We start from the raw sequence: 57,671 nt of genomic DNA, 5'->3' as shown, positions 1-57,671 counted from the left end.
ACGTGCAGTATTACTCTCGAACGGCTGCTGGGTAACGATGCCGGAGCCAACGCCGATTGTTGTGGTCTCGGGGCCATATTCCGCCGCTGCATATTTGAATGCGTCGCTCAGCAGACTAATGAACAAGGCTGAAGCAATCTTGTTACCCCAATGCGCGTTGTAATTCCCCGGATGACCGGAGCTGCCGAGCGTATCGATGCCGGGCCCCATGAGCGTGACATCCAAACCGGTAGGCGTAGTGACGCGGTCCCAAACGACTTGTAGACGATGAGAGGTCGGCTCACCGGCACTGTACTGCCCCAGCATCTTGGACCCCTTCGGAAGAAGCAGGTTGTGTCCATTGATGGAGTAGACGGGCTCGGTGACGATGCACGAGGTGTAACCGCCAAAATCGGAGATGATGCGCGTCTCCAGGATGCAGCGAATATAGGTACCGCGTACCAGTAGACCGTCCGGGTTGCTGATCGGCTTGGCCAGCGTGACCGGACCATCTTCCTGAGCAGGTGCAGGCTGCGCACCCAGTTGACCGGGAACGCCGCCGTTGTTTGCAGCAGACTCAGCAAGGATGCGACGCTCCAGCAGCGTTGGCCCACGCTGACGTTCCGGTGCGGAACTAACCTCATCGCTATTGTCGGTCGGCATCGGTGGCAGTGGCGGCAGACTGGGCTGCTGAGCTAACGGAACCGGTGCTTCTTCGACTGGCGCAGTCATGCTCTGCGGCAACGCAGGTGCAACTACCGTCTCGGTACGCGGCTTCGGGGGCGCAGAATCTTCCCCGCTTTGCGTCGCAAGCCAGAAGATGGCAAGAATCAAGAGGGCCGCAATAGCCGCAAGAAACACTAGCGCCTTACGATTAAGTCGCTTGATGTCGCTCGATCTTAAGACCGGCTCATTGGCATCCAAGTCCGGCTCGGCGCCAGCCTGCTGACGCGCGAAGTACGGATTGTTGCGCTCGTTATAGTCGCCGTTGCGCTGCTCATCCCCGCCATGGTTCTGGGAGCGCTCATCAGGGCTGTTTGGAATATTCGAATTCACTTTTGCTTGTTCCTTCGCAGACCGACGACGTTATCGCCATGACGAACCACCAGGAAAGGATAGGTTCCGTGCACGATCAGAGTATTTCCCTCTACCGTCGTATTAACGAGAAAATCTTCGGCATGTTCTTTCTCGCGAGCGAAAACCGCAGGAAAATTCCCTGTCGGAAAACGCGTCAAATCCATATTTATGTAAGTGAATTTACCATCGTCATAGACACGACTTGGAATCAACCAGGACTTCTTGGTGCGTGTTGCATAATCGTAATCGTAGTAGTAGCGGCGATCCTTCAGGATCTTGGCATTCAGCAACGGGCCGTTCTTCGAGGTATCCGCATCCTCGACGTTATTGAAGCTTGTGTCCTTCGGGTAGGTAAACACAACCTTGTATTGAACGCCCGCCTGCTTTGCCTGCTCCAGACGCTGCCAATCCGTTGCCACTACCTTGAGCTCAAGAATATAAGAATGCGTCGCTGTACGAATCATCATGTTCGTATCGACATCGACATTTTTAGGCTTGAGATAAAAAACATTCTCTCGCCGCGTGAGCTCCCACCCACCAGTGAAACCGGTGCTGTAATCCAGAATTTTTTCGTTCGGACTCAGCTCCACCTGAGTGGTAATACCAAGACCTGTGCGCACCTGATAGATACGGTCGGGTGCATATTCATATTCCTGAACAACTTGAGCGGCTGCTGACAAAGCGCACAGCGCAAGCGGTAGCGCTGACAACAACGCAACCCTATATCGGTTAAAAAGTTTCATCGACCACTTGCTCCATTGACATTCTTGGGCGTCCCTTGGGGTTGCATTGCAGGCTGCGCTTGCAGCTGACCGGCCGTCTGCATTTGATCAGGAAATGCTGGCTGCGCCTGTTGCTGCGGCACGCCACCTTGCTGCTGCATCGGAACGCCCGCTTGAGGTGCAATGCCCGCACCTGCTGCGTTTGGACCGGCCATCCCAGTCATCGGCTGCTGCATGGCCTGCTGCGGCACTGCTGCCTGAGGCTGGGCGTTGATGACCGCACCAGCCGCTGGAGCGACGGGCAGCGCCGAGTAGTCATTATCTACGCGGTAATCAGTGACGCGAAAACCTAGAGGATTTTCCACCCTCAAGCTATCGCTCATCTCAAGATTATCCTGATAAACAAAGCCCATCGTGGCGATCTTGTTATCCAGTAGCGTGGAAACCGTGGAATTCTTGTCATAAACGGTTCGCTGGAAGCGCACGGTTGCCCCGGTATATGCTTTCCCGTTACCGCCAATCAAGGTAATGCTCAAAATATTAACGCGAATCGCACGGAGTTTGCCGTACGTATTCAGCGGCCTCGACGGGTTATTGGCAGAATGCAGCGCACGATATTCGCCCACGACATTTGTCGACCCCATTGCCGAGACCGTGTTCCAATCGCGCTGACCAATGATGGAAAGGTCAAACGACTCACGCGCGATAATGAAACGCGCAATATTGCTGCGCGCCAGCGCTTCGCTGGTGCTGATTGTCCGGCCACCGAAATTGGGCTCAAGCTTGGCTATGGTGCTAGTACCGGAATACGCGTCCGCCATGACCAGATACGGCACCTTCTCCTTCAGCGGCAGCATGTAGTAGTAGCCGCCCGCCGTCAGGACGGTGACCAGCATCGATAGGGTCGCCACGATCCAGGCACGCTTTTCACTGCGGCGCGCGAGGTCGGCAATGCTTACCTCGTAATTCACCGCCTTTTGAATGGCCGCACCCACTTGGGCGGAACCGTCCTTTTCACTGACCTTCTTACGCAACATGTCTTGATCCGTCACCGTGGGGCCTTGTCAGGCCTGAAACTATCGCCGCAACGTGTCGCGGGGACTTGAGAAGGCAGAAAGGCCAAAGATCCATGCCTAAACGGCATGGATCAAAAGGCAGTCCTTTAAAGCTTTGCGCCAGACGATACCGGCACCGGCTGGACCAACAACTTGTTGGCAGAAACCGACACCGAAACTCCTTGAGCTGCGTACACGGCGCTCAACTCGGTGGCAGCCTGCTGGACGCTGGTCGTGCTGATTGCAGAAACCGGCCCGATCAAGGTGTAGTCCGACGGCAAGTTATAGGACAGCTGCATGTTGGAATCCGCGGCCCAGCGTTCCAGCATGGTCTTCAGCGTGCCGTCCATCGGGGTGGCCTGATACGTGTACGAGGTATAGAGCGGGATCTCGGTTGGTGCCTCGTCAAAATGGTTGACGTGCTTCCAACGACCACCAAAGTCAGGAGCAGGCTTGGTCGCGCAAGCGCCTACCAATACCGCAGCTATTAGCACCAACGACAGCTTGGGCACATACATCGGATTCACTCTGACTTCTCCAACTCATGAAATTCTGGGCTTACACCGGACAGCATTAGGCCTCCGCGCACCATCAGGCACCGGAGGAAAATTGTTTTTGTTGATGACTCACTCGCAGTCACGCAAGCCGCTGAGTCACCCCAGTGGGCAATGCCTGCTGCTGAAGAAAAAGAAGACGCTGACACACCATCCATAGCTCTACTCCAGTACGGCCCCGTCCAGCGCCGCTTCCCTGTACAAATCCATCTACCCTGATTCTTGATAACTTTGCCCTTAACAAGCAGATACGTCAAGAATTACGCCCCCAGTCCGCACACCAAATGTGACTCGAATCACAATTTGATCGTAAGCGTTTTCACTTCGGTCTTCTGCAACACGCGGGCAGTGAAGTAGCGGTCTTCGTAGTAGCGGATCTTGTCGCACTTCACAGGGTGCGGGATCCCCTCGTACAAGAACACTTCCTTCTCGTTGCCCATGGCCTTGAGCTCCTGCGGCAACATCAGCGCCCGACGCTCCTCTGACACGCTGTGCGTGGTCTCTCGCCCTCGGGTGATATTCTTCTTTTTGATAGTGGTATAGCCCAGCATCTCGGAGTAGTCGTTGGCATCCTGCTGCTCGCGTGGTGCATAGAGGATCTGCAGGGCGTGGTTGGTGATGATGGTGCGCGACAGGTCCTTGCCGTAGGTAGCGTCCAGCTGCGCCATGCTCTGAATAATGGGCAGCAGGCGGATGTTGTAGCCAGCCATATAGGCTACCGCGGTTGCGATGATGTCCACCTTGCCGATCGAGGTGAATTCGTCCATCAGCAACAGGCACTGGTATTTGAGCTCGGGGTTGGACTTGGGCAGTTCGCGGGTGTTGAGGTTGATGATCTGACTGAAGAGCAGATTGATGATCAGGCGACTTTCGGCCAGCTTGTTCGGCTGGATGCCGATGTAGATGGTCATCTTTTTCTTGCGAAGATCCGTGAGCAGGAAGTCGTCCGCACTGGTGGCGGCGTCCAGCACCGGATTGATCCATGCATTGAGCGGCTCTTTCAACGTGCCCATGATCGAGGCGAAGGTCTCATCCGCCTGGGACAGCAGGTTAGCAAAGGCCGACTTGGCATTGCTGCTAAGGAACCGTCGCTCGGACAGCGACTTCAGATATTTCTTGAGATCGGTACCGTCGCCCGAGGACAGGCGATAAATCCCGCCCAGCGTCGGCGCCCCGGCTCCACCAGGGAAGCCAAGCGACAGCTCCTCGTCCCAGTTTTCAAACAGATACAGAGCAAACGCCATGAACGCGTTGCGTGCCTGGCTCACCCAGAATTTCTGGTCGTCCGACCCATCCGGATACAGCATCGCCGCAATGCTCATCAGATCCGAAACGCGGAACGCGGGGTCGTTCGACACATAGGTCAGCGGATTCCAGCGGTGGGTGCGACGGTCTTCGGTAAACGGGTTAAACAGGAAGACCTCGTGGCCCTGGCTGGCACGCCACCCACTGGTCAGGTCGAAGTTCTCCTGCTTGATGTCCAGGACGACGACCGACTCTTGATACTCCAGCAGGTTAGGAATGACGACGCCAACACCCTTACCCGAACGGGTTGGCGCAGCAAGAATCACGAATTGCTGGCCACTCAGTCGCACCAGCTTGCCGTTGAACTTGCCGACGACAATGCCATTTCCGCTGGGCTTGAACAGCCCATGCTTGGAGAGGTCGGCGGCGCCGGCAAAGCGCGCGTCGCCGTGCAGGGCGCGCGCCTTCGGCTTCACAACGAGCACGACAGTAATCGCCCAGACCAATGCCGGCAGGCCGAATCCAAGCATGCCTGCAATCTTGATCTTGGTCGCGTAAGGCGCAACCTGGGACAACCCAAGCGCGCTGAAATAGCGGTAGTAGGTGTCCCACGCGTACAGGCCGGTGTCGAGCCGCAACAACAGCAGCGTCAGAAAACCGGACAGGAAGTATCCAACGAGCACCGCCACCAGCGTGGCGATTGCGATGATCTTGGGTTTGGACATGAGCCCTTCTCCTTAGGCTTGCATCACGATGGCGGTCTAGCGACGGACGACGGGCTTATGGTCGACAAAATCGGACGTGCGCCCGCCACTCTCGCTTTCCACTAGCGAATCGATCCAGACCTTGGCCTGATCCAGAGACAGGTCCGGTGTGATTCGCGTGCCCGCATCGGTCACAACCGCGTATGCCACGATTGCGTCGGGCGCATACACCTCATCGCGCGTAATGGCCACGACGCGATACCCTCCCCTGGTCAGCACGGTGTGCTGATATTCATCCATCGCCAGCTTCCTTTCCGTCAGCGCGATGGCGATGCTAAAGCAAGACGTGTGACGGTGAAAGCGGTTTTTCGGCGCACTGGGCTGAGGTGGGCCGCGCTGGCTCGTAGAACAGCCGCACTGAGAGCTTATTTTGCATCCCCCAGGCACTTTTGGCGCGCTTTCGAAGACACGCGTGGGCTGCGGGAAACGTGGACCTTTGTGTGGGGAGGCAGCGCCACTGCCTGGTAGCTGCATGGATCCGGTACGAAGTACCCCGTCGCACATACAGCACGGATCAGTCATGGTGCTTGAGTGGCATCCCATGGCCATCGATCAAACACCTTTGCAAGAGACGGAGACGGCAGTTCATCCATCCGATGCATGGGTATGGCCCCGCTAGCATGCCGTATCAGCCGCGACCGGCTTTTCTGAAAAATATGCCGGAGCACAATCAAGATCGTTCGGTCATCCCCGGTCACCCGAGTGGGGGCGCTCAAACCGCGGCAAGCCAAACTCCATGCTCAAGCGCCACTTCGCGCAGCACCACTAGTCAATACGCTGCCCGCAGCGCAATGAAGCATACGTAAGCGCAGCAAGCTGGGAATTGGAGTGGAGAAACGTGATCTAACGGATGCCAAAGCTGCAACAGCTTATGCGTGGGATCATTTTGGGGTCAGTGGTAAACGTCGCTGCCGATGTTGAAACCACTCAAGACCTTGCGCCATCTGGACTTGGAGTGGTGGGCGGTACAGGGTTCGAACCTGTGACCCCTACCATGTCAAGGTAGTGCTCTACCGCTGAGCTAACCGCCCGAATCCTGCGTCAGCATTGCGCTGTGCAGGGCGCGCATTCTAGCGCAGGGATTCATGGACCACAAGCCCTACGCGCACTCGGATACCCCTGCCCTAGCCCAGGCTTGCCGCTTTCAGCTTCTGGATCTGGTCGCGAATTTGAGCTGCGGCCTCGAACTCCAGATCCTTTGCATGCTGATACATCTTCTGCTCCAGGCTCTTGAGCTTGCCGGCGATTTCCGCGGGCTTCATGGCGCGGTAATCGGGTGTCTCTTCGGCAACCTGGCGCGACTTCGAACGTCCCTTGCCCGACTTCTTCTCGGCTGCATCTTCGCGCGCACCTTCCATGATGTCGGAGATCGGCCGCTCGACGGACTTCGGTGTGATGCCATGCTCCAGGTTGTACTCGACCTGCTTCTCGCGGCGACGATCGGTCTCGTCGATTGCCGCCTGCATCGAACGCGTCATCTTGTCGGCATACAGAATGGCCTTGCCGCGCAGATTACGCGCGGCACGGCCGATGGTCTGGATTAGCGAACCGGTCGACCGCAGGAAGCCTTCCTTGTCGGCATCCAGGATCGCCACCAGTGAAACTTCCGGCATGTCCAAGCCTTCGCGCAGCAGATTGATGCCGACCAGAACATCGAACTTGCCCAAGCGCAGATCGCGAATGATTTCCACGCGCTCAACGGTGTCGATATCCGAGTGCAGATAGCGCACCCGAATGCCGTGCTCGCCCAGGTACTCGGTGAGGTTCTCGGACATGCGCTTGGTCAGCGTGGTCACCAATACGCGGTCGCCGAGCTTGATGCGTTCGTGAATCTCGGACATGAGGTCGTCGACCTGCGTGCCGACCGGGCGGATCTCCACTACCGGGTCGATCAAGCCAGTCGGGCGTACCACCAACTCTGTGACCTCGCCTGCCGACTCGCGCAACTCGTAAGGACCGGGCGTCGCCGAGACATAGATGCTACGCGGCGAACGCGCTTCCCACTCCTCGAAGCGCAAAGGCCGGTTATCCAGTGCAGACGGTAAGCGGAAGCCGAACTCCACCAGCGTTTCCTTGCGCGAGCGGTCGCCCTTGTACATCGCGCCGATCTGCGGAATGGTCACATGCGATTCGTCGATGACCAGAAGCGCGTCCGGCGGCAGGTAGTCGAACAAGGTCGGCGGCGGCTCGCCGGGCGCCTTGCCTGTGAGATGCCGCGAGTAGTTTTCGATGCCGTTGCAGAAACCCACTTCGGCCATCATTTCCAGATCGAATTGCGTGCGCTGCGCCAGACGCTGCGCCTCGACCAACTTGTTCTGCGAGTAGAGCTGTTCCAGGCGCTCTTTCAACTCTTCTTTAATGGTATCCACTGCACTCAGGGTGCGCTCGCGCGTTGTGGCGTAATGCGTTTTCGGGTACACGGTGTAGCGCTGCAGCTTGCGCAAGGTCTCGCCGGTCAACGGATCGAACAGCGTCAATTGTTCGATATCGCCATCAAACAACTCGATGCGCAGGGCCTCGGTATCCGACTCGGCCGGAAACACATCCAGCACCTCGCCGCGCACGCGAAAGGCGCCACGCGTGAGTTCGAATTCGTTGCGGGTGTACTGCAGATCGGTGAGATGGCGGATCAGCTGGCGCTGATCGATGTGCTCACCAACCGACAGGATCAAGCGCAGCGAAAGATAGTCTTCCGGCGCGCCGAGCCCATAGATTGCCGACACCGTTGCCACCACCAGCGAATCGCGCCGCGACAGCAGGGTCTTCGTCGCCGACAAGCGCATCTGCTCGATGTGTTCGTTGATCGAACTGTCCTTCTCGATGAAGGTGTCCGACGACGGCACGTAAGCCTCCGGCTGGTAGTAGTCGTAGTAGCTGACGAAGTACTCCACCGCGTTGTGCGGAAAAAACGACTTGAACTCGCCATACAACTGCGCTGCTAGCGTCTTGTTCGGCGCCATCACCAGGGTCGGCTTCTGCACATGCTGGACCACATTGGCAATCGTGTAGGTCTTGCCCGAACCGGTCACACCCAGCAGCGTCTGTTTGGCCAGCCCAGCCTCGAAGTTGGCAACCAACTTGTCGATGGCGGCAGGCTGGTCGCCCGCTGGCGAGTATGGAGATACGAGCTGAAAACGGTCGGTCATGGAGCGGCACCTTCAAACGACCAATGAGTATAGCGACGAGGGATGACGGCGATGTTTGTAGTATTCCTACCCCTCGATCAGGGGTGGACTGATCCCATCGCAACGGCCGTCTACTGATCCTGGAACGATCCTGGATTAGGAGCTACACCATGCGCCGGAGATGCAGCCAAGCTGGGTTCAGCCTGATCGAAAGCATGCTTGCCGGAGCGGTTCTCGCCGTTGTGGCAGCGATCGCTTTGCCGTCTCTTACCGAACTCCACCAACGCCATCAGGCGCGTGCTGCCGTTGCCGAACTCACCGCGCATCTTGCCTTAACCAGGTCGACCTCGATCGCACGGGGCAGCGTCGTTGCTATGTGCCCAAGCTCAGACACAGAGAGTTGCATGGCCAGCCACGATTGGAGCCGCGGATGGTTGGTCTATGCAGACCCTGATGGAAATCGTCAACCAGATCACGCAAGCGACATCCTCGCATCGGTCGCCCCACAGGCAGGCTCGACGCTCAGCATCCGCACCACCCTTGGCCGCGCACAGATGCGATACGTTCCTCTGGGCACCACACAAGGGACCAACGCCACCTTCAACATCTGCCGCGGTCGCTACCTGGACACGCAGTTGATTGTTAGCATGGCTGGTCGGCCGCGTGTGCAGCGGCCACTTTCCGCGCATCCCTGCCCTTCGTGAGGAGTTGCCTTGAAGGGGGTTGCGCGTGAGGCGTCGCCTCCCTATAATTTGGCTCCACGCCCGAATAGCTCAGCCGGTTAGAGCACTTGACTGTTAATCAGGGGGTCGTTGGTTCGAGTCCAACTTCGGGCGCCAAATAAAAAAAAAGACCTCTTCAGAGGTCTTTTTTTTTGATCTTTAGCAGGGCAGCTACCAGCGAGCGTGAGTGAAGGCAATGTGTGCTTCGCACTGCAACCTCATAGCCTAAAGGCAGCCCTAAGTGGACTGCCATCAACGGCCACGACTCACACCGTCAAAAACATTGTGACGCGCCATCTGTTCCAGATGCAGTACGCACGCCTTTTTGATCGATTGACAGCGTTCCGCATTTCGGATCGTTCTGCTTCGAGGTTGGCGTCGCAGTCAGCGTAAAAGTCGTGACTGCGGGAGTCCCCGAAGAAAGCGTATAGAAGTTAGAAATATCACTACTGCATGACCCCATGCTTCCACCCACGTAAGTCATTTTGGTCGTGTAGTAGCGCTCCATCGTCTGCGCCCCCTCTTGAAGACAAGCGGCTGCAGCCGAACGACGGGATTTAATGACAGACGACTGATAATTGGTCAAAGCGATCGCACTGAGAATACCGACAATCGCAACTGCGATCATCAGCTCCATCAGGCTGAAACCAGACAAATACCGCGAACCTACCTGAGCTTTCGAGCGAGCAATTCTGTACATAATTAGTTCCTGATGATCTCGCGCCACGACACGCGTCCGGCGTTGCGGTTATCTGCAATGTTAAGGCCGCCCAGGCTTCCGCCGGACCCACCGACCACGATCTTGCCACGCAAGATATTGGCCAGCGTTGGCATGCCTACACCCAGGTTAACTGAGCCTACGGGTACGCCACCCACTGTTTCGTCCTTGAAATTGCCATCACCATTGAGATCAAAGAAGGGATCGGTACTACTCGTGCCTGTAAATGCATCCAGCGCATTGATATAGCCAGTTCCATCTGCCTGACATGCACTTGCAGTTGGAATGATGCTACTCACCACCAACGTTTTGTTGAGCAGTTGCGCTTCCGTGACGATACGCTCGCCCTCCAGTGTGGAGGAGCCACCAGTCGTTGCAGCCGGTTTCGCCAGATCGATGTACCACCCCTTCGAATTCGCGGGTAACACAGAGCTAGCCTCGAATCCTCGCACCGGGAATCCGTTCCGCGTGCCCGTCACCTTAATAGAGCGAGTCGTTAAGGCGCTGCGCGCCAAACTGGCGTTACTAGTGGATGTACTCCCATCGATAATTCCATACAGGCTTTGTCCACTCTTGTCAGTCATATCACCTGTGGTCATGAACCGACCGGTGCCGAAGAATAGCCAGATGTCGTATGTATTGGGATTCAGCGCAACCGTCATAGTTGCGGAGATCGGCTGCGCGGTGCTCGCCGTACCGGCTGGGTAGGAAGCGGTGAACAACGGCTTACCGGTATTGGCGACACCCCAACTGGTCACAGCAGCAGCTGACAGATCGAACTTCCAGACATTTCCAAGCATATCGCCCGCGTACACGTAATCCACAGTGCCGCTCGCATCGGTATCCCAGCCTGTCGCACCGGAGAGCCCATTTGGAGCACTTGACGATCCAGCACCGGTGCTGATTTGCTTGATAAGCGCCCCGGTATCCAAGTCGTAGATCAGCAGCACTGCTTGATCGTTGGCGCTATTGATGCCGTTCGCAACAACCAGCGCAGTCGTACCATTATTAAGTTTTGCGATAAATGGGCGCGCTTGCACGAGACCGATGTTACCCGCATCAAGATCGGAGGTCGCCCCATAGCGTTCCCACTTCACATTGCTCGCAGAAAAGCCGACTGGTGTAGTGACGTCCAACGCATAAATGCCTTTACCTCCCTTGCCTAGCGCACCAACTAATACCGTCTTGTTAGGTGTCTGCGCACGCGTGGATAGGACAACCGGGCCATCCACGAAATAACGGTGACTATAGGCTGGAGCGCTCAAGCTAGCCAGATCCGAGAAATTAATTCCAGATGGAACATATGCGAACTGCTCCGCACCGGTGGTCGCGTCGAAAGCATGCAGCATGCCGTCGTTCGCACCGACATAAACAGTATTGGTATCGCTTGAATATGCAGGCGAAGAGCTGACAATGTCACCAAGCAGCGAAGTGCGGTTGCGCAGCGTGCCGCCGTTTACAATCTCCTTGCTGCGATCACCGGCGAGATAGGCCGCGTTGTCGGCACCAGAGACAGCCGGGGTCGTCGTGCGCTCCAGGGAAACTGTCTGACTCGTTGTCGGAAATGCCGCGCCGGCCACACCGCTCCAGGTAAAAATCTTTCGGTTGTTCGTCCTTATTCCCTCTGACGCATTCCAGCTCGCCTTGGACGACACATTCTGATTAACAACCGGATAGGCCTTGATTTCACCGGTCCAGATACCCGACAGGTAACTGGCCATAAACACTATCGTACCGCCTTCAAGGCTGGTTGACGTCGCAGATACATTCGAGAACGACCCGGTCCGTTGGGTAATTGTCGACAGCGCTGCGGTGAGCCCCAGCTTGAATGCATTTGGGTCGGCGGCAGACAGAAAGGTACCGCGTCCGTTAACCGAGGCGTGCCACAAATCGTCCAAGCGGGCCAGGATATCGTCCCCACCCGTGTAACCAGTATTAGGATCGGGCCAGCGCTTGGTACCAGCGGTCAGGCCCGGCAGATCCGTGCTCGGATTTAGCACACCACGTGCACCAATTGCGATGGCGAACGTGACCATATGCTGCCAAAAAGCGGGGTCTGCGTTTGTCGTCGGTACAATGTTGTCGAGATCTGTACGCAAGTCAGTCTTCCAGTACTGCATGGCCACGTCGGCCAATGTATTGGAATAAGTATCCGAATAAGGCGCGCTCGTTGTGTAGCCATATGGCGCAGGCAAGCCATTCGGACCGCTGTAGGTCACACCATCTGCTCCGTCCTGATTACCGGGCTTTGCGCTGGTGGTACCGTTCCAATAACCGTCGGTCGTCATGATCGCGAAGTTTTGACGACATGCATATTGGTCATTGCCGGCTTCCGGGCCATAGGGACCGGTCGCAGTTGAACTTTGAAAATATCTCCCTGTACCGTCCAATGCATCGAGCAATGGAGTTCCATTGAATCCTGATGCATTGTAAAGACGGTTATACCAATTCGTCCGCGCACTTGTCGCCGCGGCTCCACCAGAGGCCGCGCGGTCCACGAATAAACCCTGATTACCGTCATTCACGGGAATATCAAGATTGTTGCGCGACCAGATGGTTCTGAAGCCGACACGAACATTGGCGCCCAGATCGCTAAATGCCTGCCCTGCACCGGCCTTTGCAGCTTTGATACGCGTACGATGATAGGAAAACCATGTCGCGTAGTTGACTGCCTCGGCAGCTGCAGTTCTCCCCGTCGGCGTCACCGCCGTGCAGTTAATCCAGGTACTTGTTGCAGCTGTGCTCGTATCGCAACGATTATCGCGATGGATAGATGCATTGAGAGAATAGTTTGCCGTACCGTTAACCGCACCGCGCGAAACCTGCACGGTATATGTAGCATTTGAAGACGGCGTCACATTACACGACCCAGATCGGGTCGCCGTCACAGTTTGAGAACAATCATTCATAACACTTGCAGCATTCTTGACCGTCAGGGTCACTGCAGCATTGGACTGGGCTGAAACAGTGAGCACTCCATTTGCAGGCACGCTAACAGTGTATGTATCAACCTGATTTCTCGAAACAGAATCAGAGACTGGAAACCCAGGCGGTGTGGAGTTATTGCCAACAACCCCATACTCGCTACGGGTGACCGTGTTAGCGCCCGTTATCTGATAACGATAGTAGTTGCTTGCATTCGACAGGTAGTTGGACGAAGTATTTCCGCTATTTTTCGGAGCATAAAATGTCTGCACTCCACCGCACACGGTAACGTTTGCGCCCGTGTTTTTGTCGTTTCCATTTTGATCAAACTTTGCGCAACTTGCGGAATTGGCGAGATCGATGAAAGTACCGCTAGCTTTATTGAAATCACCGTAGACCGCGTTGTATGACGTTCCTCCCGTCATCAACACTCCCGCCGCTGTCAACCATGGCTGATAGTTCGTTGCGGGGTTGTAAAAAACAGTGTTACCAACATACGTATTTTCCGTAATATCTAGCGCATCGTCGGTACTGCAGGCGCCCCCATCAGTAGCACGTCGACAGATCGTTGGAAAATCCGGATTGGCAAGATCCCCGAAGGACATCGAACCTGAATCATCCAGAATGAACATGATGTTTGGCGGCACGCGACTGGCTGTAGTCAACGGGTCGGTGGGCAGGGTGATTCCCGCATTCGCAGGCAGCGACAGCAACGTCGCCAGCATGGAAAACATTGGCACGCGAAGCGCCTTGCGCATCGCATCAAGACGCCGACGGAACGGACTTTTTGGAATGTTCATGGTCAGCCTTACTGCTTGATGTAGTTAGTCTGGAGCAGGACCTGCGAGCGCCCTGTCCCCTCACTCACAGCGGTGATGCGATACCTGGGAGCCAAGCACAATGCGGGTATCGGAGAGATGCGGTCGCATGCCGGCCACGTGGGTGCATCTCCCATATATTCGATGATGTATTGCGGGGCTGCCGTGGAATCTACGGTCAGAGACGCGGTACGCCAACCGGCGCGGCTAGATGCCAACCAGCGATCAGCATCGCTTGCGACCGGCGTTGCGCAAATGCCGTCATTACAACCGCTACCAGGTATGGTCAAGGTGGCAGCGGCTTTGATGCGATCCTCCGCCTCTCGGACAGCGCCCTCTGCGGCCTGGAAGCTTCTGCCGCGATCAACCAGGTTCGATGCCATCCGTTCCTCGAGAACGGTGCTGCGCAGCACTGCCAAGCCCAAAAGGGTCATTATCAGCAAAAGCAACAGCACAACAATGAGCGAGACGCCGTCCTGCCGCCGGTGGTCAAGAGTCTTCATGCATTGCGATTCCGAAGAGCGATCACATGGCTGAGGGTGCGCCTAATTGGTTCACCGGCAGGCCCGACACGGGTTGTATCCAGCATTTCAAGGCGCACGCTTACCGCAACGACAGAAGACCAATCTGAGACGGCGGTGGCGTCCACGTAAGACGCCGCATCCTTCACCAGATATTGCAATTGCATGTCGTTGACGCCCTCCAATACCTCGTCGTTACGCTGCGCCAATGCGCCACCGGAATACACCATCTGAGACTGATACAAGGATCTTGTGCCGCTTGCATTGTTTCCGATAAACCAACGCGCAGCATGTAAGTTAGCGACAACAGAGCCCGGCGCGACGAACGCGAATTGCGAGCCGCCACACACCGGCATTGCCAACCCCGTTGAACAGTTCCCGGGCGAGACACCTGAGACCGCATGCGTGATCGTAGAGCCTGAGACAGCACTAACCTGGAAAATAGCCGACTGCCGCGCATTGCACGCGACTGCGACATCGCCGACATTGATACCGGCAGCTGCTGCGGTCATGTTAAGAGTAAAGGTTGCTGCACTAGTGTTATCCGATGAAATCGTCGCCACTTCATAACCAGAGCCCAAAATCTGCAGCGCGTCGGTCCCCGCCACTCGCGCTCCCGTCGCGGTCCCATTGGCTGGCGATCCAGACGGGAAAGCACCTTCTACGCCGGTGATACCAGCGTTCCATGTGTCGATGTTGGTGTACCAATTACTTGCTTTGGTTTTGAGAACATTCGCAACTGGAACAGTATTTACACAGGGATTACCTGATGCTTCGCGTACATCGCGCGCCATCAGCTCAAATGCCGTGCGTACATTCTCCTGGACGCGCCCCAAGCCTTCGGTAGCGCTATAGGTACGCCGATTGGCCAGGAAGATACCGATCGCAGCACCGACCACCAGCAGTCCCAAAACCAATGCAATCATCAGTTCGATCAGCGTCACGCCGCGCATGCGTGATCGGGATGGACGTGCACGCTTCATCAGGTTCATAGACGGGTCTTGATAGAAAATTGCTGAGTTGCGCTACCGTCCTTGGCGCGGCTGTCATCCCAGCTCACCACGGCTTCGCAGGCGGTTGCACTACAGGTGATCTTGCCGCACGCAGTGGAGTTGATTGATGCCTTCAACCCTTGCAACCAATTGCTGACGTCGTTGGACACCAGATTGGAACCGGTCGGCGCAGTACAGGACGTCTGGTTGTAACCGCCTGACGTCGCCATTGCCAGATTTGCGCGCATCGAATCGAATATCGTGTATGCCTGAATTACAGCCTGGCTACGCTCCAGCGAGCTCTGGCTATTGCGTAAGGCTGTCGCCTGCATTGCAGCGATACCCAGCATGCCCACGCCCAAGATCACGACCGAAATCAATACCTCGATCAAACCGATACCAGACATGGACTTACGCTTGATAGTCTTCATTGCATCCCTATATCGTAGTCGGCGTATTTGCAGGGGCGGCGCATGTCACGTCGCTTGCACCAGTACGGACGGCTGCACGGCTACCGCTGACGATTACCACCACACGCACGTTCTCCGGCGGTTTGTTCGTGGTAAGGCAGGAACTGACCGAAGCGACAAGCAGCGCACCAGTCGAGTCACGTGCAAGACCATCGGCATGGAATTCGATGGCGTTGCCGTTGCTGACAATTGCTGGGCTGGCCTGGATGAGTAGCGGTACTTTCGCAGTACCCACTCGCAACACTTCGCTGGTGGACTTGATCATTACGATCCACTGGTTCCAGGAGCCGCTACCGCAGGTGGAAGCGTTGCTACTCGGGCAGATCAAGACTGTCTGGTTGCGCTGCACGGCTTCGGACCGGGCTAGCTGTATGGACGCTAGCACCTCGTTGGCCGACGCGGTGAGACGGCTACTATTGATCAATCCGGTGAAGCTCGGGATGGCGATTGCCGCCACGATTGCAAGGACGGCCACGGTGACCATCAATTCAACCAGGCTAAAGCCAAGGCAACAAGCCAGACGCACCCTGCCCCGCAGGTTGCATTGCAACGCCTGCATGGTTCTTCCTCTTAACATTCCCCAACACAAAGCTAGCGGCTGGCCGCTAGACGTGCAATCGATGACCGATAGGCGGCAAGCCTAAGGGTGCGAACGGAGCCCCATGGCGCTTCGGAATCCAGGCATCATGGCTGCATCGGTTCTCGGAAAAATCGCCTCAATGCCAAATCACTCGCATGTAGCGCAGCCACTGGACACCCTGCGCCAAGCGCCGGTGATTGTTTGGACGTTGCTTGCCGGAGAAGGAGTCGCTGCCGTCCTTGCGCTCGCACCGGCCCTAGATGGGAATCGATGGGTTTATTTCGGCCTTGCTTCGTTAACAATCCAGTGGGTCGCATTATTGACCTTGACGTGTCTGTATGGGCTGCGTAGACACGTAGCGAATCTCAAGCCTTTGCAGGTGGCGACGCTCTCTTTGGCACTGATGCTAGCCTGTACCTGGGCGGTCTGCGGCGCGACCTGGGCAGCACTTCACGAGACCTGGAATATGCGTCCCCGCGAATGGGGATTGACCTTTTTGCGTACCACCGGCATTGCCTTGACGGTGGGAATACTCGGCGTACTGGCATTCCATAACCACTGGCAAGCACGGCGGCTGGCGTTGGAAGCGAAACAGGCGCAACTAGACGCATTGCGCGCGCGCATCCGCCCCCATTTTCTTTTTAATACACTCAACACTGGTGCTGCTCTCATCCATGTTCATCCCGAACAGGCAGAGCGGCTCCTGCTGGATCTGTCGGATTTATTCAGAGCCGCCATGAGCAACTCCGACCATATCAGCCTTAGCGAAGAACTCGCATTGGCAAGGCGGTATCTGGAAATAGAGGAAATGCGCCTGGGACGACGACTTACCATCGATTGGCAAATTCCTGCAGCGCTTCCCGATGTTCAAATCCCCACCCTATCCATACAGCCCCTGGTTGAAAACGCCGTCTTTCATGGCATCGAGCCGAGCATCGACGGCGGGTGCGTATCACTCAAAGTCACCCTGGAAGGCGAGCGGGTCAAGATCGAGATCACCAACCCGCTGCCATCGTCGCAGGAGAACACTCGCCGCGGCCATCAACTAGGTCTCGCGGCGGTCGAGGCGAGGCTAGAAACGTTCGGCAGCGGCCACGCATTTCTGACAACTCAGCGCGCCGAGGGAACCTTTATTAGCACTCTAGATCTACCAGCAACCTGACCCAAATGGGAACAACAATCAAGTCACCACCCGATAACACGGCCGATAGTCTCCCGAGATCTTCATCCGCCGCTGTTCGACGAAGCCGCGCAGCAGCTCATCCAGAGCCTGCATGATCCCGGGGTCGCCGTGGATTTCGAAGGGGCCGAACTCCTCGATGCGGCGCATGCCGTCTTCCTTGACGTTGCCGGCGACGATGCCCGAGAAGGCGCGGCGCAGGTCGGCGGCCAGGGCTGGTGCCGGGCGGCCGTGATGCAGATCCAGCGCGGCCATTGCTTCGTGGCTGGGCTCGAACGGTTGCTGGTACTCGAGCGGGATGTGCACGGACCAGTTGAAGTAATACGAGTCCTTCTGGTCCTTGCGGTGCGCGCGCACCTCGCGGACCCCTTCGGCCATGCGGCGCGCGACTGCGACGGGATCGCCGACGATGATCTCGTAGCGCGATGCAGCTGCATCACCCAAGGTCAGGCGGATGAAACGGTCGATTTGCTCGAAGTATGGTGCGGCGATGGTCGGGCCGGTGAGAATTAGCGGGAACGGCAGGTCAGCATTTTCCTCGCGTAGCAAGATGCCGAGCAGGTAGAGAACTTCTTCCGCGGTACCGACGCCGCCCGGGAATACCAGAATGCCGTGCCCGATGCGGACGAAGGCCTCGAGACGCTTCTCGATGTCCGGCATGATCACCAGATGGTTGACGATCGGGTTCGGCGATTCGGCGGCGATGATGCCGGGTTCGGTGACCCCGATGTAGCGGGTATTGTGCTTGCGCTGCTTGGCATGCGCGATGGTGGCGCCCTTCATGGGGCCCTTCATGGCGCCCGGCCCGCAACCGGTGCAGATATCAAATCCACGCAGGCCGAGCTCATAGCCGACTTGCTTGGTGTACAGGTATTCGTCGCGCGAGATGGAATGCCCGCCCCAGCACACGACTAGGTTCGGGTCCAACGGCTGCAGGATGCGCGCATTGCGCAGCTGGCCGAACACGGCATTGGTGATGCCCTCGCTGGTGTCGAGATCGGCGCGTTGCGCTTCGAGTTCGATGGCCATGTAAGCGAGATCGCGTACAACAGCGAACAACAGCTCGGCCACGCCGCGGATGATTTCGCCATCGACGAAGGCCATCGCCGGCGCGTTAGTCAGATCGATGCGGATGCCACGATCCTGCTGGTTCACCTGGATGTCGAAATCCGTATACAGATCGCGCGCGGCGCGCGGGTCGTCAGATGCGCTACCGCTGGTCAGCACGGCCAGCGCGCAACGGCGCAACAAGTCATGCATGCCACCGCTGGATGCATCACGCAGCCGAGCAACTTCCGCCTTGGACAACACATCCAGGCCACCACGCGGATAAATCCGCGCATCCACCACCGGCAGCGCCCGTGCTGCCGTATTGCTGAGTTCCATAGCATGCTCCTGTCGTATGCACGGAACTTTAGCGTACTCACCCGCACAAAAGAAAACGGCCGGGAGACTCCGGCCGTTTTTGCAGACTTCGACACGCTAGCAAGCGTTAGAACTGGTAGCGGAAGCCCAGCTGCAGCGCCCAGCGGGAGATGCCCTTGTCGTCGTAGACGGTCGCGGCATCCGGCTCGTTGAAGCGGTAAACATACTTGCCAGTCGCCGCGTCGATACCGCCGTATTCAGCAACACCCTTGAAGCCCGGGAATGCGTACTCATCGACGCGGCCCCACTTCTTGTTGAGCAGGTTGCCCACGTTCATGACGTCGACCCAGATCTGCGCCTTGTTGCCATCGAAGAAGCCAGGAAGCTCCTGCTCGATGTGTAGATCGAACTGGTTGACCCAGGAATTACGTACCGCATTGCGGCTAGCAACCTGGCCCTTGTGCGTGGACAAGTACTGGTCATTGTTGACGTAGTTCCAGAACGCGTTTTCTTCGGCCGCGTTACGGAACAGCACATCGCCGCGCGCCGCCGGGATGTACAACAGGTCATTGGAGCGACCGTCGCCATTGGCATCGTTGTCGAACGTATAGCTGTAGGGACGACCGCTGCGGCCTTGATACACCAGACCGACCTTCGTTGCAAAATCGCCGAAAAAATTATGCTTCCACTGCAGCGTACCCAGGAAACTGTCCTTGATTTCGTATGCCGAGGTTGCATTGACCTCTTCATTCGCCTGGAAGGTTGCGGTGTTGAGCAGCTGCGACCCCGAAGTGGAACTGGTCAGACCGCTGACTTCCTTCGCGTTCGAGTAGGTGTAAGCCAAGCTCCACGACCAGTCGCTGTCGTTGAACGGCTTGTTCAAGCCGACAGTGAAACTCTGCGAGCCACCCTGATCGGTGGGGCGCGCAATGATGGCATCGTTGAAGCTCATGTTGCGACCAGCACGGATGTCGGTACCGCTGTTCAAACATGACGAACCAGCCGCCACACCCGTTTCGCGGAGACATGCATTACCCAGGGAATTCCAGTTAGCCGGATTGCGGCCATTGGCATTCCAGTAGATATCACGACCATCCTGGCCAACTGCCGTCGGATTACCGAGATTGAGCTGCTGGTAATAAATCGCTTCCTTGACCTTGGTCACCACACCTTCCATCGAGGCGACGATGCCGTACCAGGGCAACTCGGTATCGAAGGCGAGGTTTGCTTTCCAAACGGACGGCTGGCTCAGATCCTTGTCAACAAAGTCGACCGACTGCGTGGCGCCCGATGTTCCGCGCGGCTGGTTGTTGATATCCGGCGTGAAGCGGATACCACTGTTGGACGCGTTGTTGAAGTTGTAATCGGTATAAGCCAAACCAGTATTGGAATACGGATTGGACAACCAAACCGACGCGGCAGCACCCTGGAACAGGCCAACGCCGCCACGCAGCTGGGTCGGACGATCTGCATCGAAGGTGTAGTTGAAACCAAAGCGCGGCTGCCACAAGCCGTTGCCGTCAATGGTTTCATCATTGCGAAGACCGAATGCGTTAAACGCAGCCTGGTTGAACTGCGGCGAGTTCTTCACCATCGGCTCGTCATAACGCAGGCCGAAGTTCAGTGTCAGGTTGCTATTGACGGCCCAAGAATCCTGCAAGAACACGCCCACGTTCCGCATGCCCCACTTCGCAGCGATATTGTCGATACCGGTGGGCGAATACGAGTAACGATACGCGTTCGGCAAATTTGCCTGGTAATTGGCAACCGAGTTGAAGGTGTAGCTACCGAAAACACGCGGACCATACAAGTTGTAGATGTCGTTGTCTTCGTAGTCGAACCCGAACTTGACCGTGTGGTCATTCAAGAACAGCGTGCCGGCGAAGAACGCGTTCCAGGTTTCGGTGCGCAACTCATTTGCCTGAGTATTGGCTTCAGTACCCAGATTTAAGGTGTTGTTGCCGAAACGCACGGCGATGGCCGGCAACTGCGATGCCGCAGTACGAACTGCCGAGTAATCGCGATAAGACACCTTGGCTTCGGTCGAGAAAGTATCGGTCCAGTCGCTGAACAACTGACCGGTGTAGGTCTCGAGTTCGAAGTGGCGCACATAGTGGTACGAGTTCAACGCCAGCTGGTTGTTGCCGAACCCATTGAGATTGGCCGTGCTCTGCTCGGACTTGCCATAGCGGAACGAACCACGATGCTTGTCGCTGATGTTCCAATCCAGCTTGAAGCCCTTCTCTTCTGAATCAGAATCCAATGCCGGCAAGGCCAGGGTCCCAGGGTCGAAGCCATAGACATTGCGCGAGATATCGATCACCTGATCGACCTGCGCCTGGGTAATACCGACTTCATTGCTGGCACCAGAACCGGCTGGACCGTAGCCACTGTTACCGGTAAACACACCCTTACCCTTGTACTTCTCGTAGTTGGCGAAGAAGAACAATTTGTCCTTGACGATCGGTCCGCCCAAGGTCAGACCATATGTCGCTTCGTTGTCGAACAGCTGCGGGCGGATGTTGTTCTGGTTCTTGCCCGACCAGTCGTTCTCGCGATAAGTGCCATAGACCGAACCATGGAATTCGTTGGTGCCCGACTTGGTGACGGCATTGATCACGCCACCGGTGCCGCCACTGATCGTAACGTCGTAGTTGGCCACGTCCACCGAGATTTCATCGATGACGTCCATCGAGAACGGCTGGCGCGGGGTCGGCAGGCTGTTGGATTCCAGACCGAAGGCGTCGTTGGTGCTGATGCCGTCGACGCGGATCGCGTTGTAGCGCGGGTTCTGGCCGGCGATGGAGATTTCGTTGCGCGCCTTGTCAGTTTGCGCAACGCGCGGATCCAGACGCACATAGTCCTGCAGGTTACGGTTGATCGACGGCAGCGACTCGATTTCTTCGCGGGTCACGTTGGTGCCGGTACCCATCTTGTTGGCGCTGAAAATGGCCGAGCCGTAGTTGCCGGCGATGGCCTGCACGGTGCCCAGCGTCGCCAGATCGCCGCCCAGAGCGGCATCGACCTGATTGACCTTGTCCAGATTCAGATATACGCCTTCGCGGGTGGTGTTGCCAGCGCCCGAAGCGGTAATGGTGATGGTGTACGGCCCGCCCACACGCAAGCCGCGCGCGTTATAGCGTCCGCTGGCATCAGTGGTGGCGCGGCTGACCGTGCCGGATTCGACGTGGGTGATCGTCACTTCGGCATTGGGCACCGGCTGACCACCGCTGCTGGTTACCAGGCCAGCGACGCCGGCTGAAGTGCTCTGGGCAAAGACGGGGGCAGCAGCGAGCGCGGCGACAAGGCCAAGCGTCAGCTTGGACATGGGGAGATAACGGGGGTGGGTCATTTCGGTAGCCTCGATACAGGTTGGGCAGTGACAAAAAGGCGCAGTCAGCCCAACCGTTCCCGGGGTGGGCTGCCGATGATCTGGGGTCCCTTGCCGCGCGACTGGTTGCTGCCGCAACGGTTAACAACAGATTAACACGCTAAGGCCTCATTGTGACGGCGGCGTGACAAACTTCGCGCATTGCAACATGAACGCGCATGTGACGGCGTAGGCGCCAGATTGCGCAAGATCGCAGCGGGATCGAGACCTGCGTCGCAGGTCCAGACCGGTTGAACCATTTAGGAAAGGACCGTAGCGATCAAACAGCTGCATTCGCCTATCGAATGCGCGCGGCGCATGTCGATGTCACATGCCAATTGCACTTCGCAATATGACACCGAACTGCGGGGTTGCCGAAACGAGCAGATGCACTCAAAACGGTGACGAGCTGCGGCCAGCGGCTTCTTCTCCGCCATCAGCAACAGACGCCTCGTCCATCCTTTTTAGCGGTATGTCGCGCTAGTCAGCCGCCTGCGCTATGGGCAGCGAGCACACGAACCGAGCAAGGGGCGAAATGGGTGGAGTACCAACTCATCGTGCACGCTCCCGCACGCACGCGACGGACCGCAGGGCTCCCCTCCCTCAATGACGCGCTAAATGGACACCGGCAGCTTGAAGTACGTACCCAGGCCGTCCAGGAACATCTGTACCGAGATGGCGACCAGCAGCATGCCCATCAGGCGCTCGATGGCCGTCAGGGCGCGGTGTCCGAGTAGTTTGTACAGCAGCGGCGCGGAAGCAAGAATCGATGCGGCACCGATCCAGGCGATCATCAGCGCCAGGCTCCAGTCCCAGAGCCGCGTGGGCTCGTTGCTGCCCATGAGCATGACCGCAGCCATGCCGGACGGGCCGGCCACCAGCGGGATGGCCAGCGGCACGATGAAGGGCTCGCCGTCGGGGATTTCCCCCATCAGGCCTTCGGGCCGCGGGAAGATCATGCGGATGCCGATCAGGAACAGCACGATGCCGCCGGCAATGGCCACCGACTCCTGGCGCAGGTGCATCAGCTCCAGCGCGTACTTGCCACCCCACAGGAACGCCATCAACACGCACAGCGCAATCAGCAGTTCACGCGCAAGCACGAAGCGCTGGCGCTTGGGCGGCAGCGGCTTGAGCACGCTGAGAAACACTGGAATGTTGCCCAGCGGATCGAGAATCAGGAACAGCAGCAGCGCCGCTGAAAGAATGGTCATACCGACGGACTCCAGATCGCGCCGCGCTGGGTCGCCCCAGCGGCGGACAACACGCTGACGCACGCGGGTGCGTAACGTGCGGCATCGACCGCGTCGCTGTCTTCGTGATGGGTGAAAGCGCGTGCGCGTAATGCGGTGCGCATCGGGCCGGGCTGCAGGCCGCTGACGCGGACCGGGCCAGCGGCAGTTTCATGATGCATGCTGGCGATCAGACCGCGTTGCGCATATTGGGCGGCGCCATACGCCCCCCAATATGCCTGGCCGACACGCGCGGGGTCATCCACCACAAATACAACCGCCGCATCGTGCTGCTGACACAATAGCGGCAAGCATGCCTGGGTCAGCCACGCGCGCGCGGTCAGGTTGACGTGCAAGGTGCGCGCGAAGTCCGCAGGTGCAGCAAGTTCGGCCGGCGTCAGGCCGGCAAAGTCGGCAGCGCAGTGCAGCAAGCCGTGCAGGCCGCCGAGCTCCGTCTGCAACCGTTGCGCCAGCGTGGCGTAGTCGTCCGGCGTGGCGCCGGCCAGATCCAGCGGATACAGCAGCGGCTCGGCACCCAGTGCTGCAACGACGTCATACACGCGCTCCAACGGGCGCAGCTTGCGGCCAAGCAAGACCACGGTGGCGCCTGCGGCCGCGCATGCCTGCGCCGCCGCCGCGCCGAGGCCACCGGCAGCGCCGGTGATCAGCACGACGCGACCCGATAAGTCGGCGGTTTGAGGCTGGGCCTGCGCCGAACTCACGGGTGGTACGCCTCGCTGACAATGCGCTTGAGCTCGCCGGCCTCGAACAATTCCAGCGTGATGTCGCAACCGCCGATCAGTTCGCCATGAATGAACAATTGCGGGAAGGTCGGCCAGTTGGAGTAGCGCGGCAAATTGGCGCGTATCTCCGGCTCTTCAAGCACGTTGACCGTGCGCAGCTGATCGGCACCGGCGGCCACCAGGGCCTGCGCAGCACGACTGGAGAACTCGCACATCGGGAATTGCGGGGTGCCTTTCATGAACAGCACGATCGGGTGTTGTTCGACTTCGGCCTGGATCCGTTCCATCACCGGCATTGGACTCTCCTGACTGGGAGCGGCAGGCCCGACCGCCGGGTCGGATAGACTTCCGCAAAGGCGCGCATTGTAAGCCTTCAGCGCGACCTATCGCCGCACCCCCTTCGCTGCCACTGCCATCATGCCGATCGAACACGTTGCACTGCCCTACTCCCGCGCTGCCCTGGAACCGCATCTTTCGTCTGCGACGCTGGAGGCGCATCACGGCGTCTGTCACCGCAACGAGGTGGAACAGCTCAACGCGCGCATCGAAGGCAGCGAGTTTGCCGAGCTGATGCTGGAAGAGATCATCGCGCAGGCGCAAGGCACGCTGTTTCATCTCGCCGCGCAGGTGTGGAACCATAATTTCTACTGGCAGTGCCTGCGTCCGCGCGCTGGCGGCGAGCCGCTTGGACGGCTCGGCGACAGCATCGCCAAATCGTTCGGCGACTTCGTGCATTTCAAACAAGAATTCAATCGCGTGGCCTTGACCAGCTTCGGATCGGGCTGGGTGTGGCTGGTGAAGCGCCCGGACGGCGCGTTGGCAGTAGTCGCCACACCCAATGCCTCCACCCCGCTCACCGGGCCGGACATTCCGCTACTCGCTTGCGACATCTGGGAACACGCGTATTACCTGGATTACCAGCAGGATCGCGCGCGCTACCTGGGTGCTTTCTGGAAGCTGGTCAACTGGGATTTTGTCGCAAGCCGGCTGGGCTGACCGCTCAGCTTGCGTTAGCAGGTGGTCACTGGCTCATCTGCTAACGAAGTTGCCGAGCGTCTTCGATCACGGCACCAATGCGTCATCGCGGAAAACGACTTACACAGCGCCGGATCAGCGCTGATGCGCTACGCGCATCAGCCTTCGTTCAAGCGCGCAACTACCGGCCCAACTTGCGGATCGCGCAGCAACGCCGCGCCTGCATCGCTCACTGCCGATGCAAGCGCCTGCACCGTCTCCGCACGCAGCGTTGCGTGCCCTACCTTGCGGCCATCGCGTGCTTGCTTGCCGTAGTCGTGCCAATGCCCGCCAGGTACCACCAGAAACGCCGCGGCGTCCGGCATCGCGCCCAGCCAGTTGAGCATGCAGGCGTGGCCGCGCATCGCCGTGCTGCCCAGCGGCAAGCCAAGGACGGCACGCGCATGGTTTTCGAACTGCGAGGTCTCGGCGCCTTCGATGGTCCAATGCCCCGAGTTGTGCACGCGCGGCGCCATTTCGTTGGCCAGCAGCTCGCCGTCGCGCACGAACAGTTCCAGCGCAAAGACGCCGACATAATCGAGCTTTTCCGCCACTGCGCGCGCGTGCGATTCGGCCAAAATTTGTAGTGTTGTGTCTACGCTCGCCGGCGCCAGGCTGGCCGACAGCACACCGTCCACGTGCCAGTTCTCAGTCAACGGCCAGGCGCGAAATTCGCCATCGCGCCCGCGTACTGCCACCGCGCTCACCTCGCGCTGAAACGGCACGAACGCTTCCACGATCAAGCCAACGTGCGCGGCCTGCGCGCCGAGTGCGCCCCATGCGGCATCGGCATCGGCGAGCGTCTTGATGCGGAACTGGCCCTTGCCGTCATAGCCGAAGCGGCGCGTCTTCAGCACGCACGGCGTGCCGATGCGCGCAAGCGCTGCATCCAGACCGGCGCGGTCGTCGATCGCGGCAAACTCCGGTACCGGAATGCCGAGCTCGCGGAACAAGGTTTTTTCGCTGAGCCGGTCCTGCGCAACTGCAAGCGCAGCCGGGCTCGGGTACACAGGCACCTGCGCGGCAAGTTGCCGCGCGCTGGTGGCCGGCACGTTTTCGAAGTCGAAGGTGATCACATCCACCTGTTCGGCGAAGGCAGCAAGTGCCGCGGCGTCATCGAACGCACCCACCTGCAGCGGCGCCACCTGCCCTGCGCAAGCATCGGCTGCCGGATCGAATACCGCAAAGCGTATGCCCAGCGGCGCACCGGCCAGCACCAACATGCGCGCCAGCTGGCCGCCACCCAGAATGCCGACAGTGCTCATTGGCGCGGGTCGTCGCTGGCCATGACGTCGTCGGTCTGCTTGGCGCGGAACTGCGCTAATGCTTCACCGATATGCGCCTGCTCGGGCGCCAGCATGGCCGCCGCAAACAACGCTGCATTGGCCGCACCCGCATTGCCGATGGCAAAGGTGGCCACCGGAATGCCGGCCGGCATCTGCACGATCGACAGCAGCGAATCCATGCCGTTGAGCGCCTTGGACTGCACCGGCACGCCGAGTACCGGCACTGCGGTCTTGGCGGCCAGCATGCCCGGCAGATGCGCCGCGCCGCCGGCGCCGGCGATGATCGCGCGCAGGCCGCGTTCGCCAGCCTGTTCGGCATAGGTGAACAACACGTCCGGGGTGCGGTGCGCCGAAACCACCTTGACTTCGTACGGCACGCCCAGCGCGTCGAGCTTCTGAGCTGCGTGTTGCATGGTTTCCCAATCCGAACGGGAGCCCATCACGATGCCGACCAGCGGCGCGGAGTGGTTGGAGGTCATGGCCCTGCCCTGCGGTAAAGACGTATTCTAGCCAATCTCCAGGCAAGACAAGACTTCGATGGATCGCAAACTGCTCGACCTGCTGTGCTCCCCCGACACCCGCCAGCCGCTTTCGCTGCTCGACGGCAAGGGCCTGGAAGCACTCAACGCCGCCATTGCCGGCGGAACCCTGCAGCGCGCCGACGGCGCCGCCCAGACCCAGCCTCTGCGCGAGGCATTGATTACCCGCGACCGCAAGCAGATCTTCCGCGTCGATGACGGCATTCCGGTGCTGCTGGCTGAAGAAGCCATCGCCACCACGCAAATCGCCGACTTCCCCGAGAAGTGAGCCTGCCCCTGCACACCAACGTGCCGGTCGCGCCACCCGCCGAATCGATCCAAGCCGATGTGGCGCGCGCCCTGGGCGAAGACATGGGCAACGGCGATGTGACCGCAGCGCTGCTACCCGACCAGGCCGACAGCGCCTATTTGCTGTGTAAGCAGGATGCGGTGATCGCCGGCCGTCCCTGGTTCGATGCCACCCACCGCGCGCTCGACCCGCAAGTGCGCATCGACTGGCAGGTGCACGAAGGCCAGCACGTGGCTGCCGGCACGGTGCTCGCGCTGCTGCACGGGCGTAGCCGTAGCCTGGTCAGTGCCGAACGCACGTCGCTCAATTTCATGCAGACGCTGTCGGCCACGGCAACCACCACCGCGGCGTATGTGGCGGCGGTGGCCGGGACGCACGCGCGTATTCTGGACACACGCAAGACGCTCCCGGGCCTGCGCGCCGCGCAGAAATACGCCGTGCGCTGCGGCGGTGGCGACAATCACCGCATCGGCCTATTCGACACGGTGATGCTCAAGGAAAACCACATCCGTGCCGCCGGGTCGTTGAGCGCTGCCGTGCATGCCGCACGCGCGCAGCAACCGCAGCTGCCGCTGGTGGTCGAAGTGGAAACGCTGGAGCAACTGCATGAAGCCTTGCAGGTCGGTTGCACGCGCATCCTGATCGATGACTTCGACCAAGCCATGCGCCGCGAAGCAGTACGTATCGTTGCCGCATTGCCGCCCGAACGACGCATTCCGCTGGAAGTCTCCGGCAGCGTGGATCTGGCCGGCGTTCGCGCAATCGCCGAAGACGGCGTGGACTGCATTTCGATTGGCGGGCTCACCAAGCACGTGCAGGCGGTGGATCTGTCGCTCAAACTCGGCCCGCCGCCAACCCGCTGATTTCACGCGTGCGCGCAGCCGGCTCTGGCAGCCTGCTGCGATTGTTTCCGTGCGGGACCTGCAATGACCGTAAGACCTTGGCCGTGGCTCTGCTTGTTGCTGGCAGGTGCTGGAAGCAGCGCTGCGGCTGCGGAGGTGTGCGATATCCCGCCACGGTTCGGCACCAGCCCCGCTGCGATCGCCATCGTGCACAACGCCTGCAATGAGCATCGCTTGTGGCAGCGCCCGTTTATCGATGCTAAGGGTCGCGTGGCCAGCCTGGGCGTCACCGAAGCCGAATCGGGTTATCTCGCCGACCATGGCCTGGTCGCCTGGCAACGCGTTGCGGGCTACTGGCGCGACAGCGGTACACTTGCGTCGATGGGCGGCCGCCCCGGCGCTTCCAGCTGCGCGGCACTGGATGGCACGCGCTACACCGCCAGCGACTGCCGCGCGTTTCTGATCGATAACCCGTGGTCGGCCGCTTTCATTTCCTGGGTAATGACGCAGTCGGGGCTGAGCGGCTTTCATCGTTCCGTACGTCATCTGGATTACATCCGCAGCGCCTACAACGACGGCGCAGCTGGCCCGTACCAGTTCACTGATCCGGCGGTCGAAAAGCCCGCGCCTGGCGATCTGCTGTGTCTGCTGCGCGGGCGCAGCACCGCCTTGGGCTATGCCGGCCTTAAGGCTGCGCTCGGCGGCAGCGCGCCGATGCAGTGGCAATCGCATTGCGATGTCGTGATGGCCGCCAACGTCGGCGGCGATCGCACGCTGTATCTGATCGGCGGCAATGTGTTCAACACGGTAATGATGCGCAAGATGCCGTTGGATCGCGCCGGCCGCGTGATCTTGCCAACGCCGCAATCGGACAGCAGCCAGGACCAAAACGAAGACAGTCTGGGTATTGCCAGCGAGTGCACGCCGGCGCACGAAGAACTGTGCGACTTCAATCGCCGCGACTGGGCCGCACTTCTGAAATTGCGTCCTGATGCGGCAGTGGTGGCGCCGCCACCGACGGTGCCACTGCCCGCGCCCAACACTGCGCCCGCAGAACAAACGATGCCGCCGGGTTTCCCGCGCGTTGTCCCGCCACGTCCGGAAACGCAGCCTGCGCCGACGCAACAGCAGGGGTAAGTCGTTAGCAGTTAAACCACCTCTCCCGTCGAGAGATAGCCTGGGTGGTGAGCGTGACGCCATCGATTTACTTCTATTGGCGCATGGCGCCGCGTCCGGCCGCCGCGGCGGTGATATCTCCCTGCGTCGCACCCTCATCCGGCACTGCGTGCCACCTTCTCCCGATACGAGAAGGAATCAAGCAACGCTGCACCGATCGCACACAACAAAAAAGCGGGCCGAAGCCCGCTTTTTCGTTACGCATCACGCGTGATGCATTAGACAGCAGCGATTACTCGGCCGAAGCCGGCACGCCTTCGCCTTCTTCCACTGCCTTGATCGACAGACGGATGCGGCCCTGTTTGTCCACTTCCAGCACCTTGACGCGGACCAGATCGCCTTCCTTCAACTTGTCGCCAACCTTCTCCACGCGCTCGCTAGAAATCTGCGAGACGTGCACCAGCCCATCCTTGCCCGGCAGGATGGTGACGAACGCACCAAAGTCCATGATCTTGGCGACCTTGCCTTCGTAGATGCGGCCCGGCTCCACGTCCGAGGTGATCTGCTCGATGCGCGACTTTGCAGCCTGCGCAGCGATTGCATTCACCGAGGCGATGATGATCGTGCCGTCGTCCTGGATGTCGATCTGCGTACCGGTTTCCTTGGTGATGGCCTGGATGGTCGAGCCGCCCTTGCCGATCACTTCGCGGATCTTGTCCGGGTGGATCTTGATGGTCAGCAGGCGCGGCGCGTAGTCGCTCAGCTCCTGACGCGGGGTGGTCAGCGCATGCGCCATCTCGCCCAGGATGTGCAGACGGCCAGCCTTGGCCTGCTGCAGTGCCTGCTTCATGATTTCTTCGGTGATGCCTTCGATCTTGATGTCCATCTGCAGCGCGGACACGCCTTCGGCAGTACCGGCCACCTTGAAGTCCATGTCGCCGAGGTGATCTTCGTCACCCAGGATGTCGGAGAGCACGACGAAGTCGTTACCTTCCTTGACCAGACCCATCGCGATACCGGCAACCGGTGCCTTGATCGGCACACCGGCGTCCATCAGCGCCAGCGAGCTGCCGCAGACCGATGCCATCGAGGACGAACCGTTGGACTCGGTGATTTCCGAAACCACACGGATGGTGTAAGGGAATTCTTCCAGGCTCGGCATCACGGCGAGCACGCCGCGCTTGGCCAGACGGCCATGACCGATTTCGCGACGCTTCGGCGCACCGAAACGACCGCACTCGCCCACCGAGTACGGAGGGAAGTTGTAATGGAACAGGAAGTTTTCTTTGTACTCGCCCGAGACGGCGTCGATGACCTGACCGTCGCGCGCGGTGCCCAGCGTGGTGATCACGATCGCCTGGGTTTCGCCGCGGGTGAACAGCGCCGAACCGTGGGTACGCGGCAACACGCCAGCCTTGGCACTGATCGGACGCACGGTGTCCAGCGCGCGACCGTCGATACGCACCTTGGTGCTCAGCACCGAGCCGCGCATGGTCTGGTATTCCAGCTCGCCGAATTCCTTCGACAGATCACCGGCAGCCCAGCCTTCGATCGTGGCGCGCGGCGCCAGCACACCCAGCACGTCTTTCTTGATGGCCGAAATCGCATCGCGGCGCTGCAGCTTGTCGCGCACCTGGAACGCCGAAGCGAGCTGGTCGCCCACTGCTTCCTTCAGTGCGGCGATCATGCCGTCGTTCTTCGCCGGGGCCACCCAATCGGACGGCTTGGTGCCGGCTTCGACGGTCAGCTCGTTGATGATGTTGATGACTTTCTGCATCTCGCGATGGCCGAACGTCACCGCGCCCAGCATCACTTCTTCCGACAGCAGCTCGGCTTCGGACTCGACCATCAGCACCGCATTGGCGGTACCGGCCACGACCAGTTCCAGCTGCGAATCCTTCAGCTCGGTCACGGTCGGGTTGAGGATGTATTCGCCATTCTTGTAACCCACCTTCGCCGCAGCGATCGGGCCGTTGAACGGGGTGCCGGCCAGCGACAGCGCGGCCGATGCGCCGATCAGCGCGGCGATATCGCCGTCGATGTCCGGGTTCATCGACATCACGGTGGCGATGATCTGCACTTCGTTCTTGTAGTCCTCCGGGAACAGCGGACGGATCGGGCGATCGATCAGGCGCGAGATCAACGTTTCCTTCTCGGTCGCGCGTCCTTCGCGCTTGAAGAAGCCGCCCGGGATGCGGCCGCCAGCGTAGAACTTCTCCTGATAATCAACCGTCAGAGGAAAGAAGTCCTGCCCTTCGCGCGCGCTCTTGGCGGCGACGGCGGTGACCAGCAGTACGGTGTCGTCGAACTTAACGATGACGGCACCGCCTGCCTGGCGAGCGATTTCGCCCGTCTCAAGGGTGACGGTGTGCTTGCCGTACTGGAAGGTTTTGGTGATTTTTGCCACGGAGGTTTTTTCCCTTAGGTGTTGCTGTCTGCGTTGGACCGTCGTCGACCCATGCCGAGAACGGGCGGCCGGGAGGCTCCGGCCCAAGAGTGCGTGTTGCGAAAAACGGAGTGCGGTTGACCAAAACAAAACCGCGGCGCATCGCTGCGCCGCGGCGGTAGGACTCGATTAGCGGCGCAGGCCGAGCTTCTCGATCAAGGACTTGTAACGCTCGTTGTCCTTCTTCTTCAGGTAGTCGAGCAGGCTGCGGCGACGGTTGACCATCTGCAGCAGACCACGACGGCTGTGGTGATCCTTCTTGTGGGTCTTGAAGTGACCGGTCAGCAGCTCGATACGCGCGGTCAGCAGAGCGACCTGCACTTCCGGCGAACCGGTGTCCTGGGCGCTGCGCTTGTTGTCTTCAATAACTTTCTGGGTGTCGACAGACATGATGTTTTCTCGATAGATGCGTGGTCTACAGGAACGTGCGTGACGCACCGTCGGACTCGCCGTTTGCTTAGGATGAGCGCGCTTGGCGCTGAGGTGCCCCGATCGGGGCCGCAAAATTGTACCGTTGCGCGGCCCAGGGAACAAGTTGACAAAATCTTAACAGGCTGAAATCTCGTTCAGTCCATTGAACAATCGCTGCGGCGACAGGCGCCCGTCCGCATCCACCAAGCCTAGGCCTGACGGGCTTCCGTCCGGTCCGAACACGGCCACCTGGCCAGTCGGGAATGCAGAATCGCGTAAGCGCTGCCCCATGCGGAAACGCGCCGCGAGGGCCTCATCAAGCACGATCCGCGCGAAATCGGCCAGACCGGCCTCGATCGGCAGCAGCACTGTCTGCGCATCGGTGTCCGCTTCCAGCGCTGCCGCCAACGCCTCCAGCGTGATCATCTGCGGGGCGCGAAACGGCTCCACCCACAGCCGACGCAACGAAGCGATGTGCGCGCCGCAGCCCAGCACTTCGCCCAGATCGCGCGCTAGGCTGCGGATATAGGTGCCCGAGCCGCAGGTCACGCGCAGTTGCAGACGCGGCGCGCTGTAGCCCAGCACCTCGATCGCCTGCACCTCGACCTCACGTACCGGCGCCTCGATGACTTCGCCGCGCCGCGCCTTGGCATACAGCGGCTCACCGCCTTGCTTGAGTGCGGAATAGATCGGCGCCTGCTGCTCGATACGGCCGATGAAGCGCGCCAGCGCCGCTTGCAGATCGGCCTCGCTCACGTCTGGCACCGCACGTTTGCGCAGCGGCTCGCCGTCGGCATCGTCGGTATCGGTGGTGACGCCCAACACGATCTCGGCGTCGTACGCCTTAGCCGACCCCAGCAGCAGTCCGGCGATTTTGGTCGCTTCGCCAAAGCACAGCGGTAGCAGGCCGGTGGCCAGCGGATCCAGGCTGCCGGTATGGCCACCCTTCTCTGCACGCAATAACCGGCGCGCCACCTGCAATGCATTGTTGGAACTGAGCCCGGCCGGCTTGTCCAGCAACAGGATGCCGTGCAACGGGCGGTAGAAGATGCGGGGTTTCAAAAGATCGGCGCTCGAATCGGGCGCTATGCGCGCCCGCGGAAATCAGGGCCGCAGCAGAGGCGGCGGGCCGTGACAGCGCTCAGCGCTGTTCGGCGTCTTCGTCGCTGGACGTGGCCTCGGGGCCGACGTCGTCAAGGTCACGCAACAGATTGTCGATGCGCTCGCCGCGATCGACCGAATCGTCGTAATGGAAGTGCAGCTCGGGCACGTGGCGCAGCTTCATCGCGCGCGCCAACTGCGTGCGCAACTGGCCGGCGATTTCCTTGAGCCCCTTGACCGCTTCGGCCGAACGTTCCTGCTGCAGCGCAGTCACGAAGACCTTGGCGTGCGCCAGGTCGCGGCTGATTTCGACGTCGGACACGCTGACCGACGGCAAGCCGTGGTCACGCACGGCCGCGTGCACGATCGTGCCGAGGTCGCGACGCACCTGCGCAGACACGCGGTCGGTACGATGGAATGATTTGGTTGCCATGGTCGTGGACCTTGTTGATTCGGAGGGCCAGTCGGCACCGAAGCCAAAAACAAACGCGGGCGGCCATGCCGCCCTCGCCTTATAAAACCTGCGTTGGACAACTCCGCCGTGCGGAGTGCTGGGCCCCTCAGACGTTACAACGCGGGGACCCCGTCAGCCGTTACAGCGTACGGGCAACTTCGATACGCTCGAAGCACTCGATCTGGTCGCCGGCCTTGACGTCGTTGTACGCCTTCACGCCGATACCGCATTCGGTACCGTTGCGCACTTCGTCGACGTTTTCCTTGAAGCGACGCAGCGATTCCAACTCGCCTTCGAAGACCACGACGCTGTCGCGGAGCACGCGGATCGGCTTGCTGCGCTTCACCACGCCTTCGATGATCATGCAGCCTGCAACCGCACCGAACTTCGAGCTGCGGAACACGTCGCGAACCTGCGCGATACCGATGATCTCTTCGCGGATTTCCACGCCGAGCAGACCGGAGGCCACCTGCTTCACCTGGTCGATCACGTCATAGATGATCGAGAAGTAACGCAGATCGATCCCGTTGGACTCGACAATCTTGCGTGCCGATGCATCCGCGCGCACGTTGAAGCCGATTATCGTGGCCTTGGAAGCCGCTGCCGAATTCGCATCCGACTCGGTGATGCCGCCCACGCCGGAGTGGATCACGTTGATGCGGATGTCGTCGTTGGACAACGCCACCAGCGACTGCTTGAGCGCTTCCACCGAACCCTGCACGTCGGCCTTGATCACCAGGTTCAACACCTGCTGACCTTCGCCCTTGCCCATCTGGGCCAGGATGTCTTCCATGCGGTTGGTGGCCGAGGCAACCAGACGCGACTCGCGGCGCTTGGTTTCGCGTTGCTGCGCCACGTCCTTGGCCAGACGCTCGTCGTCGACAACCACGAAGTCATCGCCAGCTTCCGGCACGCCAGATAAGCCGAGCACCTGCACCGGAATCGACGGGCCCGCCGAGGCCGGCTGATGACCGGTTTCGTCGAACAGCGCACGCACGCGGCCGTACTGAATGCCGCACACCAGGTAATCGCCACGCTTCAGCGCGCCCTGCTGCACCAGCACCGTCGCAACCGGGCCACGGCCCTTGTCCAGCGAGGATTCGATAACCGTACCGCTGGCGCGGCCTTCGGCCACTGCCTTGAGTTCCAGCACTTCGGCCTGCAGCGAAATCGCGTCCAGCAGCGTGTCCACACCGGTACCGACCTTGGCCGACACTTCGATGAACTGGGTATCGCCACCGAAATCTTCGGCCACCACGTTTTCGGCCAGCAGCTCGTTCTTGACCCGCAGCGGATCCGCGCCGGCCTTGTCGATCTTGTTGACCGCCACGATCAACGGAACGCCTGCCGCCTTGGCATGCGCCACCGCCTCCTTGGTCTGCGGCATCACGCCATCGTCGGCTGCAACCACCAGCACCACGATGTCGGTGATCTTGGCACCACGGGCACGCATTGAGGTAAACGCGGCATGGCCGGGCGTATCCAAGAAGCTGATGACGCCACGATTGGTTTCGACGTGGTAGGCACCGATGTGCTGGGTAATGCCGCCGGCTTCGCCCGAGGCGATCTTGGTGCGACGGATGTAATCCAGCAGCGAGGTCTTGCCGTGATCGACGTGACCCATGATGGTGACCACCGGCGGACGCGTCGTGGTGTCGCCCTGCGCGTCTTCGGCATGCGCCAGCAGCGCGTCCTCGAAGTCAGCATTGTCGGCACGCACGACCTTGTGGCCGAGTTCTTCGGTCACCAGCGCAGCGGTGTCGTGATCGATGCTCTGAGTGATGGTCGCCATGACGCCCATCTTGAACAGCGCCTTGACCACGTCGCCGCCCTTGAGCGCGAGCTTCTGCGCCAGGTCTGCGACGGTGATGGTCTCACCGATCGCCACTTCACGCACCACCGGTGCGGTGGGTCGCTCGAACCCGTGCGGACCGCTGTTGGCCTGGTTGCTGCCACGCCCATTGTCGTTGCCACGGCGCGAGGACGACGAACCGGGACGGCCGGTCGGCTTGCCACGCACATTGGAACGACGCGCGCGGTCTGCGGCGGACAGATGCAACTGCCCGGCGAAGCGCTTGGTCGCGTCGTCGTCTTCGACGCCAGCCACCATGACGTGCGAACCGCGCGTCTTGTGCTTGGCAGCGTTGTTGCGGTCGTCTGGACGTGCCGGTGTTGCCGGACGTGAAGCCGGCGATGCGCCACCCGGACGCGAAGGACGCGGCGCGGAAGATGGCGACGACGGTGCGCGTGCAGCAGGCGCTGCGGCAGACGGCGTCGGCGCAGCAGCAACCGGGGCCGGCGCGCTGGCAGCCGCAGCGGCTTCCTCGGCAGCCTTGCGCTCGGCTTCTGCACGGTCCTTGGCGGCCTGCTCTTCATCGCGCTTGCGCTGAATTGCTTCGTCGCGCATGCGGTCGCTTTCAGCAAGGCGCTGCTGCTCGTCAAGATTGCGCTGACGCGAAGCGGCGAGCTTGGCCAGGATGTCTGCGCGCTCTTCGTCCGGCGTCATCGGCGCAGCGCGGCCTTCGTTTTCGGATTTGACGTAGGTGCGCTTCTGCCGCACTTCCACGTTGACCGTGGTTTTGGTGCGACCTGCACTGACCGTCACTTCCTGCAGCTTGCGCCGATTGAGTGTGATCTTCTTGGCTGCTTCGCTCGCCGCTTCGGCGGGCGTTTCGGCCTTGCCATGCGTGCGACGCAGGAAGCCAAGCAGTTTCATCTTCTCGGTGCTGGTCACGACCTGGTCGGGACCGCTGAATTTCATGCCGGCCTCGGCCAGTTGAACCAGCAGTTTATCGACCGGCGTATTGACCAGTTCGGCAAGCTTGCGGATGGTGGTTTGCTGCGACATTCGGATCCTATGATCTGGTTGGCGCCCCCTCGCCCAGAGCAAGGGAAACGCTGATTCTAAGCCCTGATGGGGTCAGGGCGCGGTTCATTGCCGGCTCATTCGCCGCGCTCCAAACGGGCGATCTCCTCGGCGCGGGCCGCCAGGATCAGCGCCGCGGCGCGCTCCTGGGTCAAACCCTCGATGCCGAAGTCGACGATCTCGTCCGCAGCCAGGTCGGACAAGTCCTCGCTGGTGCGCACGCCGTGCTCGGCCAGAGCAAAGGCCGTCTCCTCATCCATCCCCTCCAGCGCCAGCAGGTCCTCGGTGGGCTGAGTTCCTTCCAGGCCTTCTTCTTCTGCCAGCGCAGCGTTGAGCAGCGCATCGCGGGCACGGGCGCGCAATTCTTCGACGATGTCTTCGTCGAAGCCTTCCACCGCCAGCAACTCGCCGACCGGTACGTAAGCGATTTCTTCGACCGTGTTGAAGCCTTCGGACACCAGGATCGCGGAGATTTCTTCGTCCACTTCCAGGCGATCCATGAACAGCTGGCGTGCCGCTGCCTGCTCAGCCTCGGACTTGGCGGCCACCTGGTCGGCGGTCATCACGTTGAGCTGCCAGCCGGTCAGGCGGCTGGCCAGACGTACGTTCTGGCCGCCCTTGCCGATCGCCTGCGCAAGCCGGTCTTCTGCCACGGCCAGATCCATCGAATGCTTGTCTTCATCGACGATGATCGACTGCACTTCGGCCGGCGCCATCGCATTGATGACGAAATTGGCCGGGTTTTCGTTCCACAACACGATATCCACGCGCTCGCCATTGAGCTCGTTGGACACTGCCTGCACGCGCGAACCGCGCATACCGATGCACGCGCCGATGGGATCGGTGCGAGTGTCGTGCGCAATCACGGCGATCTTGGCGCGGTCGCCCGGATCGCGTGCGCAAGCCTTGATCTCGACCAGGCCCTGACCCACTTCCGGCACTTCAAGCTTGAACAGTTCGATCATGAATTCCGGTGCGGCGCGGCTGATGAACAGCTGCGGGCCACGCGGCTCGGAACGCACTTCGGCCAGATAACCGCGCACGCGGTCGCCGGGACGCAGCACGTCGCGCGGAATGCCCTTGTCCTTCGGAATGAAGGCTTCGGCATTACCGCCCAGATCGACAAAGATATTGCCGCGCTCGGCGCGCTTGACCACACCGGTGATCAACTCACCCACGCGATCCTTCCACGCATCGACAACCTGCTGACGCTCGGCTTCGCGCACACGCTGCACGATCACCTGCTTGGCGGCCTGCGCAGCGATACGACCGAAGTCGGGGTTTTCAATCTGTTCTTCGATGTAGTCGCCAACGTCCACGCCGTCGGCTTCGTCGATGGCATCCATCAGACGCACTTGGCGGTCCGGAGATTCCATCACCACGTCATCGGCAACCACTTCCCAACGACGGTAGGTTTCGTAGGTACCGTCCTTGTGATCGATGGTGACGCGGGCCAGCACGTCCTGGTCGGGATAGCGCTTCTTCGCTGCGGACGCCAACGCGGCCTCGATCGCATCGAAGATCACTTCGCGCGGCACGCCTTTTTCGTTGGCGACCGCATCCACTACCAGCAAAAGTTCCTTGCTCATTTCGTCACTCCGCGCGCGGCTTGCCAGCCGCCGACTCGTTGGATGGTTTCTTCTTCTCGTGCCCGGGTTTTTTCGGGCCGGGCTTATTCGGTTTCTGCGGTGCCAGGCCCAAAGCGACCCAATCCGGCAGGATGCGCGCCTTGTCGATGTTATCGAAGCCGATCTGCACTTCTTTGCCGTCGACAGCGAACACCACAGCACCAGCCTCGGCATCGATGCGCAGAATCTCGCCCTGGAAGCGGCGCCGACCATCCTGCGCCAGCTTCAAGACAATCTTTGCGGATTCGCCGGCATGGCGCGCGAACTGTTCCAGCGTGAAAAGCGGACGATCCACACCCGGCGACGAGACTTCCAGGGTGTAGTTGCCGCTGATCGGATCTTCGACGTCGAGCTGGGCCGAGACTTCACGGCTCACGCACTCGCAATCATCGACGTTGATGACACGCTCGGGCTGTTCGGCCAGCGGCACATCGATATACAGGCGCAATGTGGCGCCACCCGGAGCGGGAAGATATTCCACGCCCAGCAGTTCCAAGCCCAAGGATTCAACCGTTGGACTCAGCAGATTCGCGATTTCGGTCGCTTTTTCGCTCACAGACTGCCCTGATCAGATGATTACCAGTAGAACCCCGGCAACCGGCAGCAAACTTTCCGGTTCCGGAAAAAGCAAGGGGCCCAATGGGCCCCTTGCGTGAAAAAAGCCCGACCTCTCAGGGTCGGCGTAAAGACGGGAACATGCGTCCTTACGATCCAAGAAGTTGAATTACTGCGATCAAGCAACAATTCGAAACTTGGTAGCGGGGGCAGGATTTGAACCTGCGACCTTCGGGTTATGAGCCCGACGAGCTGCCAGACTGCTCCACCCCGCAGCAGAAGCGGAATTATGAAGAACTGGAGCAAAAATTGCAAGCCCTAGTTTTCCATCTGTTGAACAGCGTGGCGGCTGTTCAACGTCGCGGCGAATGATACCCGCAATGCAACAAAAACGAAACAGTCAGCGCGGTTTTGTTTCATTTCGATGCCCCACACGAGATGCGGCACCGCGAAATCTGGCGCTGACGCAACGGCCTTAGGCGATACCAGCGAATGCGCGCTGGCACCACACCATGATCGGGCTCCAGGCCAAACCAAGCGCAAGCAAGGCCAGCGCGTTGACACCCAGCATGGCGCCAAGCACACGGTCGTTATTGGCCGGCAACGGCTCGCCGACCGGCTCGTCGAAGTACATGACCTTGATGACACGCAGGTAGTAGTACGCACCGATCACCGCGCAGATCACACCGACCAGGGCCAACCACAGCATGTCGCCCTTCACTGCCGCGCCCAGTACTGCTAGCTTGGTCCAGAAGCCAAGGAACGGCGGAATACCTGCAAGCGAAGCCATGATGCACAGCACTAGGCCAGCCATCCAGGGGTTGCGCGCGTTGAGTCCCTTGAAGTCGTCGATGTTCTCCGCTTCGAACCCATTGCGCGACAGCGCGATGATGGCGCCGAACGAAGCGGTAGACATGATGGTGTAGCTGACCGCGTAGAACATTGCAGCTGCATAGCCTTCTTCGCCGCCACCGGCAACGCCCATCAGCAGGAAGCCGATGTGCGAAACGGTCGAATACGCGAGCATACGCTTGAGATTGCTCTGCGCGATGGCCATCAGGTTGCCGACGACCAGCGACACCGCCGACAGGCCGCCGATCAGCAGATGCCACTGCGGCGACAACGGACCCATGCCGACTTCAAGTAGGCGATACGCCATACCGAAGGCTGCAAGCTTGGGCGCCGAGCTGATGAACAATGCGATCGGCGCAGGTGCACCCTGGTACACGTCAGGCAGCCACATGTGGAACGGCGCAGCGCCCAGCTTGAAGGCGACGCCGGCGATCATGAAGATGGTGCCGGTGAGCAACAGCGTGCGCTCGTTGGACCCCTCGATCGCATCATGGATGCCGGCCAGGCTGAGAGTACCGGTGGCGCCATACACCAGCGACATCCCATACAACAGCAGGCCCGAGGCCAGCGACCCCAGAACGAAGTACTTCATCGCCGCTTCGGTAGCCAGGCCATTGTCGCGGTTGGAGGCGACCAGTGCGTAGGAGCACAGCGCCAACAACTCGAGCCCCAAATAGACCATCAACAGGCTACCGGCCGACGCCAGCAACATCATGCCGGCGGTGGCGAACAGCACCAACACCGGAATTTCGCCCTGGTAGAGATTGCGTTCGCGCAAGTAGGTCCAGCCATAGACCAGACTCAGCCCGCTGACCAGCACGATCACGGTCTTCATGACATCGGCCGCAGTGTCGCGAACGAACATGCCGTTGAAGATGTCGCCCTGCCCGCCCGTGCCGGTCGCCAACAACACGAACACCACGGCAAGAACGGCGACGGAGAACAGGTGGGTCCAGACCTTGTTCCGCTGGCTCACGAACAGGTCGAGCATCAGCAGTGCGAAGGCGCCGCCGATAAGCACCAGCTCCGGTACGAGCGGAGCCAGGTCAGCGGTGGTCAACGGCGCGAGCGTTGGCGTGGTCATCATTAAATCCTGGAAATCAAAACGTACGGCAAGCGGTCAGAGCTTGGTCGCGGCAATCTGGGTCGCCAGCTTGGCGATCGATGGTTCCATCAGATCGGTCAGCGGCTTCGGGTACAGGCCCAGGGCCAGCACGCCAGCGGCGAAGACCCCCAGCACGAATGCCTCGCGGCCATTGATGTCCTTCAGCTCGGCAACGTGAGCGTTGGCTACTTCGCCGAAGAACACACGCTTGTAGAGCCACAGCGTATACGCAGCGGTGATCACCAAGGTTGTGGCAGCAGCGAAGGCAACCAGCGGGTGCTTCTGGAAGCTGGCCAGTATCACCATGAATTCACCAACGAAACCACTGGTGCCCGGCAGGCCGGAATTCGCCATGAAGAACAACATGGAGAACGTGGCGAACCACGGCATCACATTGACCACGCCGCCGTAATCGGCGATGCGACGGGTGTGCATGCGGTCATAGAGCACGCCGATGCAGGAGAACATCGCACCGGATACGAAACCGTGCGAAATCATCTGCACCATCGCGCCCTGCAGGCCCAGGCGGGCAGCATCGGTGCTGCCGTAATCGCGCACCAGGGTGAAGGCGATGAAGGTGCCCAGCGTGACGAAGCCCATGTGCGCGATGGACGAATACGCCACCAGCTTTTTCATATCGTCCTGCACCAATGCCACCAGGCCGACATAGATCACCGCAATCAGCGACAGCGCGATGACCAACCAGGCGAACTCGTGGCTCGCGTCCGGCACGATCGGCAGATTGAAGCGCAGGAAGCCGTAGCCACCGATCTTCAACGCAATCGCCGCCAGGATCACCGAACCTGCAGTCGGCGCCTCGACGTGTGCATCCGGTAGCCAGGTGTGCACCGGGAACATCGGCACCTTGACCGCAAAAGCGATCAGGAACGCGAAGAAGATCCAGGTCTGTTCCTTGGCGGTCAGCTGCAGCGCATACAGGTCGGCCAGCTGGAAGCTGCCGCCCTTCAGATACAGGTACACCAAGCCCACCAGCATCAGCACCGAGCCGAGGAAGGTGTAGAGGAAGAACTTCATCGCCGCGTAGATGCGCCGCGGGCCGCCCCAGACACCGATGATCAGGAACATCGGGATCAGCATGGCTTCGAAGAACACGTAGAACAGCATCGCGTCGGTCGCGGCGAAGATACCGACCGTGACGCCTTCCAGGATCAGGAAGGCAGCGACGTACTGATTGACGCGCTTGTCGATCGAGCGCCAGGCGCCGATCAGGGCCAGCACTGTCACCAGCGTGGTCAGCACGATCAAGGCGACCGCGATGCCGTCCACGCCAAGGTTGTAACCAATGTTGTAGGCCGGAATCCAGGCATGCAGTTCGATGAACTGCATGGCGTCATTGGCGGTGTCGTAGCCCAGCAGCGGCAGACTCAGCGCAAAAGTCGCCACCGCAACCGCCAACGATGCCCACCGGGCAGTCTCGGCGTTGCGCAACGCAAGGATCAGGGCGCCACCGATAATCGGCAGCCAGATCAAGATAGACAGTAAAGGCCAGTTCGACACGTTTTCTTATTCCGTACAGGTCAACGCCAGAAATGCATCAGTACCGCCAACAAGGCGATCAAACCGATGATCATTGCGAAGGCGTAGTGATAGAGGAAACCGGATTGCGTGCGACGCAGCAGATTTGCAGCCAGGTCGATCAGTCGGGCAGAACCATTGACAACCACACCGTCGACCACATGGGTATCGACGGCACGTGACGCCTTGCCAAGGACGACGCCACCACCGGCGAAGCCATTGATCCAGAGCTTGTCGAAGCCGTACTTGTTTTCCAGCAACCACACGATCGGCGCGAATGTCTTGCGCGACTTGGTGGCCAGTTCCGGCTTCCACAGGTAGAACAGCGCCGCCAGCAACAAGCCTGCGACCGTCAGGAAGAACGGTGCCGCCATCATGCCGTGCAGTGCGAATGCGACAGGACCGTGGAACTCTTCGGCCAGCGCGCCGACGGTGTCACGTGCCGGGTCGTAGAAATCGACGATGCCGGTGAAGAACGAAACGGCCTGGCCCTTCATCGCGTGCGCGGCATGGTGCCCCTGCCAATCGGTGCCGAACAACATCGGGCCGATGGTGAAGAAACCGATCGCCACCGACGGGATCGCCAGCAGGATCAGGGGCAGCGTCACCACCCACTTGGACTCACGCGGCTCGTGCGCACCGTGATGGCCATGGCCATGATCGTCGTGACCATGCGTGTCATGGGCATGCGCATCGTGTGCGTGGATCTGCGCTTCGGCATCGGTATGCGCGCTGTCGTGATGCGAATGCGCGTCGTGCGCATGGACGTCTCGGAAGCGTTCTTTGCCGTGGAAGGTCAGGAACAACAGACGGAAGCTATAGAAGCTGGTCACCAGCACGCCGCCGAGCACTGCCCAGTAGCCGTAGGTCGCGACCCAACTATGCGACTCATGCGCGTGATGCGCGGCCGCTTCAATGATGGTGTCCTTCGAGTAGAACCCGGAGAAGAACGGCGTACCGACCAGGGCAAGGGTACCGATCACGCTGGTCCAGTAGGTCACCTTCATGTACTTGCGCAGGCCGCCCATCTTGCGCATGTCCTGCTCATGGTGCATGCCGATGATGACCGAGCCGGCTGCCAGGAACAGCAGCGCCTTGAAGAAGGCGTGCGTCATCAGATGGAACACGGCTGCCGAATAGGCCGACACACCCAATGCCACGGTCATGTAGCCAAGCTGCGACAGCGTGGAATACGCAACCACGCGCTTGATGTCGTTCTGCACGATGCCGATCAGGCCGGTGAAGAAGGCAGTTGTCGCACCAATGAACAGGATGAAGTTCAGCGCGGTTTCCGACAGTTCGAACAGCGGCGACATGCGCGCTACCATGAAGATACCGGCGGTGACCATCGTTGCGGCGTGGATGAGCGCCGAGATCGGCGTCGGGCCTTCCATCGAGTCCGGCAACCACACGTGCAGCGGCACCTGCGCCGACTTACCCATCGCACCGATGAACAGGCAGATGCAGATCAGCGTCATCACGCTCCATTCGTGGCCCGCGAACAGCTGCACCTTGGCACCGGCCATGGTGGTCGCGTTGGCAAACACGGTGGAGTAATCCAGCGAGCCGAACCACAACAGCACGCCGGCAATACCGAGGATGAAACCGAAGTCGCCGACGCGATTGACCAGGAACGCCTTCATGTTGGCGAACACGGCGGTCGGGCGCTTGAACCAGAAACCGATCAGCAGGTACGACACCAGACCCACCGCTTCCCAGCCAAAGAACAGCTGCAGGAAGTTGTTGCTCATCACCAGCGTGAGCATGGAGAAGGTGAACAACGAGATGTAGCTGAAGAAGCGCTGGTAGCCCGGGTCTTCTTCCATGTAGCCGATGGTGTAGATGTGCACCAGCAGCGAGACGAAGGTCACCACCACCATCATCATCGCGGTCAGGCGGTCGACCATGAAGCCGACATGCGCCGAGTAATTGCCGACGTCGAAGAAGGTGTAGAGATTCTGATTGAACGGGCTGGCGCCCTGCTCCACCAGCTGATACAGCGTCAGGCACGACAACACGCAGCTGACCGCCACACCGAGAATGGTGACGTACTGCGCGCCCTTGCGGCCTACCTGGCGCCCGAACAGGCCGGCGATGATGCTGCCGACCAGCGGTGCAAGCACCACTGCGATCAACAGACTCTTGGAGAGAGTGATTTCCATCTACAGGTCAGCCCTTCAACGTATCGACTTCGGCCACATTGATCGTGCGGCGCGTGCGGAACAGAGTCACCAGGATCGCAAGGCCGATTGCAGCCTCTGCAGCGGCAACCGTCAGAATGAAGAACACGAACAACTGACCGGCGGTATCGCCAAGCTCGCGCGAGAACGCGATGAAGTTGACGTTGACCGACAGCAACATCAACTCGATCGACATCAGCAACACGATGACGTTCTTGCGGTTGAGGAAGATGCCGGCCAGGGAGATGCAGAACAGCACCGCGCCCAGTCCCAGCAGGTGGCCCAAGGTAATCAAGACTTCGCCTCCTGTCCGTCGGCCGCATCGCTCTGCGGCGCAACCTGTACCGGCTTTTCAACCGCCATTTTGACCATGCGCAAGCGGTCGCCCGCCTTCACTCGCGACTGCTCGCCGGCATTCTGCAACTTGATGCCGGTGCGCTTGCGCAGGGTCAGCATCACCGCGGCCACCACCGCCACGGTCAGGATCACCGCGGCGAACTCGAACGGCAGCAGGAACTCGGTATAGAGGCTCTTGGCCAACCAGGTCAGATTCGAGCTGTCCGCTGCTTGCGCCGCTGCGTTGTCTGCCGGGAACGGCGTGGCGCTACGCGCCTTGACGCCAATCAAGGTGACCATCTGCGCGAGCATGGCGACCGCCACGATCACGCCCAGCGGCATGTACTTGACCCACCCCTCGCGCAGGCGGCTGGTGTCGATGTCCAGCATCATCACCACGAACAGGAACAGCACCATCACCGCGCCGACGTAGACCAGCACCAGCGTCACGCCGAGGAACTCGGCACCGACCAGCAACCAGATGCATGCCATCGAGAAGAAAGTGAGGATCAGGCACAACACGGCGTACACCGGGTTGCGCACGCTGATCACCGCACCGGCGGACACGACCGCGACGGCGGAGAAGGCGTAGAAAGCAATAGTGACCCAGTCCATCATGACCTCAACGGAAGGCGGCATCGGCAGCGCGACGCTCGGCGATCTCGGTTTCTAACCGGTCTCCGATCGCCAGCAACTGCGGCTTGTTGACAATGTTTTCGCCACGCTTCTCGAAGTGATACTCGAGGATGTGCGTCTCGACGATCGAGTCCACCGGGCAGCTTTCCTCGCAGAAGCCGCAGAAGATGCACTTGAACAAATCGATGTCATAACGCGTCGTGCGGCGGGTGCCGTCTTCGCGCTTGGCCGAGTCGATGGTGATCGCCAGCGCCGGGCACACCGCTTCGCACAGTTTGCAGGCGATGCAGCGCTCCTCGCCGTTGGGATAGCGACGCAGCGCATGCAGGCCGCGGAAGCGCGGAGACTGCGGGAACTTCTCCATCGGATACAGCACGGTGTACTTGGGCTTGAACGTGTATTTCAACGTCAGCCACAAGCCGCCGAGCAGTTCGAGCAGCAGCAAGCTCTTGAAGTAGTGGGTGATCTTATTCATCAATTACACGCCCTTCTGGATCACGCCGTAAAACACCATCAACGCCGTCACTGCGATCCACACGATCGTGAGCGGAATGAAGACCTTCCAGCCCAGACGCATGATCTGGTCATAGCGGTAACGCGGGAAGCTGGCGCGGAACCAGATGTAGGCGCTGGCGAAGAAGAACACCTTCATCAGCAACCACGGCCAGCCGCCCTTCCACAACCAGTCAATCCAAGGCGAAATATCTGCGTTGATCCAGCCCTGGATCGGGCTCAACCAACCGCCGAGGAAGAAGATCGAGATCAGGAAGCTGACCAGGATCATGTTGGCGTATTCGGCCAGGAAGAACAGCGCAAATGCACCGCCCGAATATTCCACCATGTGGCCGGCGACGATTTCCGATTCGCCTTCCACCACGTCGAATGGCGCACGGTTGGTTTCGGCGACGCCGGAGACCCAGTACACGATGAACAACGGAAACAGCGGAATCAGGAACCAGTCGAAGAAGCCGGAGTTACCAGCCTGCGCGAACACGATCTGGCTCAAGTTGACGCTGCCGGAGGCAATCATCACGCCGACCAGCGCAAAGCCCATCGCGATTTCGTAGCTGACCACCTGTGCGGCCGAGCGCATCGCACCCAGGAACGCGTACTTCGAGTTAGATGCCCAGCCGGCCAGGATGATGCCGTACACGCCCAGCGAGGTCATCGCCAGCAGATAAAGCAAGCCGACATTGGCATTGGACAACACCAGCTTCGCATCGAACGGCACCACCGACCACGCGGCAAATGCAGGTGCCAGGGTCAGCAACGGCGCGATGATGAACATCGCCTTGTGCGAGCTACTCGGCTGCAGGATCTCCTTGAACAGGAGTTTGAACACGTCGGCGAAGGCCTGAAAGATGCCCATACCCACGTACATTGGCCCATGGCGCACGTGCATCCAACCGATCAGCTTGCGCTCCCAGACCACGTAGAAGGCCACCGAGATAATCACCGGCACGGCGATCAGCAGGATCTTCAAGACCGACCAGAGCACCACGCCGCCATCGCCCAGTCCCAGAAACCACTGGTGCAGGGGGTCGACCAGGTTCAACAGCAATTCGTTCATGCAGCCACCACCGTTACACGACCGGCACCGAGCGGCGCGGTTGCGCCATGGCCGGATTCGATCCACACCGTGCCCGGTGCGACGCGCTCGTCCAGCACCACCGGCAACGTTGCCTTACCGGCATCGGTACCGACCTTGACCATCTGACCCGCCTGGACCTGCAATTGTGCAGCCTGCTCCGGATGCATCGCCACGCACGGCGCGATGTTGAGCGGATGCGATTGCAGCGCAGCGGCGCGACGCACCACCGCATCGGTGCGGTAGATCGCTGCGGTGGCAGCAACTTCCAGACCGTTGCTGGCGGCTGCCGGCTGTGCCGACGCGATCGGCGTCACGCTGCGGCTCTGCATGCCGGCGCGCAGCCCAACCAGATCGATGAACTCGAAACCGCCCAGACCCAGCTCACCGCCAAGTGCACGCAGGACGCGCCAGCCTTCGCGCGCTTCGACCGGCAAGCGGCCCGCAGCACGTGCAGTCTGCACGCGACCATCGAGATTGGTCAGCGATGCATCGATTTCCGGCAACGCACCGATCGGCAAGATCACATCGGCGACATCGCGCGTCGAGGCACAAGCGAACTGACTGAAGGCGACGACCTTTGCACCAGCCAACGCGCTGCGGGCAGCGGCGGCATCGGCGAAATCCAGACCCGGCTCGATGCCGTACAACACATACGCCTGACGCGGTTGGGCCAGCATACCGGCGACATCGCGCGCGGTGGGCAGCACGCCCTGCGAGACTAGGCCAACAGCATTAGCACCCTGCGGGATGCGACACAACGATGCGCCGGTAGCGGCGGCAAAGTCGCGTGCAGCAGCACGCAGCGCTGCAGCCTGCGGATGGTTTTCGGCCAGCGCGCCAACCACGATCACGGCGCGGCTTGCGCCCTTGACCGCATCGCGCAGCGCTGCATCGCTCAGTGCGCCAGCCAACTGCGACGGCGCCACCACGGTGCGGCTCGCCTGAGTAAAGGCAAAGTCGAAATCGACCGGATTGACCGAGTGAATCTGGGTACGGTTCTGGATGTGCGCCTTACGCAAACGTGCATGCAGCAACGGCAATTCATGACGCACGTTGGTACCGAACAACACGACCACGTCGGCGCGTTCGATCTCGGCCAGCGGCGTGGCGAATGCTTCAGCCACCGCGGCATCGGAGAAGTCGCGGTTGAACAAGCGGTGATCCAGATTGCCACTGCCCAGCCCTTCGGCCAGACGCGCAAGCAATGCGCCCTCTTCGTTGGAGGTAGACGGATGCACCAGCAGGCCAAGCGCATCGCCCGCATTTTCGCGCAGGATCTGTGTCGCGGCAGCCAGACCTTCGGCCCAGCTAACTTCGGTCCACTCACCGTTGACCTTCTTCAGAGGCTTGACCGCACGGTCTTCCGAATACAGGCCCTGATGCGAATACCGGTCGCGATCGGACAGCCAGCATTCGTTGACCGCTTCGTTCTCGCGCGGCACGGTGCGCAGCACTTCGCCGCGGCGTACGTGCAGGAACAGGTTCGAGCCCATCGCATCGTGGTAGCCGAGCGATTCGCGTGCCATCAGTTCCCAAGGACGTGCGCGGAACTGGAACACCTTGTTGGTCAGCGCGCCCACCGGGCACACGTCGATGACGTTGCCGGAAATTTCGGTGGTCAGCGGCTTGCCGTCGTAGGTGCCGATCTGCAGGTTTTCACCGCGATACATGCCGCCCAGCTCGTAAGTGCCGGCGATGTCTGCAGTGAAACGTACGCAACGGGTGCACTGGATGCAGCGGGTCATTTCGGTGGCGACCAGCGGACCGATGTCCTCGTCCGGCACTACGCGCTTGCGTTCGTTGAAGCGACTCACCGAACGGCCGTAGCCGAGCGAGACGTCCTGCAATTCGCATTCGCCGCCCTGATCGCAGATCGGGCAATCCAGCGGGTGATTGATCAGCAGGAATTCCATCACGCTGCGCTGGTACTTCAGCGCCTTTTCGCTACGCGTGGTGACCTTCATGCCATCCATCACCGGCGTGGCGCAGGCGGGCGACGGCTTCGGCGACTTTTCGACATCGACCAGGCACATGCGGCAGTTTGCCGCGATCGGTAGCTTCTCGTGGTAGCAGAAGCGCGGGATCGGGATGCCAGCCTTGTCGGCCGCCTGGATGATCATCGAGCCCTTCGGCACCACCAAGGACTGCCCGTCGATCTCGACGCTGACGTGGTCCGGTGGGACGTTCGGGTTCACTGGTTGGGCGCTCATGCAGCCACTCCGACTTGCGTATCGACGATCGAACGACCGTTGACGATGTAGTACTCGAACTCGTCCCAGAACTGGCGCAGGAAGCCCTGAATCGGCCACGCCGCCGCTTCACCAAACGCGCAGATGGTGTGACCTTCGATCTGGCCCGCAACGGTGCGCAGCTGATGCAGGTCTTCCATCGTGGCCTTGCCGGCAACGATGCGCTCCAGCACGCGGTGCATCCAGCCGGTGCCCTCACGGCACGGGGTGCACTGGCCGCAGGATTCCTTGTGGAAGAACTGCGAGATGCGGCAAGCGAAACGCACGCAGCAGACGCTGTCGTCCAGCACCACGATGGCGCCAGAACCCAAACCGGTGCCGAGCGCACGCAAGGTGTCGTAATCCATCTGCAGGCCAGCGACCTGGTCGGCCTTCAGCACCGGCATCGATACGCCACCGGGCACCACGCCCTTGAGCTTGCGACCCGGACGCAGGCCACCGGCCATTTCCAGCAGTTCGTCGAAGGTGGTACCGAGCGGCACTTCAAAATTGCCGCCCTTCTGCACGCAGCCGGACACCGAGAAAATCTTCGGGCCGCCGTTCTTGGTCTTGCTCAAACCGAGGAACCACTCCGGGCCGTTGCGAATGATCGCCGGCACCGACGCATAGGTCTCGGTATTGTTGATGGTGGTCGGCTTGCCATACAGGCCAAAGTTGGCCGGAAACGGCGGCTTGTAGCGCGGCTGGCCCTTCTTGCCTTCCAGCGACTCCATCAGTGCGGTTTCTTCGCCGCAGATGTACGCGCCAGCACCCAGCGCACCGTAGATGTCGATATCCACGCCGCTGCCGAGGATGTTCTTGCCCAGCCAACCGTTGGCGTACGCATCAGCCAATGCCAGCTCGAAGTTTTCGAACGGCTCGTGGTGGAACTCGCCACGCAGGTAGTTGTAGCCCACCGTCGAACCTGTGGCGTAGCAGGCGATCGCCATGCCCTCCACCACCGAGTGCGGGTTGTAACGCAGAATGTCGCGGTCCTTGCAGGTTCCCGGCTCGGACTCGTCCGAGTTGCACAGGATGTACTTCTGCATCGTGCCCTTGGGCATGAACGACCACTTCAAACCGGTCGGGAAGCCTGCGCCGCCACGGCCGCGCAGATTCGACGCCTTGACCATTTCGATGACGTCGGCCGGCGGGATCTTCTCTTCGAGGATCTTGCGCAGCGCGGCGTAGCCACCGGTTTTGAGATAGCTCTCATACGACCACGGGGTGTCGTAATGCAGCGTCGTATAGACGACCTGATGCGGCAACGGCGCCGGACCGACCGGGCCTGAGGGTGCGTGATGATGTGCCATGTCTTACTCCAGCCCGTCCAGCAGCGCGTCGACCTTCTCTTTCGTCAGGTGCTCGTGATAGTGGCCATTGATGACCATCATCGGCGCCGCGGAGCAGGCAGCCAGGCACTCTTCTTCGCGCTTGAGGTAGACGCGACCATCGGCCGTCGACTGCCCCAGCTTGCAACCTAGCTTCTTTTCCGCATGGGCCAGCAGGTCTTCGGCGCCATTGAGCCAGCAGCTGATATTGGTGCAGAACGCCACGTTGTGGCGGCCGACCTTTTCGGTCTCGAACATCGAGTAAAAGCTGGCGACCTCGTACGCCCACACCGGCGGCAGTTCCAGGTACTTGGCCACACCAACAATCAACTCGTCGGTCAGCCAGCCCTGGTTTTGTTCCTGCGCAGCATGCAGGCCCTGCAACACGGCCGAACGCTTGCGATCGGGCGGAAACTTGGCCAGCCAATGATCGATATGCGCGCGCGTCTTGTCGCTCAGCACAACCTGCGGATCGACGTCGCGCGCCGCCTCGAAATTACCCGTCGCCTTCATCGGTCAACCTCACCGAAAACCAAATCGTAAGTACCGATCATCGCCACGACGTCGGCCAACAAATAACCACGCACCACTGCGTCCATCGATGACAGATGCGCAAAACCAGGCGCACGCAGATGCACGCGGAACGGTTTGTTGGCGCCATCGGACATCAGGTAGCAACCGAACTCGCCCTTCGGCGCTTCGACCGCGCTGTAGGTTTCGCCGGCCGGCACGCAGTAGCCTTCACTAAACAGCTTGAAGTGATGGATCAACGCTTCCATGTCGTCCTTCATGCCTTCGCGGCTTGGCGGAGCGACCTTGAAATTGGTGACCATGACCGGGCCCGGGTTGGCCTTCAGCCACTTCACGCACTGCTTGATAATGCGGTTGGATTCGCGCATCTCGGCCACGCGCACCAGATAGCGGTCGTAGCAGTCGCCGTTGGTGCCGACCGGGATGTCGAAATCCACTGCGTCGTACTTGGCGTACGGCTGCTTCTTGCGTAGATCCCACTCGATGCCCGAACCACGCAGCATCGGACCGGTCATGCCCCAGGCACGCGCCAGATCCGGACTGATGATGCCGACGTCGACGGTACGCTGTTTCCAGATGCGGTTATCGGTCAGCAGCGTTTCGTATTCGTCCACACGCGACGGGAAGGTGTTGGTGAAATCCTCAAGGAAATCCAGCATCGAGCCTTCACGCGCGGCATTAAGCTGCTTCAGCGCCCCGCCCTTGTGCCAACGCGATTCCTTGTACTTGGGCATGCGATCGGGCAGATCGCGATACACACCACCCGGACGATAGTAGGCCGCGTGCATACGCGCACCACTGACCGCCTCGTAGACGTCCATCAATTCTTCGCGCTCGCGGAATGCATACAGCATCACCGCCATCGCACCCAGATCGAGCGCGTTGGAGCCGACCCACATCAGATGGTTCTTGATGCGGGTGATCTCGTCGAACATGGTGCGGATGTACTGCGCACGCTCGGGCGCCTCGATTCCCATCAGGGATTCGATCGCGCGCACGTAAGCGTGCTCGTTGCACATCATCGACACGTAATCCAGCCGATCCATGTACGGAACCGACTGGTTGAACGGCTTGGACTCGGCCAGCTTCTCGGTGCCACGGTGCAGCAGGCCGATATGCGGGTCGGCACGCACCACGGTTTCGCCATCCATTTCCAGGATCAGGCGCAATACGCCGTGCGCCGCAGGATGCTGCGGGCCGAAGTTCATCGTGTAATTGCGGATTTCCTGCTTGCTTTCGGCAGGATTGCTCGCGAAGGCATCGGTTGCCTGGCGGAACTCACTCACTTGGCAGTCTCCGACTTGCCCACTTCACCAGCGGCAGTCTCATAACGGGCATCGTCGCGAATCACGCGCGGCACGCCAACGCGCGGCTCGACCGAGGTCACCGGCTCGTACACCACGCGCTTACGCTCGTCGTCGTAACGCACTTCGACATTGCCGATCAGCGGGAAATCCTTGCGGAACGGGTGGCCGACGAATCCGTAGTCGGTCAGGATGCGGCGCAGATCCGGGTGACCATCGAACACGATGCCGAACAAGTCGAACGCTTCGCGCTCGAACCAGTTCACGCCCGGCCAGATATCGGTCAACGAGGCCACCACCGGCACCTGTTCGTCCGGTGCGTAGCAACGCACGCGCAGACGCTGGTTGTGCTGGTAGGAAATCAGCTGCGCGACCACGGCAAAACGCTGCTTGGGCAATTGCTGCGGCTGCGCGCCACTGGAGCTTTCCTGGCTGGGAAATTCACCCCAGGCAAAACGGCCAATCGCCTTGCCTTCGACGCCGCGGCTGAAACCCTGCGACGACACGTCGGCGGTATCCCACTCGTCGCTGCCATAGCCCAGGTAATCGACGCCGCACAGGTCGCTGAGCTGCTCGAAACCGAGCTCGTCGCGCAGTGCAAGACAGGTGACGTGCCAATCGGCTGCAGCGACTTCCAGCGTCACTTCGCCGCGCGGCAATGCCACGGCAATCTGCGCACCGGCGAAACGTGCCGCAAGTCGGTCAGTGAAGGAGGATGCTTGCTCTGCCATGGGGGCTTGGCTGCTCTCGGTAGAAGAAGACGGGTGTCAGCGCGCGATCGTCTGGGTACGCCAGATCTTCTTCTGCAGCTGCAAGATGCCGTAGACCAGCGCCTCGGCGGTCGGCGGGCAGCCCGGGACATAGATGTCCACCGGCACGATGCGGTCGCAACCGCGCACCACCGAATACGAATAATGGTAGTAGCCGCCGCCGTTGGCGCAGCTGCCCATCGAAATGACCCACTTCGGATCCGGCATCTGGTCGTAGACCTTGCGCAGTGCCGGAGCCATCTTGTTGACCAGGGTGCCGGCCACGATCATCACGTCGGACTGGCGCGGCGACGGGCGGAACACCACGCCGTAACGGTCCAGATCCAGGCGCGAGGCCCCCGCGTGCATCATCTCGACGGCGCAACAGGCCAAACCGAAGGTCATCGGCCACATCGAACCGGTGCGCGCCCAATTCAGCAGCGCATCGACACTGGTGGTCACGTAGCCCTTTTCGAGCAGCGGGTTTTCGCCTTCCGGGCGCAGGATGTCTTCCACCCGGCCTTCCGGCATCGGGTTGGTCATCAGACGATCCAGGGTCTGAATCACTCCCATTCCAGCGCTCCCTTCTTCCACACGTAGATAAAGCCGAGGAACAACATGCCGACGAACAGCCCCATGGTGACCAGCGAACGTGCGCCGATCTCCATGAACACCTGCGTCCACGGCACGATGAAGATGATTTCCAGATCGAACACGATGAACTGGATCGCGATGAGGTAGTAGCGCACATCGAACTTCATGCGCGCGTCTTCGAATGCTTCGAAGCCACACTCGTACGGAGAAAGCTTGCGCGCGTCCGGGGTACGCGGAGCGAGGAACCGACCAATCAGCATCAGCACAATGCCGATACCGGTGGCGACGATCAGAAACAGCAGACTCGGCAAATATTCGGCCAGCACAGCGATTCTCTCTTGCCTCTGCCCGCACGCGCCGCGTGCCGGCATGGGGTATAGGCAGACCCCGCGCGCGACAAGCGATGCGCAGGAACTGCAGCCAAACAATGGTGCCCAAGAGGGGACTCGAACCCCTACGACCTAAGTCGCTACCACCTCAAGGTAGTGCGTCTACCAATTCCGCCACCTGGGCATACGTTGCGCCGCTGGGCATCCCAGTGCGCAGCGCATTGTAACCGGCTTCAGCGTTTTTGTGCTGGTTCTGAAGCGTTTTCTTCGCGCGCTGCAGGCGCCGGTTGCGCCGGTGCGGACTGCGCTGGTGCTGCTGCCGGCGCGGCGGCAGGAACCGGCTGCGACGGAGCGGTCGGTACTGCACCGGCCGGCGCCTTCGGCAACGGCTGGGTCAGCTCGCCAGCGGCGGCCGGAGCCGGCGTTGCCGACTGCGACATCACACCCAGGTTCTGATCGGTCGGACGCGCGCCGTGGGTGGCGTACCACGCCATGAACAGGCTGATGCTGAAAAACACCACAGCCAGCCACTTGGTCGACTTGGACAGGAAGTTCGACGCACCCTGCGAACCGAACACGGTGCCCGAGGCGCCCGCACCGAAGCCGGAACCGGCTGCCGCACCCGCGCCACGCTGCATCAGGATCAGCGCAATCATCGCCAGCGCGACCAGCACGTAGACCACATTGAGGATCAACATCAGCATTTCGAAATCCGTCCCCGGACAAAACTTAATGGGTTAGCACGCGGCCGCCGCGCGTGCGATGGCCAGGAAATCTTCGGCGACCAGTGATGCGCCTCCGACCAGCCCGCCATCGACATCGGGCTGTGCAAACAGCTCGCCGGCGTTATCGGGTTTGACACTGCCCCCGTACAGGATGGGCAACGAATCGGCAATTCTAGCATCCGCCTTCGCGACTTCGCCACGCAGGAAGGCGTGCACAGCCTGAGCCTGCTCCGGGCTGGCGGTACGGCCGGTGCCAATGGCCCAGATCGGTTCATAGGCCAGCACTGCGCCCGCAAAACCAGCACTGCCGACCAGCTCCAGGACCGGTTCGAGCTGGGCACGTAGGATTGCCTCAGTCTGACCGGCTTCACGCTGTTCCAGCGATTCGCCCACGCAAAGCACCGGAATCAGCCCGGCATGGATGGCGGCGGCGAACTTGCGCGCTACCAGCTCGCTACTCTCGTGGTGGTATTGGCGGCGCTCGGAGTGGCCGACCAACCCGTAGCCGGCACCGACATCGACCAGCATCGAGGCCGACACCTCGCCGGTGTAGGCGCCCTTTTCATTGCTGCTGACGTCCTGGGCTCCGAACGACAGGTGATGGGCCTCGAAACCCTCGATCAGGTCGCCGAGATAAGGCAGTGGCGGAAGGATGACGACTTCGACACCCTCCAGGGGCATGTGCGCAGCGAGCTTGGCCACTAGTTCGGTGGCGAAGGAGCGGCTGCCGTGCAGCTTCCAATTTCCGGCAACGATCTTTCGACGCATCAGGCGCAGGTTCCTGAGTTGAAGACAGGCGACAGAATAGCCCATGCCCTGTCGGCAACCGGCACACTTCTGTCCGCCACATGTCTCACCCCTCCCCTCACAGGAACCTGCCATGTCCGTTTCACCTGTCTTCGCGTTGATCACCGGCGCTTCCAGCGGCATCGGCCGCGAGATCGCGCGGGCATATGCCAAGCGCGGCGTACCGTTGATCCTGACCGCGCGCCGGGAGGACCGACTGCAGGCATTGGCCGACGGATTGCGCGGCACGGTGCGGGTGGAAGTGCTACCGGCCGATCTGGCAGACCCTGCCGCGCCCGACACGTTGGCAACGCAGATCCAGCGCAATGGCTGGACCGTGGGCACCCTGGTCAATAACGCCGGGTACGGCGTGCCGGGCCGTTACCTGCATAACGACTGGGCCACGCATGCGTGCTTTCTGCAGGTAATGGTGACTGCGGTGTGCGAGCTGACCTGGCGACTGTTGCCGATGATCCGCGCCAGCGGGCAGGGCCGCATTCTCAACGTGGCCTCGTTCGCGGCGCTGACGCCGAGCGCCGATGGGCAGACCCTGTACGCGGCCAGCAAGAGCTTCATGTTGCGCTTCAGCGAATCGCTGGCGCTGGAAAATGCCGATTGCGGCGTCAAGGTGTGCGCGCTGTGCCCGGGCTTTGCCTGGTCGGAATTCCACGATGTCACCGGCACCCGCGAAGCGATGTCCACCCTGCCCGCCTGGGCGTGGCTGCAGGCAGACGCGGTGGCCGAGTACGGAATCGATGCACTGGAACGCGGCCAGGTGTTGGCAGTGCCTGGCTGGCGCTATCGGCTGGTCAATGCCGCACTGCGGCTGCTGCCGCATGCGTTTGCCTTAGGCCTGATGGCGCGCGGCTCGCATCGGGTGCGGCCGCTGGATTGAGGCGGCAGCAGGCTGCGTGTGCGGGAGATATCGCCGGTGCGCAGCGGCGCTGCACGCCTGCCTGCAACCTGGGCGCCCGCAGGGCGTGCGATGACCACGCAAGCGAGTGTATCGATCGTCAAATGATTGGGATGCACGCACATGCCAGTCCAACCAACAGCGGCTCGCGCGCCTGACCACAAGCGCTAAAACCAATCGCTACTCTTGGAGTGACTAACAAAACGACTGCGCAGCCGTCAGGCGGGCGTGGCCGGTGCTCGGTGCGGCATGTACCACTCGTCCACTGCGTTCCTCCGCGCTGTCCACGCCTACCTGACAACTGCCGGTTACATTTTGTTAGCCGCTCTTAGAACCTGTTCACGATCTTTTTCAAGCCGTGCAAACTGCACGAATGCGCGAGAAGACTACCCAAGTGACATGCGCCGTGAGCGGTTTGAGCACACCCTTCCGATTCTGGAACAAGCCCGCAAACGCACGAAGCCTGCGACGGTAGATATGTATGAGGTGTGGTGCGCAGTGCTGTATCTACTGCCAACAGGTTGCCAGTGGCGTGCGTTGCCCAGTGACTTTCCGAAATGGCGCACGGTGCATTCCCACTTTGCCAAGTGGAGCGAAGTGGACGATGAAGGGATGAGCCTGCTGGAGCGGGCGCTCAAAAAATCAGGTTGGCGTGGCCCGCGAGAAACAGAGGCGCGCCGCCTGCAGCACGTTCTTGATCGTGGACGCGCAGAGCGTGAAGAACAGCGATACGGTGGGTCAGAAGGGCTATGACGCGGGCAAGAAGGTGTCGGGGATCAAGCGCCATATCGCGGTGGATTCGGAAGGATTTCCGCATGCCGTTGCTGTGAGCACAGCGGAGGTCACCGATCGTAAAGGCGCGCTGGAAGCATTTGGATCGCTGCCAATCGGGCTTAGGTTGGGTGAAAAGCCTGCGGGGCGATAGCGGCTATAGCGGAGATCCCTTCGCCAAGGGCGTCCAGGACATCCTTGGCAAGCGCGTCACCGTACAGATTGCCAAACGCAGCGAGTTGCATACTTTCAAGGTCCTGCCGAAGCGCTGGATTGTTGAACGCAGCTTTGTCTGGCTGGAGAAGAACCGAAGGTTATGGAAGAACTGCGAGCGAAGGCTCAATAGTCGCCCCTGAAAAACCCCAACCACCCAACGACCGCAAGGCCTTGATGTCTGCACCGGCGTGCTAAAACTACCAGTGTTCGCTACGCTGAAGGCTGGTTTCTTGCAATTTCCGCCCATGCGTACA

Annotated in this window: 50 protein-coding genes, 4 tRNA genes, 1 other RNA gene and 1 pseudogene (1 of these 56 running past the window's edge); 10 read left to right on the top strand and 46 right to left on the bottom strand. The window is 60.4% G+C overall.

Translation table 11 applies throughout. The features are described 5' to 3' along the window. The 8 genes from NX05_RS03770 to uvrB all read right to left on the bottom strand — a co-directional run. Positions 1 to 1,035 carry the 5' portion of a TrbI/VirB10 family protein gene (locus NX05_RS03770; RefSeq protein ID WP_010371312.1) on the bottom strand. Its footprint begins 135 nt before the window's first position, so only the first 1,035 of its 1,170 coding nucleotides appear in the window; it begins with the start codon at positions 1,033 to 1,035; its stop codon lies beyond the left edge, outside the window. Further along, on the bottom strand, positions 1,032 to 1,799 hold the full coding sequence (locus NX05_RS03765; RefSeq protein ID WP_010371311.1) for a TrbG/VirB9 family P-type conjugative transfer protein: 768 nt from the start codon (positions 1,797 to 1,799) through the stop codon (positions 1,032 to 1,034). Before NX05_RS03765 ends, NX05_RS03770 begins: the two co-directional genes overlap by 4 nt. After that, positions 1,796 to 2,815 (bottom strand): VirB8/TrbF family protein, encoded by a 1,020-nt coding sequence (locus NX05_RS03760; RefSeq protein WP_039430900.1) that lies wholly within the window; start codon positions 2,813 to 2,815, stop codon positions 1,796 to 1,798. The genes NX05_RS03765 and NX05_RS03760 overlap by 4 nt, the downstream gene beginning before the upstream one ends. A 125-nt stretch (positions 2,816 to 2,940) precedes the next feature. After that, positions 2,941 to 3,351: a TcpQ domain-containing protein gene (locus tag NX05_RS03755; RefSeq protein WP_039430902.1), complete on the bottom strand. Its 411-nt coding sequence runs from the start codon at positions 3,349 to 3,351 to the stop codon at positions 2,941 to 2,943. 332 nt (positions 3,352 to 3,683) lie between these two features. Then, entirely contained in the window at positions 3,684 to 5,357 is a 1,674-nt protein-coding gene (locus NX05_RS03750) for a type IV secretory system conjugative DNA transfer family protein (protein WP_039430903.1), read from the bottom strand. A 36-nt stretch (positions 5,358 to 5,393) separates the two neighbouring features. Continuing rightward, positions 5,394 to 5,636 (bottom strand): hypothetical protein, encoded by a 243-nt coding sequence (locus NX05_RS03745; protein WP_039430906.1) that lies wholly within the window; start codon positions 5,634 to 5,636, stop codon positions 5,394 to 5,396. Between the two features lie 716 nt (positions 5,637 to 6,352). Beyond that, positions 6,353 to 6,427: transfer RNA gene (locus tag NX05_RS03740), tRNA-Val, on the bottom strand. A gap of 93 nt (positions 6,428 to 6,520) precedes the next feature. Further along, a complete protein-coding gene (gene uvrB, locus NX05_RS03735) occupies positions 6,521 to 8,542 on the bottom strand; it encodes an excinuclease ABC subunit UvrB (protein WP_039430908.1) in 2,022 nt (673 codons plus the stop codon). Positions 8,543 to 8,691: 149 nt separating this feature from the next. Between uvrB and NX05_RS21700 the strand changes: the two genes are divergently transcribed. Further along, a complete protein-coding gene (locus tag NX05_RS21700; RefSeq protein ID WP_080764469.1) occupies positions 8,692 to 9,225 on the top strand; it encodes a GspH/FimT family pseudopilin in 534 nt (177 codons plus the stop codon). Between the two features lie 58 nt (positions 9,226 to 9,283). Beyond that, positions 9,284 to 9,360: transfer RNA gene (locus NX05_RS03725), tRNA-Asn, on the top strand. 157 nt (positions 9,361 to 9,517) lie between these two features. Here the strand turns inward: NX05_RS03725 and NX05_RS21695 are convergent. The 6 genes from NX05_RS21695 to NX05_RS21690 are packed head-to-tail and all read right to left on the bottom strand — an operon-like array spanning position 9,518 to position 16,246. Next, positions 9,518 to 9,943 carry a type IV pilin protein gene (locus NX05_RS21695; RefSeq protein ID WP_080764470.1) on the bottom strand — a complete coding sequence of 142 codons (426 nt, stop codon included), beginning with the start codon at positions 9,941 to 9,943 and terminating at the stop codon, positions 9,518 to 9,520. 2 nt (positions 9,944 to 9,945) lie between these two features. Continuing rightward, complete coding sequence (locus NX05_RS03720) at positions 9,946 to 13,686, bottom strand: pilus assembly protein (protein WP_230597551.1); 3,741 nt, start codon at positions 13,684 to 13,686, stop codon at positions 9,946 to 9,948. Between the two features lie 8 nt (positions 13,687 to 13,694). Beyond that, the gene (locus NX05_RS03715; protein WP_010375832.1) at positions 13,695 to 14,207 is read right to left on the bottom strand and encodes a pilus assembly PilX family protein; all 513 of its coding nucleotides are present in this window, start codon (positions 14,205 to 14,207) and stop codon (positions 13,695 to 13,697) included. Continuing rightward, positions 14,204 to 15,217 carry a PilW family protein gene (locus NX05_RS03710; RefSeq protein ID WP_227479803.1) on the bottom strand — a complete coding sequence of 338 codons (1,014 nt, stop codon included), beginning with the start codon at positions 15,215 to 15,217 and terminating at the stop codon, positions 14,204 to 14,206. Before NX05_RS03710 ends, NX05_RS03715 begins: the two co-directional genes overlap by 4 nt. Next, on the bottom strand, positions 15,214 to 15,648 hold the full coding sequence (gene pilV, locus NX05_RS03705; protein WP_017112417.1) for a type IV pilus modification protein PilV: 435 nt from the start codon (positions 15,646 to 15,648) through the stop codon (positions 15,214 to 15,216). The genes NX05_RS03710 and pilV overlap by 4 nt, the downstream gene beginning before the upstream one ends. Positions 15,649 to 15,655: 7 nt before the next feature. Continuing rightward, entirely contained in the window at positions 15,656 to 16,246 is a 591-nt protein-coding gene (locus NX05_RS21690) for a GspH/FimT family pseudopilin (protein WP_164722212.1), read from the bottom strand. A 127-nt stretch (positions 16,247 to 16,373) separates the two neighbouring features. Here NX05_RS21690 and NX05_RS24345 point away from each other — a divergent pair, with 127 nt between their 5' ends. Further along, positions 16,374 to 17,429 carry a sensor histidine kinase gene (locus tag NX05_RS24345; RefSeq protein WP_172645693.1) on the top strand — a complete coding sequence of 352 codons (1,056 nt, stop codon included), beginning with the start codon at positions 16,374 to 16,376 and terminating at the stop codon, positions 17,427 to 17,429. 18 nt (positions 17,430 to 17,447) lie between these two features. Here NX05_RS24345 and ppnN read toward each other — a convergent pair whose 3' ends face one another. From ppnN to grxD, 5 genes are all read right to left on the bottom strand, one after another. Continuing rightward, positions 17,448 to 18,833 (bottom strand): nucleotide 5'-monophosphate nucleosidase PpnN, encoded by a 1,386-nt coding sequence (gene ppnN, locus NX05_RS03690; protein WP_039430911.1) that lies wholly within the window; start codon positions 18,831 to 18,833, stop codon positions 17,448 to 17,450. Positions 18,834 to 18,939: 106 nt separating this feature from the next. Further along, positions 18,940 to 22,164, bottom strand: a complete 3,225-nt coding sequence (locus tag NX05_RS03685; protein WP_039430912.1) for a TonB-dependent receptor — start codon at positions 22,162 to 22,164, stop codon at positions 18,940 to 18,942. Positions 22,165 to 22,796: 632 nt separating this feature from the next. Next, positions 22,797 to 23,396, bottom strand: coding sequence for a YhgN family NAAT transporter (locus tag NX05_RS03680; RefSeq protein ID WP_010371261.1), 600 nt, complete (start codon positions 23,394 to 23,396; stop codon positions 22,797 to 22,799). Beyond that, complete coding sequence (locus NX05_RS03675) at positions 23,393 to 24,136, bottom strand: SDR family NAD(P)-dependent oxidoreductase (protein WP_039430914.1); 744 nt, start codon at positions 24,134 to 24,136, stop codon at positions 23,393 to 23,395. Before NX05_RS03675 ends, NX05_RS03680 begins: the two co-directional genes overlap by 4 nt. Then, on the bottom strand, positions 24,133 to 24,453 hold the full coding sequence (gene grxD / locus NX05_RS03670) for a Grx4 family monothiol glutaredoxin (RefSeq protein WP_039430916.1): 321 nt from the start codon (positions 24,451 to 24,453) through the stop codon (positions 24,133 to 24,135). The genes NX05_RS03675 and grxD overlap by 4 nt, the downstream gene beginning before the upstream one ends. A 121-nt stretch (positions 24,454 to 24,574) precedes the next feature. Here grxD and NX05_RS03665 point away from each other — a divergent pair, with 121 nt between their 5' ends. After that, positions 24,575 to 25,153, top strand: coding sequence for a superoxide dismutase (locus NX05_RS03665; protein WP_039430918.1), 579 nt, complete (start codon positions 24,575 to 24,577; stop codon positions 25,151 to 25,153). Positions 25,154 to 25,290: 137 nt separating this feature from the next. On the opposite strand, the gene NX05_RS03660 is transcribed toward NX05_RS03665, so the two are convergent. Together NX05_RS03660 and purE are read right to left on the bottom strand one after the other, a co-directional pair. Then, entirely contained in the window at positions 25,291 to 26,436 is a 1,146-nt protein-coding gene (locus NX05_RS03660) for a 5-(carboxyamino)imidazole ribonucleotide synthase (protein WP_039430919.1), read from the bottom strand. Next, entirely contained in the window at positions 26,433 to 26,936 is a 504-nt protein-coding gene (gene purE, locus NX05_RS03655) for a 5-(carboxyamino)imidazole ribonucleotide mutase (RefSeq protein WP_039430921.1), read from the bottom strand. Before purE ends, NX05_RS03660 begins: the two co-directional genes overlap by 4 nt. A 58-nt stretch (positions 26,937 to 26,994) precedes the next feature. Here purE and NX05_RS03650 point away from each other — a divergent pair, with 58 nt between their 5' ends. The 3 genes from NX05_RS03650 to NX05_RS03640 all read left to right on the top strand — a co-directional run bounded on the left by NX05_RS03650 (position 26,995) and on the right by NX05_RS03640 (position 29,264). Beyond that, positions 26,995 to 27,264, top strand: coding sequence for a Trm112 family protein (locus NX05_RS03650; protein WP_010371233.1), 270 nt, complete (start codon positions 26,995 to 26,997; stop codon positions 27,262 to 27,264). Then, positions 27,261 to 28,148: a carboxylating nicotinate-nucleotide diphosphorylase gene (nadC, locus tag NX05_RS03645; RefSeq protein WP_039430925.1), complete on the top strand. Its 888-nt coding sequence runs from the start codon at positions 27,261 to 27,263 to the stop codon at positions 28,146 to 28,148. The genes NX05_RS03650 and nadC overlap by 4 nt, the downstream gene beginning before the upstream one ends. 63 nt (positions 28,149 to 28,211) lie before the next feature. Next, the gene (locus NX05_RS03640; RefSeq protein WP_039430926.1) at positions 28,212 to 29,264 is read left to right on the top strand and encodes a DUF2272 domain-containing protein; all 1,053 of its coding nucleotides are present in this window, start codon (positions 28,212 to 28,214) and stop codon (positions 29,262 to 29,264) included. A gap of 271 nt (positions 29,265 to 29,535) precedes the next feature. Here NX05_RS03640 and pnp read toward each other — a convergent pair whose 3' ends face one another. The 25 genes from pnp to tpiA form a co-directional block, all read right to left on the bottom strand. Continuing rightward, positions 29,536 to 31,650, bottom strand: coding sequence for a polyribonucleotide nucleotidyltransferase (gene pnp, locus NX05_RS03635; protein ID WP_010371227.1), 2,115 nt, complete (start codon positions 31,648 to 31,650; stop codon positions 29,536 to 29,538). A 168-nt stretch (positions 31,651 to 31,818) separates the two neighbouring features. Beyond that, positions 31,819 to 32,079, bottom strand: a complete 261-nt coding sequence (gene rpsO, locus NX05_RS03630; RefSeq protein ID WP_003485583.1) for a 30S ribosomal protein S15 — start codon at positions 32,077 to 32,079, stop codon at positions 31,819 to 31,821. A gap of 156 nt (positions 32,080 to 32,235) precedes the next feature. Continuing rightward, a complete protein-coding gene (gene truB / locus NX05_RS03625) occupies positions 32,236 to 33,162 on the bottom strand; it encodes a tRNA pseudouridine(55) synthase TruB (RefSeq protein WP_039430928.1) in 927 nt (308 codons plus the stop codon). A gap of 79 nt (positions 33,163 to 33,241) precedes the next feature. Continuing rightward, entirely contained in the window at positions 33,242 to 33,634 is a 393-nt protein-coding gene (gene rbfA / locus NX05_RS03620) for a 30S ribosome-binding factor RbfA (RefSeq protein WP_010371223.1), read from the bottom strand. Positions 33,635 to 33,794: 160 nt separating this feature from the next. Beyond that, positions 33,795 to 36,503, bottom strand: a complete 2,709-nt coding sequence (gene infB, locus NX05_RS03615; RefSeq protein ID WP_039436156.1) for a translation initiation factor IF-2 — start codon at positions 36,501 to 36,503, stop codon at positions 33,795 to 33,797. Between the two features lie 95 nt (positions 36,504 to 36,598). Further along, positions 36,599 to 38,110, bottom strand: a complete 1,512-nt coding sequence (gene nusA / locus NX05_RS03610; RefSeq protein WP_010371209.1) for a transcription termination factor NusA — start codon at positions 38,108 to 38,110, stop codon at positions 36,599 to 36,601. A gap of 4 nt (positions 38,111 to 38,114) precedes the next feature. Continuing rightward, on the bottom strand, positions 38,115 to 38,705 hold the full coding sequence (rimP, locus tag NX05_RS03605) for a ribosome maturation factor RimP (protein ID WP_039436159.1): 591 nt from the start codon (positions 38,703 to 38,705) through the stop codon (positions 38,115 to 38,117). Between the two features lie 197 nt (positions 38,706 to 38,902). Then, a tRNA-Met gene (locus tag NX05_RS03600) sits at positions 38,903 to 38,979 on the bottom strand. Positions 38,980 to 39,179: 200 nt separating this feature from the next. Then, positions 39,180 to 40,640: an NADH-quinone oxidoreductase subunit NuoN gene (nuoN, locus tag NX05_RS03595; RefSeq protein ID WP_039436161.1), complete on the bottom strand. Its 1,461-nt coding sequence runs from the start codon at positions 40,638 to 40,640 to the stop codon at positions 39,180 to 39,182. Between the two features lie 36 nt (positions 40,641 to 40,676). After that, on the bottom strand, positions 40,677 to 42,179 hold the full coding sequence (locus tag NX05_RS03590; RefSeq protein WP_039436164.1) for an NADH-quinone oxidoreductase subunit M: 1,503 nt from the start codon (positions 42,177 to 42,179) through the stop codon (positions 40,677 to 40,679). 20 nt (positions 42,180 to 42,199) lie between these two features. Beyond that, a complete protein-coding gene (nuoL, locus tag NX05_RS03585; protein WP_039436166.1) occupies positions 42,200 to 44,359 on the bottom strand; it encodes an NADH-quinone oxidoreductase subunit L in 2,160 nt (719 codons plus the stop codon). Positions 44,360 to 44,366: 7 nt separating this feature from the next. Beyond that, positions 44,367 to 44,672, bottom strand: coding sequence for an NADH-quinone oxidoreductase subunit NuoK (nuoK, locus tag NX05_RS03580; protein ID WP_005914274.1), 306 nt, complete (start codon positions 44,670 to 44,672; stop codon positions 44,367 to 44,369). Continuing rightward, positions 44,669 to 45,331 carry an NADH-quinone oxidoreductase subunit J gene (locus NX05_RS03575; RefSeq protein WP_080762890.1) on the bottom strand — a complete coding sequence of 221 codons (663 nt, stop codon included), beginning with the start codon at positions 45,329 to 45,331 and terminating at the stop codon, positions 44,669 to 44,671. The genes nuoK and NX05_RS03575 overlap by 4 nt, the downstream gene beginning before the upstream one ends. Positions 45,332 to 45,335: 4 nt before the next feature. Further along, positions 45,336 to 45,824, bottom strand: coding sequence for an NADH-quinone oxidoreductase subunit NuoI (nuoI, locus tag NX05_RS03570; protein WP_003485557.1), 489 nt, complete (start codon positions 45,822 to 45,824; stop codon positions 45,336 to 45,338). Between the two features lie 3 nt (positions 45,825 to 45,827). Continuing rightward, the gene (gene nuoH / locus NX05_RS03565) at positions 45,828 to 46,919 is read right to left on the bottom strand and encodes an NADH-quinone oxidoreductase subunit NuoH (protein WP_039436168.1); all 1,092 of its coding nucleotides are present in this window, start codon (positions 46,917 to 46,919) and stop codon (positions 45,828 to 45,830) included. Further along, the gene (gene nuoG, locus NX05_RS03560; RefSeq protein ID WP_039436170.1) at positions 46,916 to 49,150 is read right to left on the bottom strand and encodes an NADH-quinone oxidoreductase subunit NuoG; all 2,235 of its coding nucleotides are present in this window, start codon (positions 49,148 to 49,150) and stop codon (positions 46,916 to 46,918) included. The genes nuoH and nuoG overlap by 4 nt, the downstream gene beginning before the upstream one ends. Beyond that, a complete protein-coding gene (nuoF, locus tag NX05_RS03555; protein WP_010371179.1) occupies positions 49,147 to 50,481 on the bottom strand; it encodes an NADH-quinone oxidoreductase subunit NuoF in 1,335 nt (444 codons plus the stop codon). The genes nuoG and nuoF overlap by 4 nt, the downstream gene beginning before the upstream one ends. 3 nt (positions 50,482 to 50,484) lie before the next feature. Next, entirely contained in the window at positions 50,485 to 51,012 is a 528-nt protein-coding gene (gene nuoE / locus NX05_RS03550) for an NADH-quinone oxidoreductase subunit NuoE (protein WP_005991372.1), read from the bottom strand. Beyond that, positions 51,009 to 52,316 (bottom strand): NADH-quinone oxidoreductase subunit D, encoded by a 1,308-nt coding sequence (locus NX05_RS03545; RefSeq protein ID WP_010371171.1) that lies wholly within the window; start codon positions 52,314 to 52,316, stop codon positions 51,009 to 51,011. The genes nuoE and NX05_RS03545 overlap by 4 nt, the downstream gene beginning before the upstream one ends. Then, positions 52,313 to 53,065, bottom strand: coding sequence for an NADH-quinone oxidoreductase subunit C (locus tag NX05_RS03540; protein WP_039436173.1), 753 nt, complete (start codon positions 53,063 to 53,065; stop codon positions 52,313 to 52,315). Before NX05_RS03540 ends, NX05_RS03545 begins: the two co-directional genes overlap by 4 nt. 36 nt (positions 53,066 to 53,101) lie before the next feature. Next, a complete protein-coding gene (locus NX05_RS03535; RefSeq protein ID WP_010371165.1) occupies positions 53,102 to 53,656 on the bottom strand; it encodes a NuoB/complex I 20 kDa subunit family protein in 555 nt (184 codons plus the stop codon). Continuing rightward, positions 53,647 to 54,003, bottom strand: a complete 357-nt coding sequence (locus NX05_RS03530; RefSeq protein ID WP_010371162.1) for an NADH-quinone oxidoreductase subunit A — start codon at positions 54,001 to 54,003, stop codon at positions 53,647 to 53,649. Before NX05_RS03530 ends, NX05_RS03535 begins: the two co-directional genes overlap by 10 nt. A gap of 102 nt (positions 54,004 to 54,105) precedes the next feature. After that, positions 54,106 to 54,190: transfer RNA gene (locus tag NX05_RS03525), tRNA-Leu, on the bottom strand. A 49-nt stretch (positions 54,191 to 54,239) separates the two neighbouring features. Then, positions 54,240 to 54,710 (bottom strand): preprotein translocase subunit SecG, encoded by a 471-nt coding sequence (gene secG / locus NX05_RS03520; protein WP_010375880.1) that lies wholly within the window; start codon positions 54,708 to 54,710, stop codon positions 54,240 to 54,242. A gap of 33 nt (positions 54,711 to 54,743) precedes the next feature. Next, positions 54,744 to 55,499, bottom strand: coding sequence for a triose-phosphate isomerase (gene tpiA / locus NX05_RS03515; protein ID WP_010375883.1), 756 nt, complete (start codon positions 55,497 to 55,499; stop codon positions 54,744 to 54,746). Positions 55,500 to 55,611: 112 nt separating this feature from the next. Here tpiA and NX05_RS03510 point away from each other — a divergent pair, with 112 nt between their 5' ends. The 3 genes and pseudogenes from NX05_RS03510 to NX05_RS03505 all read left to right on the top strand — a co-directional run bounded on the left by NX05_RS03510 (position 55,612) and on the right by NX05_RS03505 (position 57,557). Then, a complete protein-coding gene (locus NX05_RS03510; RefSeq protein ID WP_039436177.1) occupies positions 55,612 to 56,412 on the top strand; it encodes an SDR family NAD(P)-dependent oxidoreductase in 801 nt (266 codons plus the stop codon). Positions 56,413 to 56,679: 267 nt separating this feature from the next. Then, a non-coding RNA gene (locus tag NX05_RS21680) (sX9 sRNA) lies at positions 56,680 to 56,754 on the top strand. A gap of 75 nt (positions 56,755 to 56,829) precedes the next feature. Next, positions 56,830 to 57,557 (top strand): annotated as a pseudogene (locus NX05_RS03505) (IS5 family transposase). Positions 57,558 to 57,671: the final 114 nt, after the last annotated feature.

Source organism: Xanthomonas vasicola, from assembly GCF_000772705.2.
Lineage (GTDB): Bacteria > Pseudomonadota > Gammaproteobacteria > Xanthomonadales > Xanthomonadaceae > Xanthomonas > Xanthomonas vasicola.
The sequence above is the reverse complement of the archived record's forward strand: the minus strand, read 5'-3'. Positions and strand labels throughout refer to the sequence as shown.

Bases quoted from the DNA above. Each gene is read 5' to 3' on its own strand.
- rpsO (WP_003485583.1), bottom strand. From the start codon at position 32,079: ATGTCTGTCGACACCCAGAAAGTTATTGAAGACAACAAGCGCAGCGCC.
- NX05_RS03665 (WP_039430918.1), top strand. From the start codon at position 24,575: ATGCCGATCGAACACGTTGCACTGCCCTACTCCCGCGCTGCCCTGGAA.
- tpiA (WP_010375883.1), bottom strand. From the start codon at position 55,499: ATGCGTCGAAAGATCGTTGCCGGAAATTGGAAGCTGCACGGCAGCCGC.
- NX05_RS03535 (WP_010371165.1), bottom strand. From the start codon at position 53,656: ATGGGAGTGATTCAGACCCTGGATCGTCTGATGACCAACCCGATGCCG.
- nuoL (WP_039436166.1), bottom strand. From the start codon at position 44,359: ATGGAAATCACTCTCTCCAAGAGTCTGTTGATCGCAGTGGTGCTTGCA.
- NX05_RS03660 (WP_039430919.1), bottom strand. From the start codon at position 26,436: ATGAGCACTGTCGGCATTCTGGGTGGCGGCCAGCTGGCGCGCATGTTG.
- nuoI (WP_003485557.1), bottom strand. From the start codon at position 45,824: ATGAATAAGATCACCCACTACTTCAAGAGCTTGCTGCTGCTCGAACTG.
- NX05_RS03650 (WP_010371233.1), top strand. From the start codon at position 26,995: ATGGATCGCAAACTGCTCGACCTGCTGTGCTCCCCCGACACCCGCCAG.
- NX05_RS03685 (WP_039430912.1), bottom strand. From the start codon at position 22,164: ATGACCCACCCCCGTTATCTCCCCATGTCCAAGCTGACGCTTGGCCTT.
- nusA (WP_010371209.1), bottom strand. From the start codon at position 38,110: ATGAGCAAGGAACTTTTGCTGGTAGTGGATGCGGTCGCCAACGAAAAA.
- pilV (WP_017112417.1), bottom strand. From the start codon at position 15,648: ATGAAGACTATCAAGCGTAAGTCCATGTCTGGTATCGGTTTGATCGAG.
- NX05_RS21690 (WP_164722212.1), bottom strand. From the start codon at position 16,246: ATGCAGGCGTTGCAATGCAACCTGCGGGGCAGGGTGCGTCTGGCTTGT.
- NX05_RS03760 (WP_039430900.1), bottom strand. From the start codon at position 2,815: ATGTTGCGTAAGAAGGTCAGTGAAAAGGACGGTTCCGCCCAAGTGGGT.
- NX05_RS03750 (WP_039430903.1), bottom strand. From the start codon at position 5,357: ATGTCCAAACCCAAGATCATCGCAATCGCCACGCTGGTGGCGGTGCTC.
- NX05_RS21695 (WP_080764470.1), bottom strand. From the start codon at position 9,943: ATGTACAGAATTGCTCGCTCGAAAGCTCAGGTAGGTTCGCGGTATTTG.
- ppnN (WP_039430911.1), bottom strand. From the start codon at position 18,833: ATGGAACTCAGCAATACGGCAGCACGGGCGCTGCCGGTGGTGGATGCG.
- NX05_RS21700 (WP_080764469.1), top strand. From the start codon at position 8,692: ATGCGCCGGAGATGCAGCCAAGCTGGGTTCAGCCTGATCGAAAGCATG.
- nuoN (WP_039436161.1), bottom strand. From the start codon at position 40,640: ATGACCACGCCAACGCTCGCGCCGTTGACCACCGCTGACCTGGCTCCG.
- nuoG (WP_039436170.1), bottom strand. From the start codon at position 49,150: ATGAGCGCCCAACCAGTGAACCCGAACGTCCCACCGGACCACGTCAGC.
- secG (WP_010375880.1), bottom strand. From the start codon at position 54,710: ATGCTGATGTTGATCCTCAATGTGGTCTACGTGCTGGTCGCGCTGGCG.
- nuoH (WP_039436168.1), bottom strand. From the start codon at position 46,919: ATGAACGAATTGCTGTTGAACCTGGTCGACCCCCTGCACCAGTGGTTT.
- NX05_RS03765 (WP_010371311.1), bottom strand. From the start codon at position 1,799: ATGAAACTTTTTAACCGATATAGGGTTGCGTTGTTGTCAGCGCTACCG.
- NX05_RS03710 (WP_227479803.1), bottom strand. From the start codon at position 15,217: ATGAACCTGATGAAGCGTGCACGTCCATCCCGATCACGCATGCGCGGC.
- NX05_RS24345 (WP_172645693.1), top strand. From the start codon at position 16,374: ATGGCTGCATCGGTTCTCGGAAAAATCGCCTCAATGCCAAATCACTCG.
- grxD (WP_039430916.1), bottom strand. From the start codon at position 24,453: ATGCCGGTGATGGAACGGATCCAGGCCGAAGTCGAACAACACCCGATC.
- nuoF (WP_010371179.1), bottom strand. From the start codon at position 50,481: ATGGCACATCATCACGCACCCTCAGGCCCGGTCGGTCCGGCGCCGTTG.
- nuoE (WP_005991372.1), bottom strand. From the start codon at position 51,012: ATGAAGGCGACGGGTAATTTCGAGGCGGCGCGCGACGTCGATCCGCAG.
- NX05_RS03575 (WP_080762890.1), bottom strand. From the start codon at position 45,331: ATGATGGACTGGGTCACTATTGCTTTCTACGCCTTCTCCGCCGTCGCG.
- NX05_RS03680 (WP_010371261.1), bottom strand. From the start codon at position 23,396: ATGACCATTCTTTCAGCGGCGCTGCTGCTGTTCCTGATTCTCGATCCG.
- NX05_RS03745 (WP_039430906.1), bottom strand. From the start codon at position 5,636: ATGGATGAATATCAGCACACCGTGCTGACCAGGGGAGGGTATCGCGTC.
- NX05_RS03540 (WP_039436173.1), bottom strand. From the start codon at position 53,065: ATGGCAGAGCAAGCATCCTCCTTCACTGACCGACTTGCGGCACGTTTC.
- infB (WP_039436156.1), bottom strand. From the start codon at position 36,503: ATGTCGCAGCAAACCACCATCCGCAAGCTTGCCGAACTGGTCAATACG.
- NX05_RS03715 (WP_010375832.1), bottom strand. From the start codon at position 14,207: ATGAAGACTCTTGACCACCGGCGGCAGGACGGCGTCTCGCTCATTGTT.
- NX05_RS03755 (WP_039430902.1), bottom strand. From the start codon at position 3,351: ATGTATGTGCCCAAGCTGTCGTTGGTGCTAATAGCTGCGGTATTGGTA.
- NX05_RS03720 (WP_230597551.1), bottom strand. From the start codon at position 13,686: ATGAACATTCCAAAAAGTCCGTTCCGTCGGCGTCTTGATGCGATGCGC.
- rbfA (WP_010371223.1), bottom strand. From the start codon at position 33,634: ATGGCAACCAAATCATTCCATCGTACCGACCGCGTGTCTGCGCAGGTG.
- NX05_RS03510 (WP_039436177.1), top strand. From the start codon at position 55,612: ATGTCCGTTTCACCTGTCTTCGCGTTGATCACCGGCGCTTCCAGCGGC.
- uvrB (WP_039430908.1), bottom strand. From the start codon at position 8,542: ATGACCGACCGTTTTCAGCTCGTATCTCCATACTCGCCAGCGGGCGAC.
- purE (WP_039430921.1), bottom strand. From the start codon at position 26,936: ATGACCTCCAACCACTCCGCGCCGCTGGTCGGCATCGTGATGGGCTCC.
- NX05_RS03640 (WP_039430926.1), top strand. From the start codon at position 28,212: ATGACCGTAAGACCTTGGCCGTGGCTCTGCTTGTTGCTGGCAGGTGCT.